47 protein-coding genes and 1 tRNA gene (2 of these 48 cut by a window edge) are annotated in these 57,671 nt (G+C 66.4%); 24 read left to right on the forward strand and 24 right to left on the reverse strand.

Annotation, left to right across the window (positions count from 1 at the left end):
- The 4 genes from ACPVPU_RS00285 to ACPVPU_RS00300 all read right to left on the reverse strand — a co-directional run.
- Positions 1-28: the 5' end (the start) of a head-tail connector protein gene (locus tag ACPVPU_RS00285; RefSeq protein WP_448658909.1), read on the reverse strand. It extends 512 nt beyond the left edge of the window; only the first 28 of its 540 coding nucleotides appear in the window; the start codon lies at positions 26-28; the stop codon falls past the left edge of the window.
- A 97-nt stretch (positions 29-125) separates the two neighbouring features.
- Positions 126-1,169, reverse strand: a complete 1,044-nt coding sequence (locus ACPVPU_RS00290; RefSeq protein WP_448658910.1) for a phage major capsid protein — start codon at positions 1,167-1,169, stop codon at positions 126-128.
- A 136-nt stretch (positions 1,170-1,305) separates the two neighbouring features.
- On the reverse strand, positions 1,306-1,770 hold the full coding sequence (locus ACPVPU_RS00295; protein ID WP_448658911.1) for an HK97 family phage prohead protease: 465 nt from the start codon (positions 1,768-1,770) through the stop codon (positions 1,306-1,308).
- The gene (locus ACPVPU_RS00300) at positions 1,758-2,066 is read right to left on the reverse strand and encodes a DUF6127 family protein (RefSeq protein WP_448658912.1); all 309 of its coding nucleotides are present in this window, start codon (positions 2,064-2,066) and stop codon (positions 1,758-1,760) included. Before ACPVPU_RS00300 ends, ACPVPU_RS00295 begins: the two co-directional genes overlap by 13 nt.
- A gap of 265 nt (positions 2,067-2,331) precedes the next feature.
- On the opposite strand from ACPVPU_RS00300, the gene ACPVPU_RS00305 reads away from it, so the two are divergent.
- On the forward strand, positions 2,332-2,637 hold the full coding sequence (locus ACPVPU_RS00305; RefSeq protein WP_448658913.1) for a YdeI/OmpD-associated family protein: 306 nt from the start codon (positions 2,332-2,334) through the stop codon (positions 2,635-2,637).
- Positions 2,638-2,869: 232 nt separating this feature from the next.
- Positions 2,870-3,715, forward strand: a complete 846-nt coding sequence (locus ACPVPU_RS00310) for a hypothetical protein (protein WP_448658914.1) — start codon at positions 2,870-2,872, stop codon at positions 3,713-3,715.
- A gap of 10 nt (positions 3,716-3,725) precedes the next feature.
- Here the strand turns inward: ACPVPU_RS00310 and ACPVPU_RS00315 are convergent, their stop codons facing one another.
- The 5 genes from ACPVPU_RS00315 to ACPVPU_RS00335 all read right to left on the reverse strand — a co-directional run bounded on the left by ACPVPU_RS00315 (position 3,726) and on the right by ACPVPU_RS00335 (position 8,183).
- Positions 3,726-4,832, reverse strand: coding sequence for a phage portal protein (locus ACPVPU_RS00315; RefSeq protein WP_448658915.1), 1,107 nt, complete (start codon positions 4,830-4,832; stop codon positions 3,726-3,728).
- A 197-nt stretch (positions 4,833-5,029) separates the two neighbouring features.
- A complete protein-coding gene (locus tag ACPVPU_RS00320) occupies positions 5,030-5,458 on the reverse strand; it encodes a DUF7684 family protein (RefSeq protein ID WP_448658916.1) in 429 nt (142 codons plus the stop codon).
- A 94-nt stretch (positions 5,459-5,552) separates the two neighbouring features.
- Positions 5,553-6,224 (reverse strand): spermine/spermidine synthase domain-containing protein, encoded by a 672-nt coding sequence (locus ACPVPU_RS00325; protein ID WP_448658917.1) that lies wholly within the window; start codon positions 6,222-6,224, stop codon positions 5,553-5,555.
- Positions 6,225-6,267: 43 nt separating this feature from the next.
- Positions 6,268-7,629 carry a DNA-packaging protein gene (locus tag ACPVPU_RS00330; RefSeq protein ID WP_448658918.1) on the reverse strand — a complete coding sequence of 454 codons (1,362 nt, stop codon included), beginning with the start codon at positions 7,627-7,629 and terminating at the stop codon, positions 6,268-6,270.
- Positions 7,626-8,183 carry a hypothetical protein gene (locus ACPVPU_RS00335; protein WP_448658920.1) on the reverse strand — a complete coding sequence of 186 codons (558 nt, stop codon included), beginning with the start codon at positions 8,181-8,183 and terminating at the stop codon, positions 7,626-7,628. Before ACPVPU_RS00335 ends, ACPVPU_RS00330 begins: the two co-directional genes overlap by 4 nt.
- 332 nt (positions 8,184-8,515) lie before the next feature.
- Here ACPVPU_RS00335 and ACPVPU_RS00340 point away from each other — a divergent pair, with 332 nt between their 5' ends.
- On the forward strand, positions 8,516-10,978 hold the full coding sequence (locus ACPVPU_RS00340) for a calcium-binding protein (RefSeq protein WP_448658921.1): 2,463 nt from the start codon (positions 8,516-8,518) through the stop codon (positions 10,976-10,978).
- A gap of 70 nt (positions 10,979-11,048) precedes the next feature.
- On the opposite strand, the gene ACPVPU_RS00345 is transcribed toward ACPVPU_RS00340, so the two are convergent.
- A complete protein-coding gene (locus ACPVPU_RS00345; protein WP_448658922.1) occupies positions 11,049-11,933 on the reverse strand; it encodes a DMT family transporter in 885 nt (294 codons plus the stop codon).
- A gap of 6 nt (positions 11,934-11,939) precedes the next feature.
- Positions 11,940-12,893, reverse strand: coding sequence for a diaminopimelate epimerase (dapF, locus tag ACPVPU_RS00350; RefSeq protein WP_448658923.1), 954 nt, complete (start codon positions 12,891-12,893; stop codon positions 11,940-11,942).
- 102 nt (positions 12,894-12,995) lie between these two features.
- Between dapF and ACPVPU_RS00355 the strand changes: the two genes are divergently transcribed.
- Positions 12,996-13,628, forward strand: coding sequence for a YqaA family protein (locus tag ACPVPU_RS00355; protein ID WP_448658924.1), 633 nt, complete (start codon positions 12,996-12,998; stop codon positions 13,626-13,628).
- 5 nt (positions 13,629-13,633) lie between these two features.
- On the opposite strand, the gene ACPVPU_RS00360 is transcribed toward ACPVPU_RS00355, so the two are convergent.
- On the reverse strand, positions 13,634-14,113 hold the full coding sequence (locus ACPVPU_RS00360) for a DUF6456 domain-containing protein (protein ID WP_448658925.1): 480 nt from the start codon (positions 14,111-14,113) through the stop codon (positions 13,634-13,636).
- Positions 14,114-14,210: 97 nt separating this feature from the next.
- Here ACPVPU_RS00360 and ACPVPU_RS00365 point away from each other — a divergent pair, with 97 nt between their 5' ends.
- The gene (locus tag ACPVPU_RS00365) at positions 14,211-14,792 is read left to right on the forward strand and encodes a helix-turn-helix domain-containing protein (protein ID WP_448658926.1); all 582 of its coding nucleotides are present in this window, start codon (positions 14,211-14,213) and stop codon (positions 14,790-14,792) included.
- Between the two features lie 8 nt (positions 14,793-14,800).
- Here ACPVPU_RS00365 and ACPVPU_RS00370 read toward each other — a convergent pair whose 3' ends face one another.
- Positions 14,801-16,132: a Gfo/Idh/MocA family protein gene (locus ACPVPU_RS00370; protein ID WP_448658927.1), complete on the reverse strand. Its 1,332-nt coding sequence runs from the start codon at positions 16,130-16,132 to the stop codon at positions 14,801-14,803.
- A 155-nt stretch (positions 16,133-16,287) separates the two neighbouring features.
- Between ACPVPU_RS00370 and ptsP the strand changes: the two genes are divergently transcribed.
- The 7 genes from ptsP to paoC all read left to right on the forward strand — a co-directional run bounded on the left by ptsP (position 16,288) and on the right by paoC (position 26,113).
- The gene (ptsP, locus tag ACPVPU_RS00375; protein WP_448658928.1) at positions 16,288-18,564 is read left to right on the forward strand and encodes a phosphoenolpyruvate--protein phosphotransferase; all 2,277 of its coding nucleotides are present in this window, start codon (positions 16,288-16,290) and stop codon (positions 18,562-18,564) included.
- Positions 18,565-18,675: 111 nt separating this feature from the next.
- Complete coding sequence (locus tag ACPVPU_RS00380) at positions 18,676-19,635, forward strand: helix-turn-helix domain-containing protein (protein ID WP_448658929.1); 960 nt, start codon at positions 18,676-18,678, stop codon at positions 19,633-19,635.
- A 126-nt stretch (positions 19,636-19,761) separates the two neighbouring features.
- Complete coding sequence (locus ACPVPU_RS00385) at positions 19,762-20,778, forward strand: tetratricopeptide repeat protein (RefSeq protein ID WP_448658930.1); 1,017 nt, start codon at positions 19,762-19,764, stop codon at positions 20,776-20,778.
- Between the two features lie 116 nt (positions 20,779-20,894).
- Entirely contained in the window at positions 20,895-22,208 is a 1,314-nt protein-coding gene (locus ACPVPU_RS00390) for an NAD(P)/FAD-dependent oxidoreductase (protein WP_448658931.1), read from the forward strand.
- Positions 22,209-22,312: 104 nt separating this feature from the next.
- Positions 22,313-22,948 (forward strand): aldehyde dehydrogenase iron-sulfur subunit PaoA, encoded by a 636-nt coding sequence (paoA, locus tag ACPVPU_RS00395; protein WP_448658932.1) that lies wholly within the window; start codon positions 22,313-22,315, stop codon positions 22,946-22,948.
- Complete coding sequence (locus ACPVPU_RS00400; RefSeq protein ID WP_448658933.1) at positions 22,945-23,895, forward strand: FAD binding domain-containing protein; 951 nt, start codon at positions 22,945-22,947, stop codon at positions 23,893-23,895. Before paoA ends, ACPVPU_RS00400 begins: the two co-directional genes overlap by 4 nt.
- Positions 23,896-23,899: 4 nt before the next feature.
- Complete coding sequence (gene paoC, locus ACPVPU_RS00405) at positions 23,900-26,113, forward strand: aldehyde oxidoreductase molybdenum-binding subunit PaoC (RefSeq protein ID WP_448658934.1); 2,214 nt, start codon at positions 23,900-23,902, stop codon at positions 26,111-26,113.
- Positions 26,114-26,346: 233 nt separating this feature from the next.
- Here paoC and ACPVPU_RS00410 read toward each other — a convergent pair.
- Positions 26,347-26,421, reverse strand: a tRNA-Gly gene (locus tag ACPVPU_RS00410).
- Between the two features lie 232 nt (positions 26,422-26,653).
- Between ACPVPU_RS00410 and ACPVPU_RS00415 the strand changes: the two genes are divergently transcribed.
- From ACPVPU_RS00415 to dacB, 4 genes are all read left to right on the forward strand, one after another.
- The gene (locus ACPVPU_RS00415) at positions 26,654-27,565 is read left to right on the forward strand and encodes a tetratricopeptide repeat protein (RefSeq protein WP_448660558.1); all 912 of its coding nucleotides are present in this window, start codon (positions 26,654-26,656) and stop codon (positions 27,563-27,565) included.
- 5 nt (positions 27,566-27,570) lie between these two features.
- The gene (locus tag ACPVPU_RS00420; RefSeq protein WP_448658935.1) at positions 27,571-28,179 is read left to right on the forward strand and encodes an LON peptidase substrate-binding domain-containing protein; all 609 of its coding nucleotides are present in this window, start codon (positions 27,571-27,573) and stop codon (positions 28,177-28,179) included.
- A gap of 85 nt (positions 28,180-28,264) precedes the next feature.
- A complete protein-coding gene (locus ACPVPU_RS00425) occupies positions 28,265-29,935 on the forward strand; it encodes an MFS transporter (RefSeq protein WP_448658936.1) in 1,671 nt (556 codons plus the stop codon).
- Between the two features lie 109 nt (positions 29,936-30,044).
- Positions 30,045-31,457: a D-alanyl-D-alanine carboxypeptidase/D-alanyl-D-alanine endopeptidase gene (dacB, locus tag ACPVPU_RS00430; RefSeq protein ID WP_448658938.1), complete on the forward strand. Its 1,413-nt coding sequence runs from the start codon at positions 30,045-30,047 to the stop codon at positions 31,455-31,457.
- Positions 31,458-31,548: 91 nt separating this feature from the next.
- Here dacB and ACPVPU_RS00435 read toward each other — a convergent pair whose 3' ends face one another.
- From ACPVPU_RS00435 to ACPVPU_RS00445, 3 genes are all read right to left on the reverse strand, one after another.
- A complete protein-coding gene (locus tag ACPVPU_RS00435; RefSeq protein WP_448658939.1) occupies positions 31,549-32,835 on the reverse strand; it encodes a dihydrolipoamide acetyltransferase family protein in 1,287 nt (428 codons plus the stop codon).
- Positions 32,836-32,839: 4 nt separating this feature from the next.
- Positions 32,840-33,844, reverse strand: a complete 1,005-nt coding sequence (locus ACPVPU_RS00440; RefSeq protein WP_448660559.1) for an alpha-ketoacid dehydrogenase subunit beta — start codon at positions 33,842-33,844, stop codon at positions 32,840-32,842.
- Between the two features lie 283 nt (positions 33,845-34,127).
- Complete coding sequence (locus ACPVPU_RS00445) at positions 34,128-35,414, reverse strand: thiamine pyrophosphate-dependent enzyme (protein ID WP_448658940.1); 1,287 nt, start codon at positions 35,412-35,414, stop codon at positions 34,128-34,130.
- A gap of 320 nt (positions 35,415-35,734) precedes the next feature.
- Between ACPVPU_RS00445 and ACPVPU_RS00450 the strand changes: the two genes are divergently transcribed.
- Entirely contained in the window at positions 35,735-37,942 is a 2,208-nt protein-coding gene (locus ACPVPU_RS00450) for a TonB-dependent receptor (protein ID WP_448658941.1), read from the forward strand.
- 72 nt (positions 37,943-38,014) lie between these two features.
- Here ACPVPU_RS00450 and ACPVPU_RS00455 read toward each other — a convergent pair whose 3' ends face one another.
- Positions 38,015-40,138, reverse strand: coding sequence for a M3 family metallopeptidase (locus ACPVPU_RS00455; RefSeq protein ID WP_448658943.1), 2,124 nt, complete (start codon positions 40,136-40,138; stop codon positions 38,015-38,017).
- A gap of 113 nt (positions 40,139-40,251) precedes the next feature.
- The gene (locus ACPVPU_RS00460) at positions 40,252-41,259 is read right to left on the reverse strand and encodes a fumarylacetoacetate hydrolase family protein (RefSeq protein WP_448658944.1); all 1,008 of its coding nucleotides are present in this window, start codon (positions 41,257-41,259) and stop codon (positions 40,252-40,254) included.
- A 140-nt stretch (positions 41,260-41,399) separates the two neighbouring features.
- On the opposite strand from ACPVPU_RS00460, the gene ACPVPU_RS00465 reads away from it, so the two are divergent.
- A complete protein-coding gene (locus tag ACPVPU_RS00465) occupies positions 41,400-44,396 on the forward strand; it encodes a PAS domain-containing protein (protein ID WP_448658945.1) in 2,997 nt (998 codons plus the stop codon).
- 42 nt (positions 44,397-44,438) lie between these two features.
- Complete coding sequence (locus ACPVPU_RS00470; RefSeq protein WP_448658946.1) at positions 44,439-45,728, forward strand: adenylosuccinate synthase; 1,290 nt, start codon at positions 44,439-44,441, stop codon at positions 45,726-45,728.
- A 28-nt stretch (positions 45,729-45,756) separates the two neighbouring features.
- Here the strand turns inward: ACPVPU_RS00470 and ACPVPU_RS00475 are convergent, their stop codons facing one another.
- From ACPVPU_RS00475 to ACPVPU_RS00485, 3 genes are all read right to left on the reverse strand, one after another.
- Entirely contained in the window at positions 45,757-46,350 is a 594-nt protein-coding gene (locus ACPVPU_RS00475; RefSeq protein ID WP_448658947.1) for a hypothetical protein, read from the reverse strand.
- Between the two features lie 92 nt (positions 46,351-46,442).
- Entirely contained in the window at positions 46,443-46,676 is a 234-nt protein-coding gene (locus ACPVPU_RS00480) for a hypothetical protein (RefSeq protein ID WP_448658948.1), read from the reverse strand.
- 68 nt (positions 46,677-46,744) lie between these two features.
- Positions 46,745-47,458, reverse strand: a complete 714-nt coding sequence (locus ACPVPU_RS00485; protein WP_448658949.1) for a helix-turn-helix transcriptional regulator — start codon at positions 47,456-47,458, stop codon at positions 46,745-46,747.
- A 235-nt stretch (positions 47,459-47,693) separates the two neighbouring features.
- Between ACPVPU_RS00485 and acnA the strand changes: the two genes are divergently transcribed.
- Positions 47,694-50,366 (forward strand): aconitate hydratase AcnA, encoded by a 2,673-nt coding sequence (gene acnA / locus ACPVPU_RS00490; RefSeq protein ID WP_448658950.1) that lies wholly within the window; start codon positions 47,694-47,696, stop codon positions 50,364-50,366.
- Between the two features lie 270 nt (positions 50,367-50,636).
- Positions 50,637-51,050 (forward strand): DUF2147 domain-containing protein, encoded by a 414-nt coding sequence (locus ACPVPU_RS00495; protein ID WP_448658951.1) that lies wholly within the window; start codon positions 50,637-50,639, stop codon positions 51,048-51,050.
- 60 nt (positions 51,051-51,110) lie between these two features.
- Here ACPVPU_RS00495 and ACPVPU_RS00500 read toward each other — a convergent pair whose 3' ends face one another.
- Positions 51,111-51,977, reverse strand: coding sequence for an S-methyl-5'-thioadenosine phosphorylase (locus ACPVPU_RS00500; protein ID WP_448658952.1), 867 nt, complete (start codon positions 51,975-51,977; stop codon positions 51,111-51,113).
- Between the two features lie 151 nt (positions 51,978-52,128).
- Between ACPVPU_RS00500 and ACPVPU_RS00505 the strand changes: the two genes are divergently transcribed.
- Positions 52,129-53,565, forward strand: coding sequence for a B12-binding domain-containing radical SAM protein (locus tag ACPVPU_RS00505; protein ID WP_448658953.1), 1,437 nt, complete (start codon positions 52,129-52,131; stop codon positions 53,563-53,565).
- On the opposite strand, the gene ACPVPU_RS00510 is transcribed toward ACPVPU_RS00505, so the two are convergent.
- Complete coding sequence (locus tag ACPVPU_RS00510; RefSeq protein ID WP_448658954.1) at positions 53,519-53,977, reverse strand: NIPSNAP family protein; 459 nt, start codon at positions 53,975-53,977, stop codon at positions 53,519-53,521. The genes ACPVPU_RS00505 and ACPVPU_RS00510 overlap by 47 nt on opposite strands.
- A gap of 121 nt (positions 53,978-54,098) precedes the next feature.
- Here ACPVPU_RS00510 and ACPVPU_RS00515 point away from each other — a divergent pair, with 121 nt between their 5' ends.
- Both ACPVPU_RS00515 and ACPVPU_RS00520 read left to right on the forward strand, forming a co-directional pair.
- Positions 54,099-56,486: an HAD family hydrolase gene (locus ACPVPU_RS00515; protein WP_448658955.1), complete on the forward strand. Its 2,388-nt coding sequence runs from the start codon at positions 54,099-54,101 to the stop codon at positions 56,484-56,486.
- 81 nt (positions 56,487-56,567) lie between these two features.
- Positions 56,568-57,671: the 5' portion of a diguanylate cyclase domain-containing protein gene (locus ACPVPU_RS00520; RefSeq protein ID WP_448658956.1), read on the forward strand. The gene runs 654 nt beyond the window's last position; 1,104 of the gene's 1,758 nt are visible here — the first part of the coding sequence; it begins with the start codon at positions 56,568-56,570; its stop codon lies beyond the right edge, outside the window.

Here is a 57,671-nt window from a genome sequence, read left to right on the forward strand (position 1 = left end):
TCACCGGCGCGGGAAATCCCCCGTCCATGCGCATCCTCCTTCTTAGGGACTCCCCTCCCCTTCAGGGGAGGGGCTGGGGGTGGGGTGGAGGCACAGGACAAGCCTGGCCGTCACCCCACCCATCCTCACGCCGCGCTGAACCGCATCAGCTTGATGGCTTCCGAATTGCTCACCATCCCGCCGACGCGCTTGGTGGCATAGAAGTGCACGAACGGCTTGTTGGTGAACGGATCGCGCAGCACCTGCGTCTCCGCCCGTTCCGCGATCAGATAGCCCGCACGGAAATTGCCGAATGCGATCGACAGGCTGTTGGCGGCGATATCCGGCATCGCCTCCGCCTCCACCACCGGATAGCCGAGCAGCGTCGCCGGCTGCCCCGCCGCAATGCCCGGCGACCAGATCAGCTCGCCGTCCCCGGACTTCAGCTTGCGGATCACCGCCAAAGTCGCCGAATTCATCACCCACACCGCCCCCTGGCGATACGGCGCGCGAAGCGCATGGATCAGGTCGATCAGCCGTTCGTCCGGTGCCGCGTCGAATGCCCCCGCCGCGCCTGCCGGCACCACCTGCAGCGTCCCGAACGGCCGCGTCGCATCGCCCGCCGTGCTGACCGGTTGGGTCAGGAACCCCTTGGGCTTGTTCACCCCGTTGCCGGTGACGAACGCCGTCCCCTCGGCCACGGCGAACTCGGCGGCGATCTCCTGCGCCAGCCACGTCTCCACGTCGAACGCGGCATCGTCCAGCATCGCCTGGCTCGCCGCCGGATTGGCGAACAGGTCGCCCGACGGCGGCACGATCTCGTTGAACACCGGGGTCGCCGTCTCGGCCCGCGGGCCCGTCTCGCTGGCCCATCCGCTGGCAAAGCCCCCGCTCGCCACCAGCTTGCGGTATCCGCTCGTCCCCACCTGCACCACATTGGCGATGGCGCGAATGGGCGACAGCGACTTCAGCGTCGCATCCACCTGTTCGTCGATTTCGCGCGGCACGGCAAAGCCGCCCTCGGCCCCGCCTGTCCCGCTCATCGCCTTCACCTCGGCGGTGCTGCCGCTCCTCAGGAACGCGCCGAACCCGGCATCCCGCACCGCGCCCCCGCCAGCCAGCATCGGCCGCCCGGTCACCACCCCGCTTGCCTCGACCGCGTCCAAGCTCGCCACCATCGCATCGCTCATCTTCGTCTCCTGCTGTCAAAAACCCATGAAAAAGGGGCGCCACCGGTCCACCCGACGACGCCCCGCACTCCTGCTGCCTCGATGAATCGTCATTGCGAGCGCAGCGAAGCAATCCAGCCCCCGCGCCAACGGGGCGTCATTCCGGCATGGCCGGCTCCACCGCGCACACCCGCGCCAGCCGCTGCATCGGCTCGGCGACCAGGCTCACCTCGATCAGCTCGACGGCGGTCAACTCGCGCACCGCACCCCGCCGCGCCGCCCGCGCCCGGTATCCGAACGACAGCCCGGTCAGCGCGCCCTTGCGCATCAATGCCGCGACCGCCGGGTCCGCCACCCGACCGATGACGCGCAACCCCCGCCGGTCCTCGCCGATCGCCTCGATCACCCCCACGGGCGCACCCCGATGCTGCCACAGCAGCGGCACAGGCCCGACAGCCCCGGAAGCATCCGGCCCGAACGCCCCCGCCCGCACCACGTCCCCGCCCCGGTCCGCCACGTCGAACACGGCGGCATAACCGGCAAAGCGCACCGCGCCCGGTCCCCCACCCACGCTCGTCCTGAGCCTGTCGAAGGACGCATCCCCACCCGTCACCGCACCCATCCCGAAAACCCCAGCTTCACCGCCAGGCCAACCAGCACCAGCGCCGCCGCCATCCGCACGATCCATTCCACCGCCGCCTTCACCGCCGACCGCTTGGCATCGCGCCAGGCACCCAGCAGTTCGCGCAGTTCGCCCATGTCCTTGGCCGCGCCCGCATCGCTCAATCCCAGCCGGGCCAGCGCCCGCGCCGCGCCCCGCTCGCCCGCCTCCTCTGCAATGGCGCGCAGCGTGGCCAGATCAGCCCCCTCCGCCGCCGCCTGCCCGATCAGCGCCGCCAGCACCTCGTCCTGCCGCATGATGATGTCTCCATACAGAAACCCCCTCCCCTTCAGGGGAGGGGTTGGGGTGGGGCAGACGCCTGGCGACAAATCCTCCTCCTACCCCCTCGCGGGGGAGGATAGCAAAGCTTGCCGCAACCCCGGCTAGCGCAGCTTGGAGAAGGGGGAAGCGCCGCGTCGAAATCGCCATCCCGACCGATCCCCTACCCCGCTCGTCCTATGCCTGTCGAAGGACGCTGTCCCCGACATTGCGGCCGCACCCCGAACGGCCTAGCCTCGACCCATGCCCGACCCCTTCGCCCAGGGAACCGTCCACACCGCCGCGTCCGACCTTCAGGCCGCGATCGCATCCGATCCCGCCACATTGGCACTATGGCAAGCACTGACCCCGCTCGGCCGCAACGAGTTCATCTGCTGGGTCGAAGACGCGAAACAACCCGCCACCCGCGCCCGCCGCATCGCCCGCACGGCGGCGGAACTGCACGCAGGCAAACGCCGCCCCTGCTGCTGGCCCGGCTGCATCCATCGCGACGACAAGGCGCCGTGCGTGTGGCAACAAGCGATGCTAGCCCAGGGCAAACGCCGCTAGGCCGTCGAACCCGAAACGCCTCCCCCCTCGCGGGGGAGGATAGCGAAGCTTGCCGCGAACGCGACTAGCGCAGCTTGGAGAGGGGGCAGTGCATCCCCAACCGCGCCCGGGCTGAGCCTGTCGAAGCCATTTGCCCTACAACCTTTAGCGGACCGGACAGCATTCTAGTCACCGACGATTATGCTTGTCGTTCGCGCTGGATTCATGCTGCATAACCGTCATGCGGCGAGCAATGATCCTAACAGCTTTACTGTTTGTGTGTGCCGCTTCGTCGGTCGGCATCGCTCAACAATCGTCCAACCCCACCTATATTCTAACCCGAAGTTACGAAACCGAAAGTCACGCATCCGATACCTCAACGAGCAGTTCCCATGGAAGCGACGTCTTCATCGAACGACTGATTGCCCGACATGAAGATGGAATCGAACTCGAATATGATTTCGAACCGTCTGCCCCGCCAGAGGAGCGGGTTCGCAACTGGCAGCTTCCAGCGCGCATATTCAAACCGGTGACGGGTTCGACCCGCTTGCTGAACGCAGGCGAAGTGGAAGCACGTTTGGAACAATGGCTGAACCTGGGCAAGATCGATCGGTCGGCTTGCGGCAGATGGATTTTCACCTGGAACGCCTTCAAAATCGAGTGCGATCTGCAATCGGTCGTTGCGACAATCGACGCGCTTGATCTCAACATGATCCCGCTGGGGCCGGGCGTGCCCTATGCCGATCCGATGGCGATCGCACCGGAACCACTTGCCCGAACCGTTGCTGGCTCTGGCGCTGTCACCTACACGGCAACGCTCCGGATCGATCCTGCGGCGGTGCTGGGCCAGCGTGCCGAAGAGGACAGGATTGTGGCCGAGCTGATGGGCGAACAAAATAACGCCGAGATGCGCGAAGTGATGCGCTCGACTCGAGCGACAAAGGAGATATCCGGCGACATCACCGTAACCTTCGATACGGACCCCAGCGGAACGATCATGCGGCGGACGAAGGTGACCAAACTGCTGCTCACCAAGCTGGACGGATCGACAGAGACCTCCATTGCCAAGCAAGTCGTCGAGCGTCGACAGCTCCATTGAACGCTTTCCCTCACATCCCCACCAGCACCTTCTTCTCCTCCGAGCTGAGGAAGTCCGCCGCGCTCGCCGCCGCCCACAGCTCATATCGCTCCTCGGCCAGCACGCTCACCCGGTTCTCGTCCACCCACAGGCTCGCGCCCGGCCACCATCCCTTCAGCCCCTGCGCCAGTCCGCCCAGGATCGTCCCCACCAGCGGCGGCACCGCCTGGCGCCAAAGCGCGCGGTTCGCCTCGCGGTAATTGGCGTATGCATTGTCGCCGGGCAGGCCCAGCAGCATCGGCGGCACGCCGAACGCCAGCGCGATCTCCCGCGCCGCCGCCGCCTTCAGGCCGACGAAATCCATGTCGGCGGGCGACAGGCTCAGCGCCTGCCATTTCAGGCCCCCTTCCAGCAGCATCGGCCGCCCGGCATTGGCCGCGCCCTGGAACGCCGCCTCCATCTCCGCCTTCAGCCGGTCGAACTGCACCGCCGTCATCGCCGTCCCGTCGCCCGGATCATAGACCAACGCCCCCGATGGCCGCGCCGCATTGTCCAGCAGCGCCTTGTTCCACCGCGTCGCCGCATTGTGAATCGCAACCGCCCCCGCCGCCGCGCCCAGGCACCCCAGCCCCAGATGATCGTCCAGCGGGCTGAACTGCTTCAGGTGGATGACCTGCGGCCGCCCGCCATCCCCCGCGCTCAGCCGCTGGCTGCGACCGTTCACGGTGTAGCGGTATGCGGCGGGCCAGCCCTGCGCATCCGCCTCCACGCTCACCCGCTCGGGGCGCAGCGCAAACAGCTCGCGCGCCATGCCCGCCTCGTCGGTCATCACCTGGATGAACGCATTGCCGTGCATGAGCAGGTGAGACGCCGCCGTCTCGATCAGGTCCTGCGCGCCGGATCGCGCCATCACCAGCGCCAGCAATTCCGGCGGATCGCTGCCCATCGGCGCGCTCGCCGCGCTCGATGCGATCATCCGCACCGCCCGCTGCGCGATGGGGTTGGCCAGGAAAGCATCGCGCACCTGCGCCTCATAGGATGCGGGCCACTCCCCGATCACCCCGCGCGCACCCCCCTGCACCAGCATAGGCCGCGCAGAATCCCGCCCGGCCGCAGCCTTGCGCCCAAAGATCTTCATAGGTGATGCTCCTTGACGAATATGCGCACCGTCACCCCCTCTCCCCGTTTAAGGGGCAGAGGAGACGCCCCCTCTCCCCTTGTGGGAGAGGGTTGCGAAGACTTGGCGGCGTGCCGCCTAGTCGAAGCTGGGTGAGGGGTGATGACCCCATGCAGTGCCGCCAGAGTCGAGGCTCCGGTTAAACCCTATGCGACATTTCATTCGCGCATTACCTGGCTGTCTTGCCAAGCCTGCAAAATTCGATCGCTTTGCGCTGTTTCAGCGATGTGTAGAAGGATCGTGTGCGACAACTCGACGTCCGGGTGATGAGCACAATTCTCCGCGAACCAGAGGGCTTCGGACATGGGCTCACCACTATGCCATGTGGTCATGACGAATCGGTCGTCGGGGATTTCTCCAAAGCTGAACGCTTCCAAGACGGCCCAATCGACACTGTCGTGCCACTTTTCACAGTCAATGCCCCACGCGATCACGTAAAGGCTGCCAATGCCGACGATCCATTCGGCGGTGACATTTAGCCAAGCAGCGCTAACCGAATGATCGGCGATTAGCACGATACGATAGGGAGCAGGTGCCAGGTCCGGCAGCGGGCCATCCGGTCGCAGGTGGAGATATTGCGGTTTCACCTCACAAGCTTAGGTAGCCAGCTAGCTTGAGCCAAATCAACAGCGCTCACTTTAAAGTTTCGTCCGTGTCGAGCGAAATCGAGACACCGCGCCCCTACCCCCTTTTCCGCCCAAACCAGATCACATGCCGCGGCCCCTTGCCGTTGGCCCGCGCCCGCACGGCCACTTCCTCCACGCTCAGCCCCGCCTCGCCCATCCGCCGCCGGAACGCCGCATCCGGCGCCGCCGACCACACCGCCAGCACCCCGCCGGGCCGCAGCGCCGCGACGCTCGCCGCCAGCCCGGCTGCCGAATAAAGCCCGTCATTCCCCGCCCGCGTCAGCCCGTCCGGCACGTTGTCCACGTCCAGCAGGATCGCGTCATACGCCCCCCGCCCCGCGCGGATCGCCGCGCCGACATCGCCGATGCGCACCGTCACGCGCGGGTCGTCCAGGCACCCGGCGGTCAGTTCCGTCATCGGCCCCCGCGCCCAGTCGATGATCTTGGGCACCAGCTCCGCCACCACCACCCGCGCATCGCCCGGCAACACCGCCAGCGCCGCGCGCAGCGTGAACCCCATGCCGTATCCGCCGATCAGCAATCGGGGCGCCCGCGCCTTCAGCCGCTCCACCGTCATCGTCGCCAGCGCCGCCTCGGACCCGCTCATCCGGCTGTTCATCAGCTCGTTGCGTTCCAGCACGATCATGAAATCCGCGCCCCGCCGCACCAGCCTCAGCGGCTCGCCCCCCGGCACCTCGGCCGTATCCAGATGCTCGCGCGGGATCATGCCGCCTGCCCTAGCCCAAGCCGCTCCACATACAAGCCTCCGCTCATCCTGAGGAGCCGCGAAGCGGCGTCTCGAAGGACCGCACCCCAGCCGCGCCCCGCCCGCGCAGCATCAGCTCGGACAGCGCCCACACCAGCGCATCCGCCCGGTCCGGCGACCTTCCCGGCCCGCGATAGTCCCCGCCCGGAAACAATCCGCACAATTCGTCCTCCAGCGCGGGGAACGCCCCCGCATGGCGCACCCGCCCGCCCGAATAAAGCGCCGCGACCGGCTCGGCCCGCGCAACCTTGCCCCGGCTCGCCCGCACTGCCTTGACCGAAAGGGCCAAGCCCGCCCCGGCCAGCACCGCCTTCACCATGTCGCCGCCCATGTTGACCTCGGCCACCACGCATTCCGCGCGCCACGCATCGGCACAGTCCGCCACCGCCCGCGCCCAGCCCTCGGGCGACCGTCCCGCCACGCTCGCATCGCCCAGCACATAGCCAAGCCCGTCCTCGCCCAGCCCGACGGCGACGATCCCGCACGCATCCCCCTCGGCGGTCGCGGGCGGATCGACGCCCACCACCACGCGCACCAGTTCCGGCACCGCATCCACCGCCACGCGCGCCCGCTCGATCCCTGCCCGGTCCCACAGCGCCCCGGCCAGGTCGTCGACGATCTCGCCGTCCAGCTCCTGCCGCCCGAGCGCAGTGCCCCCATAATCGGCGATCATCGCCGCGACGAAACTGCCGGGCAGGTGCGGATTGTCCCGCGTCGCCCCCCGCGTCTCCACCGTGTCCCGCGCCTTCAGGATGCGTTTGAGCAGCGGGATCGGCCTGGGCGTCGTCGTCACCACCGCGCGCGGCCGCTCGCCGATGCGCAGCCCCATCATCAAATTATCCCAGGCCGCCCCCCCGCGCGGCCATTTGGCCAGCTCGTCGCACCACGCCGCCCCATGCTCCGGCCCGCGCAGGCTCTCGCCCGCCGCCGCCGAGTAACACTGCGCCTGCGCCCCCGAAGCAAAACGCAGATGCCCTGTCGCCGGCCGCCACAGATGCTTCTCCCCCGGCCGTGCGACGGACAGGATGCCGCTCGGCCCCTCGACCATCACCCGCCGCGCATCGTGCAGGGATGCCGCGACCAGCGCGATCCGCGCCCCGCCATCGCCCCGCGCCACCTCGCTCACCCATTCCGCCCCGGCCCGCGTCTTGCCGAACCCGCGCCCGGCCCGGATCACCCACACCCGCCAGTCCCCCGGCGGGGCCAGCTGGCCATCATGGGCGTGCAGCGACCATCGGTGGCGCAGCTCCGTCGCCTCGCCCTTGCTCAACATGGCGAGCGCCCGCCGCCGCTCCTTTTCGGGCAATGCCGCCATCCGGGCCAGCCGCACGGCCATCGCATCGCCATTCTGTTCGGCACCGGTCATTGCGGGTTCCCCTCGGGCGGCTTCGGGTCGGTGCAGCGCCCCGGCTGCCGCCGCATCCGTCGCTCGGCGGCCAGCAACGCCTTGTCCAGCGCGGCATCGGTCTGCTCGCGCGGCACCGGTTTCAACGGTCGTCCGCCATGATTGAACGGCCGATCGTCTCGGCGGCTGCGATATTGGCGCAGCACCGTCAGCGCCCTGTCGAAATCGAACGGGGGCAGGTCGGCGTCCCCCTCCCCGGCCGCCGCCGCCGCCCGGTCGGGATCGGCCAGCATCAGCGGCTGGCCCGCCCCGCCATGGCGCAGCACCAGTTCCTCCAGCCGGTCATAGCCAAGCCGCAACGCATCCTGCCATTGCTCCAGGAACACCGGGTCGCGCGTGCGATGATAATAGGGGGTGGTATGATCCACCCCGGCATATTGCGCCGACAATCTGGCGTTGCAGGTCAGGGCCAGCGCATCCAGAAACGCCTGGCGCTTTTCGGCGCTGAACGCATTCGCCTTGGCCCGACGACGGCGATAGGCACCGTTGCGTCGTCCGATCACCGTGTCGTCCATGTCGCCAGCCTCCCCCGTCGGCACCGCGATGCCGCCCCACAAGCAAACGGGCCGGAAAGCGCCCCCGCGCCCCGGCCCGTCATCCCTGGGCCAACCGCCCCGCCCCCGGACGCGATTCGCCATCATGTCAAAGTGATTAGCCGGATCGTCACGCTGTAGGACAGCATAAAAGTACCCATTTGGGAAAATCCCACCCTGACGTCCTGTTGCGAATGACCCGAATAGAACAACTTGCGGCACCCGGCCTGCGCGATTGTGGATGGATTGCGAAGTCTCTATGGTGTGCGTCAGGGAAAGATCCGGGGCGGTTGTCCTGATCAGGGGGGATAGCGATGGGCCTGACGCTCGGTACGGCGAATGGACGCCGCGAGATTGCCGAAACGATCGAGGATGCGCCTGCCATCCGCATTACCGGCACCGGCTTCACGCTCGTCAATACCGAACGGGGTCGCATCATTTCGAATCAGGACGGGGTTGCCGCCCTAATCATCGATGCCGCCGGCGCGACGATCATCAACGAACAGGGCGGCATCATCCGGGGCAGCGGATGGACTTCGCTAGCGATTCAGGGTTCGGCAGGCGACGATAGCATCGACAATGCCGGGCTGATTGCAGGCGAGGTGACCCTGGGCCAGGGAAATGACCTCTTCACCCATCGCACGGCGGGGACGCAAATCCCCACCATGGTCGTCGATTTGGGCGGGGGGGATGATCGCTTCACGCTGGTCAGCGGTGACTCCTCCGGCATCCACACGCACCGGCTGAATGGCGGGGCGGGGTCGGATACGCTGGTGCTCTCCGGGGCGCTGGGCGTTTTTTACGGCAACCAGGTGGGCCTGGTGACGGGGTTCGAACATCTCGAGGTCGGGCCTGAGGTCACCAATATCATCGGCCTGTCCGGCTTTCAGACGGTGACCCTCGGCGCGGGTGGGTTCAACAATTTCGTGCAAAGCTTCAATCCGCTGGCGGACCTGTCGCTGGCGGGCGGCTTTGTCACCATCGCCCATGGCTCCGCATTTCGCGCGGTTATCGGCAGCGCTGCCGATGATCAGGTGGAATTGGCCAGCTCGATCCTCGGGACCGGGCGGTTGCTGGGGGCAGTGGATCTGGGCGGCGGCGACGACAGCTTCTGGCTTACCGGCTATCCCGGCGCGGCTGGTGCGCCCGTCGTGGAACGCCCGGTCAGCGGCGGATCGGGCATGGATACGATCAACATTGCGCTGGCAGATGTCCGGACGATCGATCTCGCGCTGTTTTCCGGCTTTGAACGGGTCAATACCGGCACCTTTTCATCGATCACCAGCAGCGTGCGGCTGACCAACCTGAACGGGTACCGGGAAATCATCGGCGATGGAGAGGGGGCGATATTAACCCTCGCAAACTCGCGCTCGCCTGATGCGGCGGTTTCGCTTCAATCCCGTGGCCGTCTGGTGATCGAATCCTCGGCGACGATCGGTCGATTTGGCTTTCCCACCGGCAATGGCTCTGAAATCGACTTTGCAGCCGTGCAACAGGGCAATGACCAGCTCAGCGTGTCGGTGTTGAACGCCGGCACCATCCTCGGCAATGTCCAGCTTTATTACGGCGACGATCTGTATGACGGCCGGCTGGGCACCACCGGTGGCACCATCTTCGGCTATGCCGGCAATGACCGCCTCTATGGCGGGATTGGCAATGACCGGATGGACGGCGGCTATGGCGGCGACGACCTGTTCGGTGGTGATGGCGATGACCTGCTCGATGGCGGCGCGGGCGCCGACGGGCTGCATGGCGGAATGGGCAATGATAGCTATGTCGTCGATCGACAGGGCGATCTGGTTTTCGAATCCTTTGGCGGTGGCACCGATACGGTCACCACGACCAGCGGCTTTTATCTTTACGCGAATATCGAAAACCTGATCCTTGCCGTTTCGGCGGGCGATGCCTTTGGCGTTGGCAACGCGCTGGCCAACACGATCACGGGCAATGCGGGCGACAACCTCCTGCTCGGCGGCACGGGCAATGACCGTATCGTCGGGGGCGCAGGGCGCGATGCGCTGTTCGGGGAGGATGACGACGACATTCTGCACGGCGACGGCGGCATCGATTATCTGGTCGGCGGCACCGGGCGCGACATGCTCGACGGCGGCGCGGATGCCGATGCACTCTACGGACAGGATGGTGACGACACCCTGATTGGTGGCAGTGGCTTTGTAACCGATATTCTGGTGGGCGGGGCTGGCAACGACCTGCTGAACGGCGATAGCGGGCTGGGCGATTACGACCTGATGGACGGCGGGTCGGGCGACGATCTCTATTATGTCGATACGCCAGACGATCTGACGTTCGAGGCGGCGGCCGGCGGGGTGGACACGGTCTTCGCCAACATTTCCGGTACGGGCTATTATCTGTACGCCAATGTCGAAAATCTCGAGCTTCTGGGCGCGACGCCCTTCGGCGTGGGCAATGCCCTCGACAATCGCCTGATCGGCAACGCGGGCGACAATTATCTGCTCGGTGGCGCTGGCGACGATGTGCTCGACGGACGGGGTGGCGCCGACATGCTGTTCGGCCAGGACGGGGCGGACCTGTTCGTCATGGGGCGCGGGCGCGGCGCGGACGGGATTGGCGACTTTACCCCCGGTGTCGATCGGATCAGCCTCTCGGGCCTTGGCATCACCAATTTCGCCGGGCTTTCGGGCCGAATGAGTGCGGTGGACGGCGGCGTTTCGATCGATCTGGGGCAGGGGGATTCGTTGCTGCTCTACGGCGTCTCGCTGGCGCAACTGACCGCGTCGGATTTCCTGTTCAACTGATTGCGAAGCCAAAGCCTGCGGCATCGGGGGTTGCCTGCCCCAATGCTCCCGCTCGCCACCGCCTTTGCCGTTACCCCTCCCGGACAAACCACCCCTTCCACAACCGTTTGCTCGGCCGCACGAGGATCACGGCCACACCCGCCATCGCGATCAGGCCGCCCACCACCATCTGCGCGCTCACCGGATCGTTGGTGATCCACGCGCCCATCATCACCGCAAATACCGGGGTCAACAGGGTCAGCGGCGCGACCAGGTTCGCATCGTGCCGCCGCAGCACCCAGAAATAGGCGGTATGGGCGACGACCGACACCAGCAGCGCCGACGTCGCGATCGCGGCCCAGAACGGCCATCCCGCCGCCGCGCCCGCCGCCGCCTGGTCCCGCTCGAACACGATGCTCGCCAGCATCAACCCGATGCCCGTCGATACGCCCGCCCATGCCTGCAGCTTGACGGCGCCGACCTCCACCCGCTTCATCATCACCGATCCCAGCGCGCCGACCACGGCCCCGGCCAGCACGAACAACAGCCCGGTGGACGCCCGCATCGTCTGCGGCTCGGCCAGCGCGGTAACGACGCCGCCGAACGCCAGCGCGATGCCCACGCCGCGCCGCCACCCCACCTGCTCGTCCAGCATCAGGATCGCCAGCAGCACGGTCAGCGGCGCGCCGAGCAGGCTGACGATGGCGACGGCGGACGGCGCTGCCGTCATCAATCCCACCATCGACAGGCCGAAACTCCCCCCGCTCATCGCCAGCGCGATGAACAGGATGCGGCCGAACGGGCGCGGCAGGGGGAACAGCCATGGCGACAGCGCAACGGCGATGATGAACCCGCGAATGCCCGCCGCCCAGAATGGCGGCACGCCCAGCGTCGCCACGATGTATTTGGAAATGATGATGTTGCCCGCCCAGAACAGGTTGATGACCAGCATCAGCGCCAGGGTGGCGGGCGGCACCGCCGGTCAGTCCAGCGTCGCCAGCACGGCATCCCACGCATCGGCCTCGTCCGGCCGCTCGGCGGTGCGGGTCATCGCCGTGACGCGCGCGGTGGTCAGGTCGATCTCGGCCACGCCCTCCCATTCGAACGTCGCATTGCCCTCGATGGTCAACGTCGCGTCCGCCGCCGCCCGGTCGGCCATCGCGCGCACATATCCGCCGCGATTGGCGACGCGCACCCACGCCCTCGCCGCGACGCGATCGGTCAGCACCGCGGCCAGTACCGACGCCGCCATCGCGCTCCCGCAACTGTCGGTCAGGCCTACGCCTCGCTCAAACGTCCGCACAAAGATCGAATTTCCGCCGTCCACGCGCACGAAGCTGATGTTGCACCGCCCCGGCAGGATCGCGGGCGCGCTCTCGGCCCAATCGCCCAGCGCGACCAGCTCGTCCTCGTCGATGGCGTCCACGAACGCGACCAGGTGCGGGTTGGGCATCGCCACGGCGGTAAAGGACCGCACGCTGGGCACGCCCGGCACCGGCTGGTCCACCGGCCCGTCCATCGCGACCCGCAACCCGATCGCCGCCGCGCCGACGCCGGCCGGCACCGCCTGCGTCCGGATCGTGGCCACGCCCGCCGCCATCTCCGGCTCGACCGACGCACCCGCCATGCTGGTCTTCAACCGCACGTCCGCGGCACTCAACCCGGTCGCCTCGAACCCCAGCCGCGCGGTGCAGCGGAGGCCGTTCAGGCAGGTCTCCGCCTCGCTCCCATCCGGATTGAGCATCCTCATCCCGAAAGCGGCACCGTCCCCGCCGCCGGTCAGGATCAAGAGGCCGTCGCCGCCCACCGGCCCCGTCCGGTCGGCCAGCGCCCGCGCCACCGCCGACCATTCGCCGTCGCTCAGCGTCAGGGCACGCCCGTCGACCAACGGGAAATCATTGCCCGATCCCTGGCACTTGATGAACGAAATCCGCATTGCCGCCCCATGCGCCCCGCCCGTTGGCACTGCAACAATTTTTGCAGCGCATCACCGCCACCGCTATCCCCGCGCCCGCTTGCCCGCTAAGACCCCGGCCCGATGCTTCGATCGCTCTACAACTGGATGTTGGCAAAGGCTGCGCACCCGCATGCCGAACGCTGGCTGTTCTTCTTCTCCTTCATCGAGAGTAGTTTTTTCCCCATCCCGCCGCACCCCTTGCTGGGGTTGATGTGCCTGGCCGATCCGAAGCGCGCGGTCCGGTTCGGGATCGTCTGTACGGTGGCCTCGGTGCTGGGCGGACTGCTCGGCTATGCGATCGGATATTTCGCCTACGACCTGTTCGGTAATCAACTGCTGGCGGCGCTTGGCCTGGCGGACAAGTTTCCGGTCGCCGCCTGTTATCTGCGCGAATACGGGGCGCAGCTGATCATCATCAAGGGCGCGACGCCGATCCCGTTCAAGCTGGTGACGATCACGGCGGGCTTCATTCAGATGAGCCTGTTTACCTTCCTCTGGGCCAGCATCCTGTCGCGCGGTTTCCAGTTTGTGCTGGTGGGGGTGCTGTTCCGGCTGTTCGGGGCCTGGGCCAAACAGTTCATCGAGAAATATCTGGGCCTGATCTCCATTGCCTTTGTGGTCCTCGTCATCGGCGGCTTCCTGCTGGTCAGCCAGATCGGACATGGCGACAGTCCCTCGGACGAATGCACGGCGACGGCGACGGCCACCCGCTAGAGCCCTCATCCCAGACCATAGAAATCTGCCAGCCGGTCCAGCGCGATCCCCAGCACCAGCTTGCCCGAGCGGGCCGGCCATCCCATTGCCTGTTCCGCCCCCGCCAGCCGCTCGTCGGCGCATACCACCCGCCACAATATGTCGGACAGCCCCGGCCCCATCGCCGCGATCGCCGCATCGAACCGCCGCTTCGCCTCGATCTGCGCCAGGGTCGGGTCCAGCCCAGCCGGTGGCCCCCGCCGCCTGCTCCCTGCGGGGGCCGCCGTCCAGCGCATCGTCACGCCGGGGGCAAGCGCCGCCCGCTCGTAATCGCTGCGCAACCGTTCGCCCGCCTCGTGCTGGCGAGCGGACAGGTGGCCGCGCGCGAACAGCCAGGACAGTGCCGATTCGGCCAGGTTGACGTTGACGCCGCGACGGCCACGGCCGGGCGGTTCGCACCCGATCCGGTCGTCGGCAAAACTCCGTTCGACGATGATTTGGCGCATCTCGTTCTCCTTGGCTTGCCAAAGCGGCTTGCCATGGCCCACCGGCTGTAGGACAGTCTTGAAACCGCATTGGTTCGCTTGAGGGGGCGAAACACGCATGATCACCGCCATTCGAGAGGTCCGCCGGGCCAAGGGCCTGACGCTGGAGGATGTCGCGCGCCGCTGTACGCCGCCAACAACGGCTCAAACCATCGGGCGACTGGAAACCGGTACGCGCACCGTGTCGGTCAACTGGCTGAACCGGATCGCCGCCGCGCTGGAGGTGGATGCAGCCGATCTGGTGCATCTGCCCGCCCGCGCCGAAATGCCGGTAGTCGCAGTGCTGGAGGCGGGCGGCGCCAGCGCCCCGCGCCGCCCCGCCGCGGTCGTCCCCCCGCACGGTGCCCCCGGCATGGTCGCCGTCACCGTGGCGGTCGGCGTGGGCGATTATCGGTCGGGCGACGAAATCTGGTGCGACCGACTGGCGCCCGATCAGTTCGGCCGCGCGCTGAACCGCGACGTGCTGGTCCCCCGTCCGGCCGGGCGTTTCGTGTTCGGTCGGCTGATCGGCCGCGATACCCCGCGCGGGGATCAGCCGGGCAAGCTGCAACTGCTGCCCCACGGCGCGGCGGGGCGGCAACAGGTCGTCACGGATCCCGCCTGGATCGCCTGCGCCCGCCGCCTGGTGCGGGGGCTCTAACGCCGGGTTCAGACCGTCAGGCGATACGGCGCCCGGTAGCGCGGGGTGATCAACGCATTGGCCTCGGCATCGTCCTTGAACCGGCCGGCACCCTGATCCCAATACACCTTCCGCCCCGTTCGCCACGCAACATTGCCCATCTGGCACACGATCGCGGTGTTCGCCGCCGATTCGATCGGGCAGGCGGGGGTGCGGGCGCGGTCCTTGATACAGGCGACGAAATCCGCGGTGTGCCGCTCCAGTCCGTTGTCCGATGCCTTGGTGATCGGCACCTCAGGCGTCTTGTCCTTACCGTCGCTCTTTTCGGGCGACACCCACCATTTGCTCCGGTCGACCACCAGCGTCCCCGTCTCGCCGACGAATGCGACGCCGTGGTCGTGCCCGCCGAACGGACCGCGGCTGATTCCGACGGCATGTTCCCATTCGACCGAATAACCGCCGAAATCGAAAATCGCCGTCTGGGTATCGGGCGTCTCCATCGCCGAATCCGGGTAGCCATAGGCCCCGCCCAGCGCGCTGACCGACGCGGGCACCTGTGCCTTCATGCCCAACAGGGCGATGTCGATCAGGTGGACGCCCCAGTCGGTCATCAGGCCCCCGGCATAATCCCAATACCAGCGCCAGCTGAAATGGAACCGGTTGGGGTTGAACGGCCGTGCCGCCGCCGGGCCGAGCCAGCGGTCGTAATTCACGCCCACGGGCGCGGCCTGGTCCGGCTGCGGCGGTACGTTCTTCATCCAGCCCATATAGGCCCAGGCCTTCACCTTGCGGACCCGGCCGATACCGCCCGAATGGACATGGGCGATGGCGTCCGCCCAATGCCGGTTGCTGCGCTGCCACTGGCCCACCTGCACGATGCGGCCGTGGCGCTGCTTGGCGGCGACCATGGCGCGGCATTCGGCGATCGAATTGCCCAGCGGCTTTTCGCAATAGGCGTCCTTGCCGGCCGACATCGCATCGATCAGCTGCAGCGCATGCCAGTGATCCGGCGTAGCGATGATGACCGCATCGACATTGCGGTCGTCCAGCATCCGACGATAATCGTCATACAGGGTCGGGGCACGCCCCGTCATCTTCTGCACTTCCGCCCCGCGCGCGGCCAGCACGCCCGCATCCACGTCGCACAATGCGACCGGACGGACATCGCCGCCCTTCATCATCGCGGTCAGATTGGCCCAGCCCATGCCCTTGCACCCGATCAGGCCCAGTTGCAGCGTATCGTTGGCACCCGCCCGGCGGCGGCCCTGGGCCAATGCGGCGCTGAACGGAGTCATCAATGCCGAACCGGCAATACCGCCGGCCAACAGGGTGCGGCGATCCATGCCTGGGTTCATGCTCATCTCTCCCGCCTGTCTGTCCGGGCGGTTCACCGCCCGCAATTATCTGATGATTACAGGCGAATGCCCGTGCGGTGCAATGGCCTGCATGCACGTGACGACATCTCGGTTGATTGCCCGATTGGCCCTGCACCCGCGCATCTGCTACCGATCGGGGCATGCCGATCTCCGCTATCGCCTCCGCCCGCGAAATCCTGACCCGCCTGCACGATGTGATGGCCTCGCGCAGCCCGGCCCAGGCCAAGCTCAATTCGGTGGTCGGCATCATCGGCGAGGCGCTGGATAGCGAGGTGTGCTCGATCTATCTGCTGCGCGAAGGGGTGCTGGAACTGTTCGCCACGCGCGGTCTGGCCCAGGAAGCGGTGCACGTCACCAAATTGGCGATGGGCGAGGGACTGGTCGGCGTCATCGCGCGCAACGTCGAAACCCTGAACCTGGATGAGGCCGCGATCCACCCCGACTTCGCCTATCGCCCCGAAACCGGCGAGGAAAAGTTCCACAGCTTTGCCGGCGTGCCGATCATCCGGCGCGAACGGGCGGTGGGCGTGCTGGCGGTGCAGCATGTCGACAGCCGCCGCTACGACGATGTCGAGATCGAGGCGCTGCAGACCGTCGGCATGGTCCTGTCCGAACTCATCGCCAATGCCGGACTGATCGACGCACCCGGCAACGACACCAGCCGCCCGCAGTCCACGGCAGCCGACCGGGTGCCGGGCTTCAAGCTGGTCGAGGGGATGGCGGCGGGTGTTGCCGTGTTCCATCAGCCGCGCATCGTCATCGAACATACGGTGGCAGAGGATATCGAGGCGGAGCGGCACCGCGTCTATGCCGCGTTCGACAAGATGCGGGAACAGATCGACCGCATGGCCAGCCAAGCCGAATTCGGCGTCGACGGCGAGCACCAGGAGGTGCTCGAGATGTACAAGATGTTCGCCTATGACGAGGGATGGTCGCGCCGCATCAACGAGGCGATCGACAGCGGCCTGACCGCAGAGGCGGCGATCGAGCGGGTGCAGCAGCGCACGCGCCAGCGGATGCGCCAGATCGACGACCCGTTGCTGCGCGACCGGATGCACGATCTTGAAGATCTGTCCAACCGCCTGATCCGTATCGTCTCGGGCCAGCTCGGCACTGCGGCGCAGCTTGGCCTTCGGCACGATTCCATCCTGATCGCCCGCAATCTGGGCCCGGCGGAACTGCTCGAATACGACCGGCGCCGGCTGAAGGGCGTGATCCTCGAGGAAGGGTCGCTGACCGCGCACGTCACCATCGTCGCGCGCGCCATGGGTGTGCCGATGCTGGGCCGGGTGCGGGACGTGCGCCGCCTGATCGCCGAAGGCGACCGGCTGCTCCTCGACGTCACCAACGAACAGGTCATCATCCGCCCCTCAGCGGCGATGGAGGAGGCGTTCGAGACAAGCCTCGCCCAGACCCAGCAGCGCCGTGCCGCCTTTGCCGCACTTCGCCATGTCGAACCGGTGACCCGCTGCGGCACCCGGATTCAGGTCAGCATCAATGCCGGCTTGCGTGACGACATGGCCGCGCTGGACCTGACCGGTGCCGACGGCATAGGCCTGTTCCGCACCGAGTTCCAGTTCCTCGTCTCAGCAACCCTGCCCCAGCGCGAACGCCAGCAGCGGCTGTACCGCGATGTGCTGGATGCGGCGGGCGACCGCCCGGTCGTGTTCCGCACGGTCGATATCGGCGGAGACAAGGCGCTGCCCTATCTCAACCATGACGAACAGGGGGAGGAGGAAAACCCGGCGATGGGCTGGCGCGCGCTGCGGCTGGCGCTGGAACGCGACGGACTGATGAAGGCACAGGCCCGCGCCCTGCTTGAGGCGGCGGCGGGCCGCCAGCTCAATGTCATGTTTCCGATGGTGTCGGAACCCTGGGAGTTCGACGAGGCGCGCGACCTGTTCGAGGCGCAGCGCGAATGGCTGGCGTCGCGCGGCAAGAAACTGCCGCAGACGATCCGCTACGGCGCAATGCTGGAGGTGCCGGCGCTCGCCGACGTGCTCGACATGATGCTGCCTCGCCTGGATTTCCTGTCGGTGGGCACCAACGATCTGACCCAGTTCCTGTTCGCGGCCGATCGCGCGCATCCGAAACTCGCCGTCCGCTACGACTGGATGAGCCCGGCCATTGCCCGCTTCCTGCGCCGCGTCCAGCGCACGCTGCACGGGACGGGCAAACCGCTGGCCGTTTGCGGCGAAATGGGCGGCCGTCCTTTGGAGGCGATGATGCTGATCGGGCTTGGCATCGACCGATTGTCGATCACTCCAGCCGCCGTCGGCCCGATCAAGGCGATGGTCCGCTCGCTCGACCGGTCGGCGCTGTCGGCGCACCTCGAAACCCTGTTGGCCAGCCCGCCGCGCAGTTTGCGCGAACCGTTGACAGCCTGGGCGCGCGAAAATGGCGTCGAACTGGCCTGACCGGTCGGTTATTGCGGTAAAGCGCCGTTGACAGCGGGCGGTGGGTGGCCAAAACCGGGGGTGCATCAGGGCGACCGGGACGCAGACCCGATGCGGGAAAGAGAGCAGGACATGGCCGACACCCCTCCGACGGAAGCCGCGCCGGCAACCATGGGAGAACGCCTGCGCGCGGCGCGAGAAGAACAGGGGCTGGAACTTGCCGAAATCGCGGCACGCACGCGCATCCAGCTGCGCCATCTGGCCGCCATCGAAAATTCCGACTTCGGCGCCCTGCCGTCCCCGGCCTATGCGATCGGCTTTTCGAAAGCCTATGCCCGCGCCGTCGGCATCGACGAAACCATGGTGGCGCGCGACCTGCGCGGGCGACTGTCCAACGGACCCATGCGTGAGGCACCGGCCCGGCCACAGGATCTGGAAGAACCGAGCCGCCTGCCGGGTCGCGGCCTGACGATCGGGCTGGTCATCGGTTTTCTGGTGCTCGTCATCGCGGCGGCCGCCTATTATGGCGGCATGGTGCCGATGGGTGCCGATGATCGCGCGGCGGTGGCCGAGGATCTGGGCGTACGCCCGGCCGCGGTTCAGCCTGTTCCCGCCGCAACGCCTGCAGCACAGGCGCCTGCCGGTGGACCGGTCGTGCTGACAGCGACCGGAGAAGTGTGGGTCCGCATCTATGACGCGGCGAACACCACGCTGCTGATCCGCACGCTGCAACAGGGCGACCGGTTCGAAGTGCCCGCCAACGCCGATCGCCCGATGATCAATGTCGGCCGTCCCGACCTGTTGGCGGTCACGGTCGGCGGACAGGCGGTGGCGCCGCTAGGCACGGCGGAACGCGCCATCAAGGATGTGGAAATCAGCGCCGCCGCCCTGCTGGCCCGGGGCAGCGCCGCACCCGCGCCTGCCCCCACGATGCCAACCGCCAGCGTCGCCCGCCCGGATCGCGGGGCCAGCCGAAGCACGCGCGTCACCCCGTCCGTCCGCCCCAGCCCGACGCCTGCGCCGTCCGCCGTATCCGACGCCCCAGGCACGACCGGTGCGACCGAGGGGGCGGCGGTTTCCGCGCCGGAATGAGCCGATATCCCGGCCATGCCAGCGGCCGGCATGCGGCTCGACCATTGCAGGGGGCGGATACTCGCCTTAGACGGGGACAACGAGATGGTTAACGGTTTCCAGCCATCGGCTTGGGGGGTGAAGGGAATGCGGTCATGGGTTCGTCTGGGTGCGTTTGGCGCCGCTGCCATTGCCCTCGTTCCGGCGGCCAATGCCCAATCCGTCGATGTGCGGGTCGAACGGCTTGAACGTGATATGCGCACCGTTCAGGGTCGGCTTGGCCTGCCCGTCACCCAGCCTGGCGGGCTTCAACCCCAGATCACGGCACCGCCGAGCGATACCGGCGCGCCGGGAACGCCGTTCAACAGCCCGATTGCCAGCCTGGAACAGCGGTTGAACGCACTGGAAAGCCAGGCACAGACCCTGACCGGCCAGGTTGAACAGACCCAGTTCAAGCTGCGCCAGATGGAAGAAGCGTTCAACGCCTACAAGCTGTCGACCAATGCCCGGATCAAGGTGCTGGAGGATGCCGCAACCTCCACCGGCGACCCGCTTGGCGATCCGCAACCGGCTGCGGGCACCGGCAGCACCGCCGTCTCCGCCGCGACGCCGGCGCGCGGTCCTGGATCGGGCGGTGGCGTGCTCGGCCAGCCGCGCCCTGCCGCCGGCGGAACTGCCGCCACGCCCGCCCCGCGCCCGACGACGCCCCGCCCCGCAGCAGTCAGCGCCGCGCGGGCCGAACAGATCGCGGCGGTCGAACGGCCCGATACGGGCGACGCGGCAGAGGACCTCTATATCTATGGCTTCCGCCTGTGGAGTGCCAAGCTGTATCCGGAAGCGCGGGTGCCGCTGGCCGAGGTCGTGGCCAAATATCCAAAGCATCGCCGCGCCAGCTTTGCCCAGAACCTGCTCGGCCGCGCCTGGATGGACGAGGGCCGCTGGCAGGAAGCGGCCAAGGCATTCTACGACAATTACAGCAAGATGCCGGACGGCGAGCGCGCCGCCGACAGCCTGTTCTATCTGTCGCAGTCGTTGCAGCAGCTGAAGGCCGCACCGGCCGAACAGTGCAAGGTCTATCGAGCGCTGGAACTCGACTATCCCGGCAAATTGTCGCTGGATCAGCAGGCCGTCGTCGATCGGGGCAAGACCGCCGCAAAGTGCTGAACGCGCAAGGTGCTGAATGCGGGGGACGTCCCCCGCGCCGGAACCATCGCTTGAGTTGATCCCCCCTTATCTGTCATGGTCGTTCCGGCCGCGTTTCGTGCGCCGGGAGGGCTGGCGTGGCTCGACAGAAAACCCAGATCGTGGTGGTCGGCGGCGGCGCTGGCGGGCTTGAACTCGTCCGTAAACTCGGCGCGCGCTATGGCCGCAACCGCCACGACATCATCCTGATCGACCGCAACCTGACGCATATCTGGAAACCGCTGCTGCACGAGGTCGCGGCCGGGTCGCTGGACGCCAATCTGGACGAGGTGGGCTATGGCGGCCATGCCGTCCGCTGGGGCTATCGCTTCTTCAATGGCAGCATCGAATCGATCGATCGCACCGCCCGCACGCTCACCACTGCGCCGCTGCTCGACGAACGCGGCGAGGAAGTGATCGGGCGGCACGTCATCCGCTATGACTATCTTGTGCTGGCCATTGGCGGCATCTCGAACGACTTCGGCGTCCCCGGCGTGCGCGAACACGCCATGTTCCTTGAGGATCGTCCCCAGGCCGACCGGTTCCGCCAGAAACTGCTCAACGCCTGTCTGCGCACGAATCACGCGCACCAGACGGGCGATCCCGATGCCCGCGTCCGGGTCAGCATCGTCGGCGGCGGCGCGACGGGGGTGGAACTCGCCGCCGAACTCTACAACGCCGCGGGCGCGCTGCGCCATTACGGGCTGGAGGTGTTCGACGAGACCAAGCTGGAGGTCTGCCTGATCGAGGCAGGGCCGCGCATCCTGCCCGCGCTGGATGCGCCGCTGGCCGAAACCGCGCGTCAGGAGCTTCAGAACCTGGGCGTGCGCGTGCTCGACAATACCCAGGTGACGTCGGTCGAGCACAAGCTGGTGCACACCCGCGATGGTCAGGCCATTCCCTCCGACCTGATCGTGTGGGCCGCCGGGGTGAAGGGCGCGGACGAGGTTGCCGGGATGAGCGATCTTGAACTGACGCGTTCCAACCAGTTCGTCGTCCGCCCGACGCTACAGACCAGCCGTGACGACCGCATCTTTGCCCTTGGCGACTGCGCGTCCTGCATGCTGCCCGGCCGCGATCGTCCCATCCCGCCGCGCGCCCAGTCGGCGCATCAGATGGCCAGCCTGATCTTCGCCAATCTGGTCCGCGCTCAGGAGGCGCAACCGCTCAAGGATTTCGTCTACCGCGATCACGGCTCGCTCGTGTCGCTCAGCCGGTTTTCCACCGTCGGCAGCCTGATGGGCAATCTGGTCGGGGGACGCATGTTCGTCGAGGGACGCCTGGCCCGCGCCGTCTATATGTCGCTCTACCGGATGCACCTCATCGCCATTCACGGCTGGTGGCGCGGCGTCGCCCTGATCGTCATCGGCCATGTCAACCAGATCGTCCGGCCCCGGCTGAAACTGCACTAGGTGCATGGCCCGCCCTTCATGCTATGCTGTCCGGGCCGGGCTATCTCGCGTGCAAAATATGCCGGGCGCGGAACCGGCGTCCGGCTCAAGGGGTTTGCCAAAGCATGAACCATCCAAGCAAGATCAACGTTTCTCGCCGCGTCGTCCTGGTCGGTTCCGCCGCCACTGCCGCCACCGCGAGTGCGGCACCGCTCGTGGCCCAGACGCCGACGCCATCGGCCTCCCCACCCACGCTTCCCGTGCGGATCAAGGTCAATGGATCGGACCGCGAACTGTCGCTCGACCCGCGCACCACGCTGCTCGATGCGCTGCGCGAGCATCTGCAGCTGACGGGCACCAAAAAGGGCTGTGACCATGGCCAGTGCGGCGCCTGCACGGTGATGGTGAACGGGACGCGGATCAACAGCTGCCTCACCCTTGCGGTCATGCATGACGGCGACGAGGTGACGACGATCGAAGGGCTCGGCACGCCGGATAATCTGCATCCGATGCAGGCCGCCTTCATCAAGCATGACGGCTATCAATGCGGTTATTGCACCCCGGGCCAGATCTGCTCGGCTGTTGCCGTTCTGGATGAGATCAAGCGCGGCATCCCCAGCCATGTCCAGTCCGACCTCACCGCTGCGCCCAGCCCGACCAATGGGGAACTGCGCGAACGGATGAGCGGCAATATCTGCCGCTGCGGCGCCTATTCGAACATTGCGGAAGCCATGGCAGAAGTCGCGGGAGCAGACGCATGAAGGCGTTCACCTATGAACGTGCCAAGGATGCAGGGGCCGCCGCCCGCGCGGTGGCCGCGCGCCCCGGCGCCAAGTTCATCGCAGGCGGCACCAACCTCCTCGACCTGATGAAGATCGAGGTGGAGACGCCCACCCATCTCGTCGATATCCAGGATCTGGGGTTCGACCGGATCGAGGCGACGGACGACGGCGGACTGCGAATCGGTGCCCTGGTCACCAACACCGATCTCGCCGCCGACGAACGCGTGCGCCGCGACTATGCCGTGCTGACCCGCGCGATCGTCGCAGGGGCGTCGGGCCAGCTCCGCAACAAGGCGACGACGGCCGGCAACCTGCTCCAGCGGACGCGCTGCTCCTATTTCTACGACACCAACATGGCCTGCAACAAGCGCAAGCCCGGTTCCGGCTGCGCTGCGATCGGCGGCTATTCCCGCCAGCTTGGCATTATCGGCGTCAGCGATCAGTGCATTGCGACCTTCCCCGGCGACATGGCCGTGGCGATGCGCGTCCTCGATGCCGTCATCGAAACGGTTGATGCGGACGGACAGCGCCGCTCGATCCCGATCGCCGACTTCCACCGCCTGTGGGGCGATGCGCCCGAGCGGGACACGGTGCTCGAACCGGGCGAACTGATCACGGCGGTCACCCTGCCCCGCCCGCTTGGCGGCCGGCATTTCTATGAAAAGGTGCGCGACCGCGCTTCCTATGCCTATGCGCTGGTCTCGGTCGCAGCGGTCATCCAGCCCGACGGCACCGGCCGCGTCGCCTTTGGCGGTGTCGCTCCCCGGCCATGGCGCGTCGAGGCAGCGGAGGCGTTGCTGCCAAAGGGAGCCGCCGCCGTCACTGCCCGCGCCTTCGAAGGGGCAACCCCGACAAAGGACAACGCGTTCAAACTGCCGCTCGCCACGCGCGCGCTGGCTTCCATCCTCGCCGAAGCAAAGGGCTGATCCGATGAAGTTCGACACGCCCGCAGGCGTCAACCCGATCGACAACAAATCGGTCGTTGGCCGCCCCCATACCCGTATCGACGGCCGGCTGAAGGTCACCGGTCAGGCCCCTTATGCCTATGAACATCACGATCAGGTCGAAAATGCCGCCTATGGCTATGTCGTCGGTTCGGCGATCGCCAAGGGGCGGATCACCAACCTCGACACCAGCGAGGCGGCGGCCGCCCCCGGCGTGATCGCCATCGTCACCGCCGCCGACGCAGGCAAGCTTGGTAAGGGCAATTTCAACACCGTAAAGCTGCTCGGCGGGCCGGAGGTCGATCATTACCATCAGGCGATTGCCGTCGTCGTCGCCGAAACCTTTGAACAGGCGCGCGCTGCCGCCAATCTGGTCAAGGTCGACTATGCCCGCGAAAAGGGTCGTTTCGACCTGACCGAGGGGTTGAAGACCGCCAAGCTCGCCGGCGGCGGCGACAGCGGGAACGAGGCGAAGGAGGACAGGGTCGGCGACTTCGAAGCGGCGTTTGCGGACGCGCCGGTCACTCTCGATGTCGAATACACGACCCCGGATCACAGCCATGCGATGATGGAACCCTTTGCATCGACTGCGGTGTGGGATGGCGACAGCGTCACCGTCTGGACCTCGAACCAGATGATCGCCTGGGGACATGGCGACCTGGCCAAGACGCTGGGCATGCCCAAGGAAAAGGTGCGGCTGATCTCGCCCTATGTGGGCGGCGGTTTCGGCGGCAAGCTGTTCCTGCGCACCGATGCGGTGATGGCCGCACTCGGCGCGCGCGCGGCCAAGCGCCCGGTGAAGGTCGCGCTAGCGCGGCCGTTCATGGCGAACAATGCGACGCATCGCCCCGCCACGCATCAGCGCATCCGCATCGGCGCGACCAAAGACGGCACGATCACGGCGATTGCGCATGAAAGCGGATCGGGCGACCAACCCGGCGGCGGTCCCGAAATCGCGGCGACGCAGACCAAGCTGCTCTATGCCGGCGCCAATCGGCTGATCGCCATGCGCCTGGCCGAGCTCGATCTGCCAGAGGGGAATGCGATGCGCGCGCCGGGTGAAGCGCCCGGCATGATGGCGCTGGAAGCGGCGATGGACGAAATGGCCGAAAAGCTCGGCATGGACCCGATCGAGTTCCGCATCCGCAACGATACCCAGGTTGATCCGGCCAAGCCCGAACGCAAATTCTCGCAGCGCCAGCTCGTTCGCTGCCTGCAGGAGGGCGCTGAAAAGTTCGGCTGGTCCCGGCGACAGGCAAGGCCCGGATTGGTCCGTGACGGCAAATGGATGGTCGGCATCGGCGTCGCCGCCGCCTTTCGCAACCATATCAACATGACGTCGGGTGCGCGGGTCCGCCTCGGCCCCGACGGCGTGGTGACGGTCGAAACCGACATGACCGACATCGGCACCGGCAGCTATACGATCATCGCCCAGACCGCTGGGGAAATGCTGGGCGTCCCCGCCGAACAGGTGGTGGTGAAACTGGGCGATTCCAGCTTCCCCGTCTCGGCAGGGTCGGGTGGCCAGTTCGGGGCGGCCAATGCGACCGCCGGGGTCTATGCCGCCTGCGTCAAGCTGCGCGAGGCGGTGGCGCAGCGGCTTGGCTATGATGCGGCCGACATCACCTTTACCGATGGCAGGGTGATCAGCGGCAATCGCTCGGCCACCCTGCGCGACGCGGGGAAGGGCGGCGAACTGGTGGGCGAGGACAAGATCGAGTTCGGCGATCTGGCCAAGACCTATCAGCTTTCCACCTTCGGCGCGCATTTCGTCGAGGTGGGCGTCGACAGCTATACCGGCATCGTCCGGGTTCGCCGGATGCTGGCGGTGTGCGCTGCGGGGCGGATCATCAACCCCGTCTCCGCGCGCAGCCAGGTGATCGGCGCGATGACCATGGGCGTCGGCTCGGCGCTGATGGAGGAACTGGCCGTCGACAGGCGCTTCGGCATGTTCGTCAATCACGATCTGGCCAGTTACGAGGTGCCCGTCCACGCCGACATCCCGCACCAGGAAGTGATCTTCCTGGATGAAGCCGATGACAAGGCGAACCCGATGAAGGCGAAAGGGATCGGCGAACTCGGCCTGTGCGGCGTGGGCGGCGCGGTTGCGAACGCAATCTATAACGCCACCGGCGTGCGGGTGCGCGACTTCCCGATCACCCTCGAAAAGCACCTGGAAAAGCTGCCAGAAGTCGCGTGACGTTGCCGGTGCGCGGCGCAATAACCTGCGCTGCGCACCAGGCGACATGAGTGTCGGGATGCCAATCCAAGCTGGATGCACTGTCTGGCTGAACGATATCCACCGGCGCCCCTCAACGCAGGCGCACCGGGAAGCATTTGGCCCGACGATTATCGATGAACGAAGACCCGCGTCATGCGGGTGGAACGACCGGACCGCCGATCGTCGGGCGTTTCCAATTGAATGGAGAACGCTGGAGCGGGCGAAGGGATTCGAACCCTCGACCCCAACCTTGGCAAGGTTGTGCTCTACCCCTGAGCTACGCCCGCTCTGGCATTGCGGTCCGGGCAGTCGATGCCGGTGGACCGGGGCAAGGCGCGTGCCACTAGCACCCGCCCCACCCCCGTGCAACCCCCTTTGCCGATTCGTTTTCCGGGCTTGGTTTGGGGCGATGAAAGGCCCAAATAGGATGATGTGATCTCGGCCCGCTGCGCTGGCCGACCCTGGACCGCCGGCAAAGCCGGCCCAATGATTGGAGCATCTGCCGTGGCCACGCTGGGAATGAGCCCCGCCGACAAGGAAGCCGTCGAAACCTTTCGTCGGGCCGTCGTCGAACCGTCCATGACCAAATTGGTCATCATCGACTTCTGGGCCGAATGGTGCGGCCCGTGCAAGGCGCTGGCCCCGATCCTGGAAAAGGTCGCCGCCGCTTATGCCGACAAGGGCGTCGTGCTGGCCAAGATCGACACCGACAAGGATCAGTTCATCGCCGCCCAGTTCCAGATCCGGTCGATCCCCACCGTCTATGCCATGTTCCAGGGCCAGCTGGTCGCCGACCTGACCCAGGCGCGCACCGAATCGCAGCTGAAGCAGCTGCTCGACCAGTTGCTGCGCCAGTTGCCCGTCGATCCGGATGCAGCCGGGCCGGACATGGACGATGGCGTTGGCGACATCGCCCCGTTGATTGCGATGGGGGAAGAGGTGCTGGCCGCCGGCGATGCCGAACGCGCGCTGGCCATCTTCGATCAGATCGCCGACATGGCGCCCGACGCGGCGGAGGTTCAGGCCGGGCGGCTGCGCGCACTGATCGCATTGGGCCGGACGGAAGAGGCACAGACGGTCCTCAATTCGCTGCCCGCCGACGCGGCGAAGCTGCCGGGCGTGGATCAGGCCCGGGCCGCACTGGCGCTGGCGGCAGAGGCGCAGCCGGTCGATGACCTTGCGGCAATGAAAGCACAGGTCGCGGCAAATCCCGACGATCATGCCCTGCGCTACGACCTGGCGGGTGGTCAGATGGCAGCGGGCGACCGCGACGGGGCGGTCGATTCGCTGCTGGCAATCATCGCCGCCGAACGCGACTGGAATGACGGCGCGGCCCGCCAGCGGCTGTTGACCCTGTTCGAGGCGGTCGGGCTGGAGGACCCCTGGGTCGCGGCCCAGCGTCGCCGGCTGTCCGCCGCATTGTTCGGGTGACCGCGATGAGCCAGCGCATCTCCATCTTTCCGCTCGGCGGGGCGCTGCTGTTTCCGGGGCTGCACCTGCCGTTGCACATCTTCGAGCCGCGCTACCGGGCGATGGTGTCCGATGCGCTGGCCCGCGACCGCCGCATCGGCATGATCCAGCCGCGAGAGGGCGGCGAGCGGCCCGCCCTGTTCGACATTGGCTGTGTCGGCCAGATCATCGATGTCGAGGCGATGGAGGATGGCCGCTACGATATCGTGCTCCAAGGCGTTTCGCGCTTTCGCGTGCTGCGCGAACTCGATGTCACCACCCTGTTCCGTCAGGTAGAGGCCGAGCTGATTCCCGAACCGCAGGACCAGATCCTGGGCCTTGGCGCGCGCGCCGCGCTCGAGCTGGAATCGCGCCGTTTCGCCGATGCACAGGGCTATGCCGTCGACTGGGATGCGGTGGGCAGGCTGGACGACGAATCGCTGGTCAACGGCATCGCCCAGATCGCGCCGTTCGACCTCGCCTCGAAACAGGCGATGCTGGAGGCGAACAGCCTGTCGGATCGCACCGAACTGATCATCCAGCTGATGCAATTCTATGGCCGCCGCGACGGCGACGACATCGCCACGCTTCAATAGGCCGCCGATAGCGCTAACAAGGCTGCTTGCGCCCTTCTCCGCCATTCGACATGGTGCCGTAAAACCCAAAGGGGAGGGGAATATCGTGCACGACGAAACCGTGGCCCAGCCGCGCCACCACCGCGCCACGCGCAGCGAGAAACTTGTCATCGCTGCATCGTCGCTGGGCACGGTGTTCGAATGGTATGACTTCTATCTCTACGGCCTGCTCGCCACGATCATCTCCGCGCAGTTCTTTTCGGGCGTCAACGAAACCACCGGCTTTATCCTGGCGCTGGCCGCCTTTGCGGCCGGATTCGCGGTGCGGCCGTTTGGCGCGCTGGTCTTTGGCCGGATCGGCGACATTGTCGGGCGCAAGAACACGTTTCTGGTAACGATGGGCCTGATGGGCCTGTCCACCTTCGCCGTCGGTCTGTTGCCCAGCTATGCCAGCATCGGCGTTGCCGCGCCCGTCATCCTGGTCACGCTCCGGCTGGTGCAGGGGCTGGCGCTGGGCGGCGAATATGGCGGTGCCGCGACTTATGTGGCGGAGCACGCGCCCGACAACAAACGCGGCCTGTACACCAGCTGGATTCAGACGACGGCGACCATGGGCCTGTTCGCTGCGCTGCTCGTCGTCATCGGCCTGCGCACGCTGATTGGGGAAGAGGCGTTCCGCGACTGGGGCTGGCGCCTGCCCTTCCTCATCTCGATGGCGTTGCTCGCCGTGTCGATCTGGATCCGCCTGCAACTCTCGGAAAGCCCGGTGTTCCAGAAGATGAAGGAAGAGGGCACCACGTCAAAGGCGCCGCTGACCGAGGCGTTTGCGCGCTGGGGCAATCTGAAATGGGTGCTGGTCGCGCTGTTCGGTGCGGTCGCGGGCCAGGCGGTGGTCTGGTACACCGGCCAGTTCTACGCGCTGTTCTTCCTGGAGAAAGTGCTGCGCGTCGACGGCGCGACGGCCAACATCCTGATCGCGGTGGCGCTGGCGATCGGCACGCCCTTCTTCATCTTCTTCGGCTGGCTCAGTGACCGGATCGGGCGCAAGCCCATCATCCTGGCCGGATGCGCGCTGGCGGCGGTCAGCTATTTCCCGCTGTTCGGCGCGCTGATCGGCGCTGCCAATCCCGAACTGGCGGCGGCTCAGGCGAGCGCGCCGGTCAGCATCACCGCCAACCCGGCGGAATGTTCGACCCAGTTCGATCCCGTCGGCGGCAACAAGTTCGACAGCACCAGCTGCGACATCGCCAAGACCACTATCGCCAAGGCCGGGCTGAACTATGCCAATGTCGCCGCCGCCCCCGGCACCATCGCCAGCATCGCGGTGGGCGATACCGTCATCGTCGCGCCCGATCCCGTCCGCCTGCCTGCAGGCGAACCGCGCGCGGCCGGGATCAAGGCGTTCCAGGATCAGGTAAAGGGCGCGCTGGACGCGGCGGGCTATCCGGCAACCGCCAATCCCGACACGATGAACACGCCGCTGGTCATCGCCATCCTAACCGCGCTCGTCCTGCTGGTGACGATGGTCTATGGCCCGATCGCGGCGATGCTGGTCGAGCTGTTCCCCACCCGCATCCGCTATACGTCAATGTCGCTGCCCTATCACATCGGCAATGGCTGGTTTGGCGGCTTCCTGCCGACCATCGCCTTTGCAGTGGTGGCCGCGACGGGGAGCGTGGTCGCGGGGCTATGGTATCCGGTGATCGTCGCCAGCGCGACGGTGGTGATCGGCCTGATCTTCCTGCCGGAGACCAACAGGCGCAGCATCGACGACTAGACCCGGACTCACCCCGGCCTCGAGCCGGGGTCCAGCTCCTTCAATCCGCCTGAAAAGCGGGCTCCCGGCTCAAGGCCGGGATGACGACATGCTTTTCATTGGCAGCGCCATGGTTATGCTGCACCGCATGATCCGCGCCGCGCTGCTCCTGTTATTGGCCTTTGCCGCTCCCGTGACGGCACAGACGCCCATAGCGGAACGCGTCGCTGCCCGCTTGGCAGAGGCCGGCCCCGGCCCGCGCTTCGGCCTGGTGGTGCTGGACGAGGCGGGCCGCGAGATCGTCGCCATCCGCCCGGACGAACGCTTCATTCCGGCAAGCAATACCAAGATCGCCACCACCGCCACTGCCTATGCCGTGCTGGGTGACTTGAGCCAGCCAATTCCCGGCGGCGGCACCCGTGTGCGGATGGAGGGCGAGGATGTGGTAATCGAGGGGCGCGGCGACCCGTTCCTGTCGGCAGCGCCCGGTTGCGTCCGCGACTGCCTGACCAGCCTGGCCGAAGCCGTCGCCGCTCGCACCCGGCGGGTGCGCGACGTGATCGGCGACGCCAGCTGGTTCCCCGACGAACGCTGGCCATCGGGCATGAGCTGGAACAACATTCCCAGCCGGTCGGGCACCGCCATCGCCGCCCTGACGCTGGACGATAATGAGACCGCCGTGACTATCCGCCCCGGCCCGCCGGGCGGTTCTGCGCTGATCGAGGGCGATGGCTGGTACGCGATCGACAATCGCATCGTCACGGTAGCGGGCGGCGCGACCGAGATCGCCTATGACCGCGCCCCGAACGGGCGGACGCTAATCTTGACCGGTACCATCGCGGCTGAATCAGCGCCGCAAGTGCAGCGGCTCGGCATCGACGATCCCGCGCTCTACGCCGCCTGGACCTTTCGCCGGATGCTGGCAGAGCGCGGCGTAACCGTGTCGGGCGAACCGCGCGCGCGCTATCGCAGCGCCCAACCAGCCACCGATTCCGATGCCGCGCCGCTCGCCGCGCTCGATCTGCCGCCGCTCGCAGCGGACATCGCGCTGATCCTGAAGGACAGCCAGAACCATCATGCCGACCTGCTGCTGCGCCGGATCGGCCGCGCACAGGGCACAGGATCGGTCACGGAGGGCCAGGCACAGGTGACGGCGACGCTGACCGGCGCGGGCCTGCCGCCGTACGCCTTTCACTTCGCCGATGGCTCCGGCATGTCGACCTATAACCGCATGACCCCGCGCGGCACCGCCACCCTGCTGCGCTGGATCGATACCCGGCCCTGGGGCCAGGCATGGATGGCCAGCCTTGCGGTCGGCGGTATGGATGGAACGCTGAAAAGCCGGTTCAAAGGCACGCCGCTGGAAGGACGCCTGTTCGCCAAGACGGGCAGCCTCAATGCCACCAACGCCCTGTCCGGCATCCTCGTCACCAAAAGCGGCCGCCGCCTGACCTTCTCTGCCTTCGCCAACGACGTGCCGGAGGAAATGTCGGGTACCGCCATCCTGGACGCAGCGCTGGTCGATCTGGCCGAGGCGCTCTAGCCCTTAATCGTCATTGCGAGCGCTGCGAAGCAATCCACGGGCGGGCGCTGGATTGCTTCGCTGCGCTCGCAATGACCAATCGGTGAGCCCGTCAATCCGCGAACAGCAGGATCGGCGTTTCCAGCAGCTTCTTCAGCGCCGCGACGAAACTGGCCGCATCGTGCCCGTCCACCACCCGGTGGTCGCAGGAGATGGAAAGGTTCATGCATTTCGCCCGCACGATGTCGTCCCCGACGAACACCGGCCGCTCGACGATCTTGTTCGGCCCGATGATCGCAACCTCGGGCCGGTTGATGACCGGCGTGGTGACGATCCCGCCCAGCGGACCCAGCGAGGTGACGGTCAGCGTGGAACCGCTCAGCTCCTCCGACTTCGCCTTGCCCGTCCGCGCCGCATCGGCCAGCCGCGTGATCTCGCTTGCCAGCTGCCACACATTCCGGTCCTGCGCATCGCGGATCACCGGCACCATCAGCCCCGCCTCGGTCTGTGCCGCCATGCCCAGATGCACCCGGCCGTGGCGCGTAACCACACCCGCCTCGTCATCGTACCGCGCATTGATCATCGGGAATTGCGGGATCGTCCGGCAAATCGCCACGATCAGGAACGGCAGCATCGTCAGCTTGGGCCGGTCCCCGCGATTGGCATTGAGGTCCGTGCGCATCGCCTCCAGCGCGGTCACGTCGATCTCGTCGACATAGGTGAAGTGCGGGATCGCCCGCTTCGATGCCGCCATGTTCTCGGCAATGCGGCGGCGCATCCCGATCACCTTCACGGCCTCGTCGTCGCGCGCACGGGATGCGTGCGGCGCATGATAGCCTTGCGCGGCACCATAGCGCAGGAACGCGTCCAGATCGGCATGGCGGATGCGCTCGCCCTCGGCCGGTTTCACCTGCGAAAGGTCGACGCCGAGTTCCCGCGCCCGCTGCCGCACGGCGGGCGAAGCCAAAACCTTGTGCTCCTGCGAAAGCAGGAGCCCAGAGCCACTGGCCGTATCGCTCGCCCCCTCGGCTCCTGCTGCCGCAGGAGCACTGATCGGCGCAGGCTTTTCAGGCTCCACCCCGGGGGTCTCCGCCCCCAGCTGTTCCTCGACCTCTTCGGCCATGGCGATCCGCTGGGCGTCCTCGCTCGCCTGCACGTCGGCCGTCTCGATCACCACCAGCGTCGATCCGATCGGCACCATGTCGCCGACCTCGCCCGCCAGGGCGACCACGGTGCCCGCCACCGGGCTTTCCATCTCGACCGTCGCCTTGTCGGTCATCATGTCGGCCAGGCTCTGGTCCTCGGCCACGGCATCGCCGACCTTGACGTGCCAGGTGACGATCTCGGCCTCGGCAATGCCTTCGCCGATATCGGGCAGGCGGAATTCGAAACGCGCCATCGGATCAGTCCTTGAGGATTTGCTTGAGCGCCATGCCGATGCGGACAGGGCCGGGAAAATACGCCCATTCCAGGCTGTGCGGATAGGGTGTGTCGAACCCGGTGACGCGCATCACCGGCGCCTCCAGGGTGTAGAAACAGCGTTCGGTGACCAGCGCGGACAGCTCTGCCCCGAACCCCTGGGTCCGCGTCGCTTCATGCACGATCAGGCAGCGGCCGGTCTTTCTGACCGACGCCTCGATCGTCTCGATATCCAGCGGGACCAGCGTGCGCAGATCGACGATCTCTGCATCCACGCCCATTTCCGCGACCGTCTCGGCCACGACATGGACCATCGTGCCATAGCACAGGATGGTCACTGCCTCGCCTTCGCGCGCGATCGCCGCCTTGCCCAGCGGGATGCGGTAATAGCCGGTCGGCACCTCGCCCATCGGGTGCTGCGACCAGTTCTTGGCCGGGCGGTCCCAATGGCCGTTGAACGGGCCGTTATAGATGCGTTTGGGCTCAAAGAAGATGACGGGATCATTGTCCTCGATCGCCGCGATCAACAGCCCCTTTGCGTCATAGGGGTTGGACGGAATTACGGTCTTCAGCCCCGCCACATGGGCAAAGATCGCCTCGGGCGACTGGCTGTGCGTCTGGCCGCCGAAAATGCCGCCGCCGAACGGCGAGCGCACCGTGATCGGCGCGGTGAATTCGCCCGCCGATCGATAGCGCAGCCGCGCCGCCTCGCTGACCAGCTGGTCGAGTGCGGGATAGATATAATCGGCGAACTGGATCTCCGGCACGGGCCGCAGGCCGTATGCGCCCATGCCGATCGCGACGCCGATGATGCCGCATTCGGTGATCGGCGTGTCGAAGACCCGCGTCTTGCCGAACTTGGCCTGAAGGCCCGCTGTCGCGCGGAACACGCCGCCGAAATAGCCGACATCCTCGCCCATCACGATCACGTCCGGATCGCGCGCCATCATCACGTCCATGGCCGAATTAATCGCCTGGATCATGTTCATCCGCGCGGTATCGCCCTCGGTCGGGGCGATGCGGTCGATGGGTTCGGTACTCATAGCCCTCGCCCCTTCAGGGGGCTGCGGGGTCGGCCATGCTCCCAGCATGACCTAAACAGCGCGGGGCGCTGTTTACCCCGCAGCGGATACGCAGACTCGGCAGCTCGCTGCCTAGTCGGAGTTGGGAGAGGGGTGGAGGCCAGGCAAGCCTCCTCTCCAAGCTGCGCTAGTCGGCTAGCGCCGCCAAGCCGCGCTATCCTCTCCCCGAATGGGGAGAGGATTTGAAGGTTCACTTCCGTGCCCATGGCCGCCCGCTTTCCTGTTCCTCGGCCAGCATCTGTCCCTGCTGCTCCTTCAAATGCCACGGCATTGCCTCGAACACCCCGTCGAACAGCGTGTCGAGCGGCTGGTGCAGGCCGTGGCCCAGAATGCCGTTCGCTTCCGCTTCCTTCTGCGCGGCCTTCACCTCTTCGGCCAGTTCCAGGTCCATGGCCGCGTGGCGTTCGTCGTCCCATTCGCCGATCGCCACCAGATGCGCCTTCAGCCGCGCGATCGGATCGCCCAGCGGCCATTCGCTCGCCTCATGCGCGCTGCGATACTGGCCGGGATCGTCCGATGTGGAATGCCCCTCTGCGCGATAGGTGAAATGCTCGATCAGGGTCGGTCCCTGATTGGTCCGCGCCCGCTCCGCTGCCCATAGCGTCGCCGCATAGACCGCCAGCGCGTCGTTCCCGTCCACGCGCAGGCCGGCAATGCCATACCCGACGGCGCGCGCGGCAAAGGTCGTCGCCTCTGCGCCTGCAAAGCCCGAAAAGCTGGAAATCGCCCACTGGTTGTTGACGATGTTCAGGATGACGGGCGCGCGATAGACGCTGGCAAAGGTGCACGCGGAATGAAAATCGCCCTCTGCCGTCGATCCCTCGCCGCACCAGGTCGCCGCGATGCGGCTGTCGCCCTTGGCGGCGCTCGCCATCGCCCAGCCGACCGCCTGCGGATATTGCGTCGTTAGATTGCCGCTGATCGAGAAGAATCCGTGTTCGCGGCTGGAATACATGATCGGCAGCTGCTTGCCCTGCAGCTTGTCGCCCCGGTTCGAATAGATCTGGTTCATCATCTCGACCAGGCTGTATCCGCGCGTGATCAGGATGCCCTGCTGGCGATAGCTGGGGAAGCACATGTCGTCGGCGGCCAACGCCATGGCGGCGGCGATCGACACCGCCTCCTCGCCCGTGCACTTCATGTAGAAACTGGTCTTGCCCTGCCGCTGGGCACGGAACATCCGCTCGTCGAACGCACGGGTCAGCGCCATCAGCCGCAGCATCCGCCGCAGCACGTCCGGCGACAGGCGCGGGTTCCACGGGCCGACCGCCTGGCCATCCTCGTCCAGCACCCGGACCAGGGTGAAGGCCAGCTCGTGGAAACTGTCGGCAGGGGCGGCGCTGTCCGGGCGGGGCGCACTGCCCGCAGGCGGCACGTCGACATCGGCAAAGTCGACGGCATCGCCGGGCCGGAACTTCGGCTCCGGCACATGCAGGCGGAGTGGCGGGCGGTTGGCGCCGGGGCGCTGGTCGGTCATCGGCTCTCCCACGCCCGGTCATCTGCCGGGACTCGTCGAAATCATTGTTATTTTATTTCAAGCGGCTTGGCGAGCGCTCCGCGCATCCACCATGACAAAAGAACGGATGATGCGCCAAAGCCACAGGGAGCGCAGGATCGTTTCGGTGGGCAGGCTCTGATCGTTATTCGCACTCGCCATCATGACAATTTTTTGGCAACGGCCCGTTCAGGCGGGGATACAACCGCCATATGCCCAGGAGCGGATGCTTTCATCCCATCGTCCGGCCGCGCCTCATGGAACGAGAGCGCGGCCGGACTTGATTTTGACCGGGGGTCTCCATGGCACGTCTCGCATTGTCCCGCGCTCGTCTGATCCAAACCGCATCGCTGCTATCCGCCGTGCTGGCCGCCACGCCCGCGCTGGCACAGGATGCCGCACCGCCCGCCGACGACGGCCAGTTGACCGATATCGTCGTCACCGCCCAGCGCCGCAGCGAGAATATCCAGGACGTGCCGGTCTCGGTCGCCACGCTGGATCAAGGCCGCATCCAGACCATTTTCGATTCGGGCAACGATATCACCGCGCTCGCCACCCGGGTCCCCGGCCTGTTCGCCGAAAGCTCGAATGGCCGCGTCGCCCCGCGCTTCTATATCCGCGGCCTCGGCAACACCGATTTCGACCTTGCCGCATCGCAGCCGGTGTCGGTCATCATGGACGAGGTGGTGCTGGAAAATGTCGCGCTGAAATCCTCCCCGGTCTTCGATGTGGAACGGGTCGAGGTGTTGCGCGGGCCGCAGGGCACGCTGTTCGGCCGAAACACGCCCGCCGGCATCATCAAGTTCGACACCGTCAAGCCGGGCAATGAACTCAGCGCGCAAGGGTCGCTGTCCTATGGCAGCTATGGCTCGCTCAACGGGGAATTCGGCGTCGGCGTGCCGATCGTCACCGACATCCTGTCGATCCGCGTGTCGGGGTTGTACCAGCATCGCGGCGGCTGGATCGACAATACCTTCACTGGCCAGGACAATGCGCTCGGTGCCTATGACGAAGTGGCCGGCCGCGCCCAGCTGCTCTTTACCCCCGGCGCGAATTTCCGGGCACTGGCCAATGTCCATTTCCGCGATTTCAGCGGCAATGGCGCCGCGGCCATTTTCCGCGCCAACATCCTCGGCCCGGGCAACAACGATCTGAACGCCAATTTCCGGCGCGACCAGGTGGCGCTGGATGCCGGCGGCGGCAACAAGCAGCGGTACAAGGGCGTGGGCGGATCGCTCCGCCTCGACTATGATTTCGGCGGCGCGACGCTGACCTCGATCACTGCCTATGAAAATGCCGATGGGCGCAGCCGCGCGGACGTGGACGGCGGCAACCTCGTCACCGGCCCGGGCTTCATCCCCTTCCCCTCCGATACGCAGGATTCGATCGACCTGGATCAGTGGACGCAGGAAGTGCGCCTTGCCAGCGACACCGGCGGTCCGCTCGCCTGGCAGGTCGGTGCCTTCTTCTTCGACAGCGACTTCACCGTCCTGACCGAAGGGTTCGATTTCCCGCCCCCCACCCGCGTCCGGCACCAGAATCAGAGCTGGGCCGCCTTCGGCCAGGCGACCTATCAGTTCACTGACGCCTTCAAGATCACGGCGGGCGCGCGCTACACCGATGACGACAAGCAGTTCAGCGTCGTCGGCGGAACCCCCGCCACCGACCGAGAGGTTGGCGACGAACGCGTCAGCTGGGACGTCAGCGCGATGTACGACCTGGCTCCCACGGTCAGCGTCTATGCCCGGGTCGCCGACGGCTTCCGCGCGCCCACGATCCAGGGCCGCGACGTCGCCTTCTTCAATCCGCCCTCGGTTGCGCGGTCGGAAACCATCCTGTCGTTCGAAGGCGGCTTCAAGTCCGAGCTGTTCGACCGCCGCGTCCGGCTGAACGGCGCGGTATTCACCTACACCGTCAACGATCCGCAGTTCACCGCCGTCGGCGGCGCCGGCAACCTGATCCAGCTGGTCAATGCCGACAAGGGCAAGGCCTGGGGCTTCGAATTCGACAGCGAAGTCCGCGTCACGCCCAATTTCGTGCTGACCGGCGGCCTCAGCTACAATGATACCGAGATTCAGGACGACGCGCTGGCGGTCGGCATCTGTGCCCAGTGCACCGTCACCGACCCGACCGTCTCGATCGGCGGCAACACCCGCGCTCTGGTGGACGGCAATCCCTTTCCCAACGCGCCCGAATGGATCGCGGACGTCACCGCCCGCTATTCCATCCCGGTCGGCAATGGCGGCGAGCTGTTTGCCTTCACCGACTGGGCGTATCAGGGCTACACCAACTTCTTCCTCTATCAGTCGCGCGAATTCTTTGCGAACGACCAGTGGGAAGGCGGTCTGCGCGTCGGCTATGCCAAGCAGGACGGCAGCTTCGAGGTGGCCGTTTTCGCTCGCAACATCACCGACGAACAGAATGTGAAGGGCGGCATCGACTTCAACAACCTGACCGGCTTCGTCAACGAACCGCGCATCATCGGCCTGTCGCTGCGCGGCCGGATGTAATCGGCTTACAGCGCCCAAGAAAACGGGGCCGGAAGCAAACCCGCTTCCGGCCCCGTTTTTGTTGCGAGCTGCTTATTCGGTCGGAAAGCCGCGCCGCTTGAACAAAGCCTTCACGTCCGGGTCGCGGCCGCGGAACGCGCGGTAAGCGACCTTGCGGTCGGTCTCGTTGCCGGTGGAGAGCAGCGTCTCGCGGAACTTGTCCGCCGTCGCCTTGTCCCACACGCCCTTTTCCTCGAACAGCGCCCAGGTGTCGGCGTCCATCGTCTCCGACCACAGATAGCTGTAATAGCCCGCCGAATAGGCGTCGGACGAGAAGAGGTGATTGAACTGCGGCAGCCGGTGCCGCATCACGATCTCCTTGGGCATCCCCAGTTCGGTCAGCGTGTCGCGCTCGAACGCATCCGGATCGGTCACCGGCGACGTTCGGTCGTGCAGTTTCATGTCGACGATCGCGCTCGACAGATATTCGACCGTGTCGAACCCCTGGTTGAACGTGCTCGACGCCTCGATCTTGTCGACGAGCGCCTGCGGCATCGGCTCGCCGGTCTGGTAATGCTTGGCGAACCGGTCGAGCACTTCGCGGGTCAGCAACCAGTTCTCGTTCACCTGGCTGGGATATTCCACGAAATCGCGCGGCGTGCCCGCCAGCCCGGGATAATAGGTGTTGGTCAGAAAGCCGTGGATGGCATGGCCGAATTCGTGGAACAGGGTGGAGGCATCGTCCACGCTGATCAGCGTCGGCTCGCCTGCCGCGCCACGCGTGAAGTTGTTGTTGTTCGATCCCAGCCGGATCGTCTCGCCCGACAGGCCCGACGCGCCCCGATAGCTGGTCGCCCACGCCCCTGATCGCTTGCCGCTGCGGGCGAAATTGTCGAGGTAGAACACGCCGACGATCTTACCCTCGCGGCTCACCTCGAACGTACGGACATTCGGCTCGAACACGGGGATCGTCCCCGTATTCTCCTTGAACGACAGGCCATAGAGCCGGTTCGCCGACCAGAACATGGCATCGACCATGTTGTTCAGCTCAAGGTACGGCTTCACCTCCGCCTCATCCAGGTCGTATTTCGCCTTGCGGACCTTCTCCGCGTAAAAGCGGTAATCCCAGGGCTCGATGGTAATCTTCGCGCCCTCCTTGTCGGCCACCGCCTGCATGTCGGCGACTTCCTGTTTCACCCGCGCGACGGCTGCAGGCCACACCGCCATCATCAGCTTCATGGCATTGTCCGGCGTTTCCGCCATGGTATCGTCCATGCGGTAATGGGCGTGCGTCTCGAAGCCCAGGATTTTGGCGCGCTCCTGACGCAACTTCAGGATCTCGGCGATGATCGCATTGGTGTCGTTCGCATCGCCATTATCGCCGCGATTGACGAACGCGGTATAGACCCGGCGGCGGAGGTCGCGGTTGGTGCCGTACATCAGCGTCGGCTGAACCGAGGAACGGGTGTTCTTGATCGCCCAGCCGGTCTTGCCCATCGCCTTGGCCTCTTCGGCCAGCGACGCCTTGAAACTGTCCGGCAGCCCGGCCAGTTCTGCTTCGGCGGTGACCAGGATCGCGGTCTCCTCGTCCTTCAGGACGCGGCTGCTGAATTCGGTATATGCGCGCGACAATGCCTGGTTGATCGCCTTCACCCGCGTCTTCTGCGCCTCGTCCAGCAGCGCGCCGGAGGTGACGTAATCACGGTAGCTGCGCTCCAGCAGGCGCATCTGCTCGGCGTTCAGCCCGGCACTGGCCCGGCCGTCATACACCGCCTTCACCCGCGCGAACATCTTGGGATCGAGGTTCAGTTCACTGAAGAACGCCGACAGCTTCGGGCTCCATTCGCGGGCGATGGTCTGCACCTCCGGCCCGGCCAGGTTGGACTGGTAAACGCCCCACACCGCGAACAGGCGGCTCATCTGCTCGCCTGCCTTTTCCTGCGCCTCGATGGTATTGGCAAAGGTCGGCGCGGCCGGATTGTCGCGGATCGCGGCAAACTCGGTGCGCGCATTCGCCATCGCCGCCTCGAACGCCGCCGGGAACATGGCGGGCTTCACCCGGTCCCATGGCGGCACGCCGTTATAGGGGCCGGTCCATTCGTTCAGCAGCGGCGCCGGATCGACGGTCGCCGCAGCGGCGGGCGCGGTCTGGGCATGGGCCGTCATCGGCATGGCGGCGGACAGCAGCAGGGACAGGCAAAGGGCATGGCGGTTCAACTCGGTTACTCCCGCGAATTGGGTGGATGCCCCCAGCCTAGCCCCGTCGCGCCCGAACGCAACGGGGTGAATTAGTCCGCTATAGCGCTACGGCTCTATATCGCCTGCCGAAGCTAGACCCTCACTACCGTCTGTTCGATCACACCGAAAATCGGGTGATGCCGGTCATCCTCGGCCCAGATGCGCACCGTATCGCCCGCCTTCAGAAACGGGGTTTCCGGCGCACCGCGCAGGATGGTCTCCACCGTCCGCACCTCGGCGATGCAGCTATAGCCATGGCCGCCCTCGGCAATCGGCTTGCCCGGCCCGCCGTCCGCATCGCGGTTGGACACGGTGCCCGATCCGATGATCGTCCCCGCGCCCAGCGCCCGCGTCTTCGCCACATGGGCGATAAGCGTGCCGAAATCGAACGTCATGTCCGCGCCTGCATCGGCCCGGCCGAAGGGCTGGCCGTTCAGGTCGACATTCAGCCGCCGGTTGAGCTTGCCGTCCCGCCACCATTCGCCAAGCGCATCGGGCGTCACGAATACCGGCGAAAAGGCGCTGGCCGGTTTCGACTGGAAAAATCCGAACCCCTTGGCCAATTCAGCCGGGATCAGTCCGCGCAGCGAGACGTCGTTGGTCAGCCCGACCAGCCGGATCGCCGCCAGCGCCTCGTCCCGGCTCGCCCCCATCGGCACGTCGCCGGTCACGACCACCACCTCCGCCTCCAGATCGCAGCCCCAGGCCTCGTCCTTCAGCGGGATGGCATCGCGCGGCCCAAGGAAACCGTCGCTGCCGCCCTGATAGATCAGGGGGTCGTGCCAGAAGCTCTCCGGCATCTCCGCCCCGCGCGCCTGCCGCACCAGCGCGACATGGTTCACATAGGCGCTGCCGTCCGCCCATTGATAGGCGCGGGGCAGCGGCGACGCCGCCTGCCGCTCGTGAAACCGCATCATCGGAATCGCCTCATGCGCCAGGTCGGTGGCCAGATTGCGAAGATCGCCCTCCACCCGGTCCCAATCGTCCAGCGCCGCCTGCAGCGTCGGTACGATGTGCCCGGCATCGGCGCACCAGGCCAGATCGTCGGATACCACGACCAGCCGTCCGTCGCGGCCCTGTTTCAGGCTTGCCAGCTTCATCCCATCCACTCCTGCGTCCGTTATGTCCGTCCTCCAAAGACATAGCCCCTTCCGTCCGCCTGTCGAGCGGTTGACACCGCCCCTGCGCATCCCCATCGCTTGCCGGGATGGGGATGCGCTTTCTTGACCATGGCGGCGATATGGCCGCACGCATCCGGGCGTTCGACTGGTCGTCGACGCCCCTTGGGCCGATCGAACACTGGTCGCACACCCTGCGTACCACGCTTGGCTTGGCGCTGGGATCGACCTTGCCTACCGCGATCTACTGGGGCCGCGACCAGCGACTGCTGTACAACGATGCCTGGTCGTTCATTCCCGGCGAACGGCATCCCGCCTGCCTCGGCCAGCCGGCGGCACAGGTCTGGCCGGACATCTGGGACACGATCGAACCACAGTTCCGCTCGGTTCTGGAAACGGGGCGGGGCTTTTCGACCTTCGATCAGATGCTGATGCTGGAACGGGACGGCGTCCCGACCGAAACCTATTGGAATTACAGCTTCACGCCGATCCGCGACGACAGCGGCGACATTGTCGGCATCTTCAACCAGGGGAACGAAACCACCGAACAGGTGCTGATGCGGCGGCGGCGATCGACGGAGATCGAGCGGCTGCGCGACCTGTTCGAACAGGCCCCCGGCGCCATAGCCATCCTGTCCGGCCCGGATCACTGCTTCGAACTGGCCAACCAGGCCTATTTCGAACTGGTGGGGCGCGAACGGATCATCGGATTGCCCGTTGCCACCGCCCTGCCCGAGGTGATCGAACAGGGGTTCGGCAAGATCCTCGACACGGTCTATGCCACCGGCCGGCCCTATCGCGCCGAAAATGCGCGTGTTGCCCTGGCGCGGATTCCCGATGCGGCGGCGGTCGAACGCACCCTCGATTTCGTGTTCCAGCCGATCCGGGGGGCGGATGGCGACGTCGTGGGCATCTTCATCCAGGCACAGGATGTGACCGAACGGTCTGAGGCCGAACGGATCGCCCGGGACAATGCGCGCGAACTGGAAGCCGCGATCCAGACCCGCGCCTTCCTCACCCGGCTGGACGACCGACTGCGGGCGGCACGCGATACACTGACCGTCCTCAATCTGTCGGTCGAATCGCTGGGCGTTCGGCTGGGTGCCAACCGCGTGGGCTTCATCCGGCCGGCAGATAACGGAATGCTGGATTTCGTCAGCTGCTGGACCGACGGCGTGCTGCCCCCGCTGACCGGAACCATGCCGGCCGACATGCTGAGCGATGCGGTGCGCGCCCGCTATCGCGCTGGCGAGGTGCTGGTGATCCGCGATGCGGCCAGCGACCCCGCCCATGCCGGCACGGCGGCGGCGCGCCTGTCCCCGGCGGGAATCGCCGTGCCCCTGCTGCGCAACGGCGACTGGGTGGCCAGCCTGTATGTCAGCCAGGCCAGCCCGCGCGACTGGACCGCCGACGAAGTGGCGCTGGTCCGCGCGGTGGCCGACACCTGCTGGGACGCAGTGGAACGGGCGGAAGCGGTCGAGGCCCTGCGCGAAAGCGAGGCCAAGTTCCGCGCGATCGCCAACTCGATCGATCCCATGGTCTGGTCCACCCGCGCCGACGGGCATCACGATTATTTCAACGACCGCTGGTATGACTTTACCGGGGTGCCTTACGGGTCCACCGACGGTGCGGGATGGGCGGATATCTTTCATCCCGACGATCAGCCACGGGCCTGGGAACGCTGGCGGCACAGCCTGGAAACCGGCGCGCCCTATCGCATCGAATACCGGTTGCGCCATCGCAGCGGCGGTTATCGCTGGGTGCTGGGTCGGGCGACCCCCGTGCGCGACGATTCAGGCCGCATCATCCGCTGGTTCGGCACCTGCACCGACATTCAGGAAATCGTCGATGCCCGTGAAGTGCTCGCCCGGTCCCGCGCCGATCTGGAACGGCTGATCGAGGAACGGACCCGTCAGCTGATGGCGGCCGAGGAACAGTTGCGCCAGGCACAGAAGATGGAGGCGGTGGGCCAGCTGACCGGCGGCATCGCCCATGACTTCAACAACATGCTCGCCGTGGTGATCGGCGGGCTGGACCTGCTCGAACGGCGGCTGGCCAACGGGGAACGCGATGTGTCCCGCTACGTCCAGGCGGCCCGCGACGGGGCGGAACGGGCAGCGGCGCTGACCCAGCGGCTGCTGGCCTTTGCCCGGCGGTCGCCGCTTGCGCCGCAGCTGATCGATCCCGGCGCGCTGATCGCCGGCATGACCGACCTGCTCGACCGCACGCTTGGCGAACGGGTCCGCGTCGAAACCGATCTCGAACCATTGCCCTGGCCGGCGCTCGCCGATCCGGGGGAACTGGAAAACGCACTGTTGAACCTGTGCGTCAACGCCCGCGACGCCATGCCCGATGGCGGCGTGGTCCGGCTGACCTGCGCCAATCGCACGCTAGACCGGGCGGCGGCCGACCCGTGGCAGGTCCCGCCGGGCGACTACATCGAACTTTCGGTGACCGATACCGGTACCGGCATGGCGCCGGAAGTCATCGAGCGCGCCTTCGAACCCTTTTTCACGACCAAGGCGGTGGGCAAGGGAACCGGCCTCGGCCTCAGCCAGATCTTCGGGTTCGCACGCCAGTCCGGCGGGTCAGTCCGTATCGACAGCACCCTGGGACAGGGGACCTGCGTCGTCCTGATCCTGCCGCGCGCGCCGCTTGGCGAACAGGGGACGGACGCGATCGGTGCCAACGCCATCCTTTCGGACATGCCCGTCGCCAAGCCCGGCGAATCGGTGCTGCTGGTCGAGGATGAACAGCGGGTGCGCTCGCTCTCGCTCGATGCGCTGGTGTCGCTCGGCTACCGCGTGCACGAGGCGGCGGACGCCCGGACCGCGCTTGCGCTGATCGATTCCGGCCTGCGGCCGTCGCTCATGTTCACCGACATGGTGATGCCCGACATGGGCGGTCGCGCACTGGCGGCGGCGGTGCTCGAACGATTGCCGGGACTGCCGGTCTTGTTCACCACCGGCTATGACCGGGATGCGGCGGAACAGGGCGTTTCGGACGGACCCTGGGGGCGCACCCGCCTGCTTGCCAAGCCCTTTGCGCTGAACAATCTGGCCCGCGCGCTGCGCGCCGCGCTGGACGAAAGGGTGGACGCCGCCGTCCCCAACGCCTAGGGCGCTGCCGGTTCTGCAGGTCAGGATAAAGGGATTTCAGCTTTGGCCAATGTCGCGGTGATTGGCGCCCAGTGGGGCGACGAGGGCAAGGGCAAGATCGTCGACTGGCTGGCGGAGCGCGCCGACGTCGTCGTCCGGTTCCAGGGCGGGCACAATGCCGGCCACACGCTGGTCGTCGGCGACAAGGTGTACAAGCTCTCGCTGCTCCCCTCCGGCATCGTGCGCGGCACCCCCAGCGTCATCGGCAACGGCGTCGTCCTCGATCCCTGGGCGCTGAAGGCCGAGGTCGAAAAACTGCGCGGCCAGGGCGTCGCCATCGGCCCCGACACGCTGATGATCGCCGATACCTGCCCGCTGATCCTGCCCTTTCACCGCGATCTGGATGCGATGCGCGAGGATGCGAGCGGCGCGGGCAAGATCGGCACCACCCGGCGCGGCATCGGCCCCGCTTACGAGGACAAGGTCGGCCGGCGGGCGATCCGCGTGTGCGATCTCGCCCATCTGGACAGCCTCGACCCCCAGCTCGACCGGCTATGCGCGCATCACGATGCGCTCCGTGCCGGTTTCGGCGTCGCGCCGATCGACCGGGCGGAACTGCTCGACAGCCTGCGCGGCATCGCCGATTTCGTCCTCCCCTATGCGCGGCCCGTCTGGAAACAGCTGGCCGAGGCGCGGGCGGCGGGCAAGCGCATCCTGTTCGAAGGGGCGCAGGGCGTGCTGCTCGACATCGACCATGGCACCTATCCCTTCGTCACCTCGTCCAACACCATCGCCGGGACGGCGGCGGGCGGATCGGGCATGGGGCCGGGCGCGGTCGGCTTCGTGCTGGGCATCGCCAAGGCGTACACGACCCGCGTCGGCTCCGGCCCCTTCCCTACCGAGCTTGAAGACGAGACTGGCGAGCGGCTGGGCGTGCGCGGGCATGAATTCGGCACGGTGACGGGGCGCAAGCGCCGCTGCGGCTGGTTCGATGCCGTGCTGGTCCGGCAATCGGTGGCGGTCAGCGGCGTCACCGGCATTGCGCTGACCAAGCTCGACGTGCTCGACGGGTTCGACGAAATCCGCATCTGCACCGGCTATCGCCTGAACGGCGAAGTGCTCGATCACTTCCCCGCCCATGCCGCCGATCAGGCGGCGGTCGAGCCGATCTATGAAACCATGCCCGGCTGGCACGAATCCACCGCAGGCGCTCGCAGCTGGGCGCAGCTCCCGGCTCAGGCGATCAAATATGTCCGCCGGATCGAGGAACTGATCCAGTGCCCGGTCGCACTGGTTTCCACCAGCCCGGAACGTCAGGACACGATTCTGGTCCGCGATCCCTTCGCCGATTGACGCTCGCTCGCCGCCGGGGGACGGCGGGTCAGGCCATGCTTTCCGCGATGCCGCCGATCAGCAGCAGGGCGATGGTCGTCGACAACAGGACGATGTTCCGCCGCCGCCGCTTGACGAACAACAGCGCGATCAGCGTGCCGAGGATGCCCAGGCCGCACAGCACGATGATGGTGTCGATCGCCTGGTCCAGCGGCACTTCGGGCGACGGCGCAACCGCCTCCAGCGCCGCCTGACCGATCCAAGTGCCGATATTGGCGGCCAGCAGGCCGCCGATCACCAACCGCTTCTGCCGCTTGTACCATGCATCCAGGTCGATCCGCTCTTCCAGCTCGTCCGGAAAGATCAGTGACGCCGCCAGATAATAGATGCCGACCACCACCAGGATCGCGACCAAGGTCAGGTAATTGGCGCTGAACTGACCCTGCGCATCCCAGGCCATCAACCAGAAACTGGTCAGGTCCAGGATGACCAGCAGGCCCAGCAACGGGGTCAGCCAGCCGATATACACCGCCTCTTCGCCGCGCTTGTATTTCAGCACGCGGGCAAAACCCTGCAGTACTTCGGCAATGGCCAGGCCAAGCAACAGTCCGAACACCGCGAATATCAGATCGAACGACGTCATCCCTGCCTCCCTGCCTGATGCCGCCTTAACAGGCCGCACCGACAGGGGAATAGGGTTGAAATGCGCTCAGCCGATCCCGGAACGGGGCCGGATCAGTCGCCGGTCAGCGAACTGCGCCGGCCGCCGTCATCCTCTTCCTGCGGCCGCCCGCGATCCAGTGTGTCGCTGGGCATCCCGGCATCGCCCGGGCGCTGATGTTCGGTCGAGATATTGGGTGCGCCCTGGGTGGCGTTCGATTTCGCCTTGGTCCGGCTTTCGGTGTTTTCCTGCAGGCTGTCGTGCCCCGGGTTCATCGCTTCGTCCATGGCATCGCGGTCGGTGGGCATGATCTCTCTCCTGTCTGCCTCCTTCCTCAACCCGACAGCATCGCGTCGGGTTCCGCCCGGTGGATGGATCAGAACCGCACCAGCCCCTCGCCCAGCGCACGCACGATCGCGCTGATCCGGTCGTTGACGCCCAGCTTGTCGAACAACCGCCGGACGAACGTATCGACGGTCGCTGGCGAAATGCCCAGGATGACGGCGATGTCGGCATTGGATTTGCCCCGCGCCATCCAGTGCAGCACCTCGCTTTCCCGACCGGACACGCGCACCGGTTCCTCGCCCCGGTCGGTCAACAGCTCGACGACGCGGCGATGACCCATCTGGGCGATGGCCCCCATCCGGCCGATCATCCGCCGGTCGCCCGGCACCAGCTCGCGGTCGAACCCGATGCCGCAATAAGCGTTGCGCCCGTTCGGCCCGAACAGCGGGATGCCCACCCCGGCCGGAATGCCGATGGCCCGGAACGCGTCAACGAACGCCTGTTGCTCGCTGGTCAGCACCTGCGCCGCCAGCGCCGCGTCCCATCGCATCGGGCGACCGGCCTGCATGATGAACTCGGTCACCGGGTCGGTCCGGCGGAAATCGGGATCGCGATACCGTTCGATCCACGGCTCGGGAAAGCCGAACTGCGAAAAAATCACCTTGTCGCCGGTCTGCGATCCAAAGGCCGAGGCGAAATGATAGCTGATCATCGCTGCCCCGCGCGCCAGGATTTCTTCCCGGCAGACGTCGATGACGTGCGTGATGCGGTCGGCGCAGGTGATCCGGTCGATCCAGCTGGCCAAGTGCCACCTCCGGACGGGAAGGATGCCGCCAATCGGCACAAAAAGCCAGCGCTGGATAGGCGCGGGCCAGAATGAATAACGCAATGCACCATCTCGGGCTTTTCCGCCGCCCCATCCCTTGCTATCCGCCCCCAGGTATCGACAGGAATCTCCCAGCGCGGGTGGTGGATGACAGGGAATGGGCGGCCCGCCGCCCCCCGGCCGCCCGGCACAGACATGATTTGGAAGGACGCGCATGACCGCCATCGGCCAGGATACGCTCGGCACCCGTGACAGCCTGACTGTCGGGGGCCAGACCTATCAGTATTTCTCTCTGCCCAAGGCGGCGGCGAAACTGGGCGATATCAACCGCTTGCCCTTTTCGATGAAGGTGCTTCTGGAAAACATGCTCCGGTTCGAGGACGGCGTCACCGTCACGACCCAGGATGCGCAGGCGATCGTCGACTGGCAGCAGAACCCCAATGCGCCGGAACGCGAGATCCAGTATCGCCCGGCCCGCGTGCTGATGCAGGATTTCACCGGCGTGCCCTGCGTGGTCGATCTCGCTGCGATGCGCGATGCGATTACGCGGCTGGGCGGTGACGCGGCCAAGATCAATCCGCTGGTCCCCGTCCATCTCGTCATCGACCACTCGGTCATGGTCGATGAATTCGGCACGCCCAAGGCGTTCGAGGAAAATGTCGAACTCGAATATAGCCGCAACGCCGAACGCTACGAATTCCTGAAATGGGGGTCGAAGGCACTCGACAATTTCAAGGTCGTGCCCCCCGGCACCGGCATCTGCCATCAGGTGAACCTGGAATATATCGCTGACGCCGTCTGGTCGTCGTCCGCCACCGACGGCGCGATGATCGCCTATCCGGACACCTGCGTGGGCACCGACAGCCACACCACGATGGTCAACGGCCTGGGCGTGCTCGGCTGGGGCGTCGGCGGCATCGAGGCGGAAGCGGCGATGCTGGGCCAGCCCGTGTCGATGCTGATCCCCGAAGTCGTCGGCTTCAAGCTGACCGGCAAGCTGCGCGAAGGCATCACCGCGACCGACCTGGTGCTGACCGTCACGCAGATGCTGCGCGCCAAGGGCGTCGTCGGCCGCTTCGTCGAATTCTACGGCCCCGGCCTCGACAGCATGAGCCTGGCCGACCGCGCGACCATCGCCAACATGGCGCCTGAATATGGCGCCACCTGCGGCTTCTTCCCCATCGACGACAAGACGATGGACTATATGCGCCTCACCGGCCGCGACGAGCAGACGGTGGCGCTGGTCGAGGCCTATGCGCGGGCGCAGGGCATGTGGCGCGAGGCCGATGCGGTTGATCCGATCTTCACCGACACGCTCGAACTCGACATGGCCACCGTCACCGCCAGCCTAGCCGGGCCGAAGCGCCCGCAGGACCGGGTCAGCCTGGAAAATGTCGACGACGTGTTCAACGGCGACCTCGCCGCCGTCTATAAAAAGGCCGCGGCCAAGCGCACGCCTGTCGAGGGCCGCGACCATGACATCGGCGACGGCGACGTCGTCATTGCCGCGATCACCTCGTGCACCAACACCTCGAACCCCAGCGTGCTGGTCGCCGCCGGCCTGGTCGCGCAAAAGGCGAACGCGCTTGGCCTGAAGCCAAAGCCCTGGGTCAAGACCTCGCTCGCCCCCGGCAGCCAGGTCGTCACCGATTATCTGGTGAAATCGGGCCTTCAGGCCGATCTCGATGCGCTCGGATTCAACCTGGTCGGCTATGGCTGCACCACCTGCATCGGCAATTCCGGCCCGCTGGCCGAACCGATCAGCAAGGCGATCAACGGCAACAACATCGTCGCTGCATCGGTCCTGTCGGGCAACCGCAATTTCGAGGGCCGCGTGTCGCCCGACGTGCGCGCCAACTTCCTCGCCTCGCCCCCGCTGGTCGTCGCCTATGCGCTGAAGGGCACGGTGACCGAGGACATCACCGAAACCCCGATCGGCGAGGGCACGGATGGCCCGGTCTATCTCAAGGACATCTGGCCGACCAACGAAGAGGTCGCGCTGACCGTCGCCGCCAATATCGATGACGAGATGTTCCGCAGCCGCTACGGCAACGTCTATGCCGGTGACGCGCACTGGCAGAAGATCGGAGTCGAAGGATCGGGCACCTATTCGTGGCGCGCCGGTTCGACCTATATCGCCAACCCGCCCTATTTCGACGGGATGACGATGACCCCGGCCCCGGTCGCAGACATCATCGAGGCAAAGCCGCTCGCGATCCTGGCCGATTCGATCACCACCGATCACATCAGCCCGGCGGGCAGCATCAAGGCGGACAGCCCGGCGGGCCTGTTCCTGCAATCGCATCAGGTGTCGAAGGGGGATTTCAACTCCTATGGCGCGCGCCGCGGCAACCATGAAGTGATGATGCGCGGCACCTTCGCCAATATCCGCATCAAGAACGAGATGGTCCCCGGCATCGAAGGCGGCATGACCCACTATAATGGCGAAGTCATGCCGATCTATGACGCAGCCATGCGGCACAAGGCGGACGGCACCCCGCTGGTCGTCATCGCGGGCAAGGAATATGGCACCGGATCGTCGCGCGACTGGGCGGCAAAGGGCACCAACCTGCTCGGCGTGCGCGCGGTGATCGCGGAAAGCTTCGAGCGCATCCACCGCTCCAACCTGGTCGGCATGGGCGTCCTGCCGCTCCAGTTCGCCGAAGGCACCAGCCGCGAAACCCTGGGTCTGACGGGCGATGAACGCTTCACTATCCGCGGCGTCGCCACCCTGTCGCCGCGCCAGGATGTCGAGGTGATCGTCACCCGCGCGGACGGCAGCAACGCGACCTTCCACGCCAAGTGCCGCATCGATACCGCCAACGAGCTGGAGTATTTCCTGAACGGCGGCATCCTCCACTACGTCCTGCGCAAGCTGGCGGCGTAACCTCCACCGTCACCCCGGCCCCTTCGACGCCGCCTGTGGCGTCGAAGGGGCCGGGGTGACGATCAAAACCACCCGTGCTCCCGCGAAAGCGGGAGCCCAGAGCAGCCAAACCCGACACTCACGCTAGCTCCCGCCTTCGCGGAACACGGATGACTGTGCGGCAGGCCCCGTGCCGCTCATCCAGCGCTAATTGCGCCCTTTTTTCGGCCCGGCCATAATTCCGCCCAACCCCGCTGGCCTAACGCCACTTCATTGGAACGGGAGTGTGCGATGCGTAAGACGATCATGCTGGCCGCGATGGTCCTCGCCACCACCCCCGCGCTCGCCGCCGCACCGACGCCCATCACCGGCCGCTGGCTCACTCCCGGCGGCAAGGCGGTCGTCGAAATCGCGCCCTGCGGCTCGTCACTCTGCGGCCGCATCGCCAAGGTGCTGGACCCGGAGGCGCCAAAGAACGCGCGCGACGCCAACAATCCCGATCCCGCCAAGCGCACCCGCCCGATCGAGGGCATGAACATCCTGACCGGCTTCACCGCAGACAAGGCCGATTGGCGCGGCCAGATCTACGATCCGCGCAGCGGCAAGACCTATCGCTCGATCGTCAAGCGCGCGGGCGCGGGGCTTGAGGTCAAGGGCTGCTGGGGCCCCTTCTGCCAGACACAGAACTGGACTGCGGCGAAATAGGTCGCGCCGGGCCGCTCGATCATTAAAGCCCCTCCCCTTCAGGGGAGGGGCTTTATGCGATCAGCCCAGCACCCGACCCGCCACCGCATCCAGCTTGTCCAGCAGCGCGGGATCCCGCACCTCCGGCGCAGTGATCAGCGCCGCGTCGAGGCACGTGTCGATCGGGCTGGCCGGGCGCACTTCCGGCAGGGCACGGATCAGGTTGACCACCAGCGCGCGCGCTTTTTCGGCATTGGCCGATAGCTGGCGGATGACCGCCGCCACATCCACCGCTTCCTCGCCCTCTCGCCAGCAGTCATAATCGGTCACCATGCCGACCAGCGCATAGGGCAGCTCCGCCTCGCGGCACAGCTTCGCCTCCGGCATCGCGGTCATGCCGATGACGTGACAGCCCCACCCCCGATACAGGTTGCTCTCCGCCCGGGTCGAGAATTGCGGTCCTTCCATCACCAGACAGGTGCCGCCGTCATGCACCTCGGCCCCCGCCGCAACGGCCGCATCGCGGGCAAGCGCGGACAGGCGCGGACAGACGGGATCGGCCATGGAGACATGCGCGACCATGCCCGACCCATAGAAGCTCGACGGACGCCCCCGCGTCCGGTCGATGAACTGGTCGACGATGGTGAACGTGCCCGGCGCGCGCTCCTCCGCCAGCGACCCGACCGAGGAAATCGACAGCACGTCCGTCACCCCCAGCCGCTTCAGCACATCGATATTGGCCCTGGCGTTCAGCTCGGACGGACTGATCCGGTGCCCCCGTCCGTGCCGGGGCAGAAACACGACCTTCACATGGCCGATGCGCCCGACGAACAGTTCGTCCGACGGCTGGCCCCAGGGCGAATGCACCTCCACCCAATGCCCGTCCTCGACCCCCTCGACGCCGTACAGGCCGGAGCCCCCGATGATCCCGATCGTCCAGCCACCCATGCCCGTGCTCCCTTTGACCGGGCGACCCTTAGCCCGCGTCGACCGGACCACCAAGCGCCGTTCGAGCCGATTTCAGCAAAGGTTCATCCGCCCCTCATGCCGCTCATCGCGCCTCCTGACACACCCAGCTCGGAACGAAGGAGGAATGGCCATGCACGTCAAGATGATCCTGCCCGCACTGACCGAGGCAAAGAGCCCGTTCTGGCGTCCGATCAAATATTCGCTGTTTCCGCCGCTCGGCCTTGCCACGCTCGCCGCCCATCTCGCGCCCGAAGATACGGTCGATCTGATCGACGATCATGTCGAGACGCTGTCCACCGATGACTGTCCCGACCTCGTGGTCATCCAGGTCTATATCACCAACGCCTATCGCGCCTATGCGCTGGCCGATCTCTATCGGTCACGCGGATGCCATGTGGCATTGGGCGGCTTGCACGTCACGTCGCTGCCGGACGAAGCCGCCGCCCATGCCGACACGATCTTTGTTGGGCCAGGCGATCAGACCTTTGCGCAATTCCTTGCCGATTTGCGTGCCGGCTGCCCCCGGCCGCGCTATGTCTCGACCGGCGGCCGCACGCTGCATCATATCCCGCCGATCCGTCGCGACCTGATCAAGCGCCACCTTTACCTGGTGCCCAATTCGATCGTCGTCACGCGCGGATGCCCGCAGCACTGCGATTTCTGTTACAAGGACGCGTTCTTCGCAGGCGGTCGTTCCTTCTATGCCCAGCGGGTGGATGAGGCGCTGGCCGAGATCGACCGCCTGCCGGGCCGTCACCTCTACTTTCTGGACGACCATCTGCTCGGCGATCGCCACTTTGCCGAAGGGTTGTTCGAAGGCATGCGCGGCATGGGACGCTTGTTTCAGGGCGCAGCCACGGTCGACAGCGTGCTACGTGGCGACCTGATCGAGCGCGCAGCTTCGGCCGGGCTTCGAAGCCTGTTCGTCGGGTTCGAGACCTTCAGCCCGGAAAATCTTCGCGACAGCAACAAGAAGCAGAACCTTGCCCGCGACTATGCGGCGGTCACACGGCGGCTGAGCGATCTCGGCATCATGATCAACGGGTCGTTCGTTTTCGGCATGGATGCCGATGGTCCAGACGTCTTCGATCGCACGGTCGACTGGGCGGTCCGCCACGGCATCACCACGGCGACCTTCCATATCCAGACGCCCTATCCCGGCACGCGGCTGTACGACCGGATGGTGGCCGAAGGACGCATCACGACCCATGACTGGAACCGCTACGACACCCGCCATGTGGTGTTTCGCCCTGCCCGGCTCACACCGCAGGCGTTGGAACAGGGATATTGGAAGGCCTATGGTGATTTCTACGGCTGGCGGAACATCGCGCGCGGTGCGCTTACCCATTCGGGTGCGAAGCACCGCGCCAAGCACTTCTTCTACGCAGCCGGTTGGAAGAAGTTCGAGCCGCTATGGGACATCGCGATCAAGGCCCGCCGCCTGCGCATAATGACCCCTGTGCTCGAAGCGGTGTTGTCAAAGGTCAGCGGTCGCCGGACCACATTGGCGTCGGATGCGGTCACTCCGCCCCAGCTATCCCCGGCGAATAATCCGTCGCTGTCATGAAGATGCTGTCGATCTTCTTCACCAGCTTGCCGTTTGCTTCCGACGCCTTGGCGACGGTCTGCCATTCGGGATCGGCCACGAACGCCGCCCATGCCGCATCGCGGCTCGCCCGGTCGGGAAAGGCGAGGACATAGACGATCCGCCCCTCCGGCGCATCGGCTGATGGCGCGTCGTTCCAGTATGCGATGTTGTCCATCCCATGCCTGGCAAACAGCTTGGTCGTATGCTGGCGAAACCGGTCGTTCAGCGCGGCGAGCTTGCCCGGCTCCGGATAATAGATGCGCAGTTCGAACAGGCGGGCATCCGCCCCGGCGACCGGCGCGGGCGGCGCCGGAGGCTGAACCTCCTGCGCGGTGGCAATCAGGGACGCAAAGGCCAGCGCGCCGACAAACAGGGGGATCAACCACTTCATGCGCCCGATCCTATCATCCGCTGCGGGTGCGGCAAGCGCCCGGCCGTTAACCATTTGCCAACCCTTCGCGTCAATAAACCATCAACCATGATTTCACTGCGTCCAGACGGGGGATGACGCGATGACGATGAAGCTTCAGGTGCGCGGATATGAACTGCCGGGCCTGATCGACCGGATACCCGATGGGGTAACCACGCTGTCGCTCGACTGCTGGGACACGCTGGTCTGGCGCAACACCCATGCCCCGCGCGACGTGATGGCGGACCTCGGCATCGCCGGCGGGCTAGAGCCGCGCTTCTGGGCGGAAACCGCCTGTCGCCAGATCGTCCGCAATGCCGAGGGCCGCGAAGAAATCGTCATGCGCGACATTTACGGCCGGATGCTGCCCAACGCTGCGCCTGCCGAGATCGAAGCGCTGATCGAGGCGGAGTTGCAGGCGGAGGAGCGCCATGTCTGGGCCTTTACCCCCACCATCGACCTGATGCGCGCCGCCCATGCGCGCGGTCTCAAGATCATCCTGGTCTCCGACATGTATCTGACCGAGGATCAGCTGCGCCGCCTGGTCGCACACGCGGCGGGCGACGACGTGCTGGCACTGGTCGACCGCGTCTTCGTCTCCTCCGCCTATGGTACGCACAAGGCGGGCAAGCTGTTCGACATCGTGCTCGGTGAACTGGGCCTGGGCCCGGACCAGATGTTCCATATCGGTGATAATCCCCGCGCCGACTATGCCCCCGCCGTCAAGCGCGGCATCCCCTGCGCCCACCTCGTCCAGTTCGACAAGTCGGCCGAACAGCGATTGCGACTGGAAAGCGCCGCCGCGACGATGATCGATCCCGCGATGCGCGTCAGCCGTCCCATCCTGCAGCCGCACCGCGCAGCCATCGCGCTGCGCCAGGAAAGCGACCCTGCCTTTGCCCTCGGCCATGACGTGTTCGGCCCCTCGCTCCACGCCTTTGCCCTGTGGCTGCGCCAGGAAATCGACGAAATGGCGGCGCGCACCGGCAAGCGGGTCAAGCCGCTCTTCCTGATGCGCGACGGGTTCCTGCCCTGGAAAGTGTTCGACGCGACCTTTCCCGACTATGGCGCCCAGCCCATCGAGACGAGCCGCTTCGTGTCGATGCGTGCGGGCATCCATGACGATGCCGCCATCGACACCTATGTCCATGAATGGCTGAACCGCATCCCGCCGGAAGCGGTCGCCCGCAACCTGTTGCTGTTCGACAACGAACACAGACCGTTCACCAAAATGGTAAAGGGCGTCGATCCGCGCCCCGGCTTCGTCAAGGCGATCCGCAATCCTGCGCTCCGCAAGAAGATCCTGACCCGCACCCACAAGTTCGCCGACAAGCTCATTGCCCATCTCGCCCGCGCGGGCGTCGAGCATGGCGACGCGGTGATGATGATCGACGTCGGTTATAACGGCACGGTCCAGAACATCCTGACCCCGATGCTTCAGCAGCGCATGGGCCTGACCATCGCCGGCCGCTATCTGTTCATGCGCGAGGAGCAGCTGACCGGGTACGACAAGCGTGGCATGGTCGATATCCGCAACTACGACTTCCGCCTCGTCCAAGCGCTCGGCACCTGCGTCGCCGTCGCCGAACAGCTGTGCAACGTGGCTCAGGGGTCGACCATCGACTATCAGGCGGACGGCACGCCGATCCGGGAAAAGGCGGATATCAAGGGGCAGCAGAACGCAACGCGCGACGCGGTTCAGGCCGGCGCCCTTGCCTATGTCGCCGCCGCCGTCGAGCATCGCGGCCAGCGCGCCCCCGCCGCATCCGACACCGTGGACGCCCGCACCCGCATGGCCGCCGCCGCCATGACGCGCCTGTTCTTCATGCCGACGGGCGAAGAGGCAAAGCTGTTCGAAAGCTTCGATCAGGACGTGAATCTCGGCACCGGCCAGATGCTGAAGTTCGTGGACAAGGACCATGCGCAGACCGGCCTGCGCCGCCGTGGCCTTTCCTACATCAACGAAACCAGCCGCATGTACATCCCAGGCGAGCTGCAGAGCTTCGGCCTGCCGCTCAACCTGTCGCTGTTCGCCGCCAGCCGCTTCGCGCTCGACATCCGCAATTCGGATTTCGAGGTCGGCGGCATCGACATCCCCGTCATCATGACCAGCGCCGATGGGCAACTCGTCATGCCCTTTACTGCCCGGCCGACCGCCGATGGCTGGTACCGGATCGCCGTGCCGATCGGCGCGGGCAAGTTCACCCCGGCCATCCAGTTCGGCACGGTGGCGGAATGGGTCCAGATAGAGGAGGCGAGCTGGCACCGGGTCAGCGATTTCGACGATAACGGCCTGCCAAAGGGCGCTCCGGCCACCACCATCACCGAAGGCATGGGCGAGGCGGACGACGACCTGTATCGCTGCACGCCCGACGGCTTCCTGCTGACCCCGGCACCGGCCATCAAGGAGCCGCTGGTGCTCACCGTCATCTTCCGCCCGGTCAAATGGCGGAAAACCCCCACCGATGCCGCCGACAGCGTCGCAGCCTGAGGCCGTTACGCATACGGAATAAGTAGTCGCCGCAGGCAATTTTTAGGCCGGCGTTTACCACCCTGTTCCTAGGATGCCGGGATGAACAAGGTGTTGCAATCGATCCGGCGCCTTGCGGTCCCGGCAGCCGGTGCCGCCGCCTATTTCCTGCTGGCCGCCGGCACCATCTGGCTGACCAGCGACGGGCGCAATCACGCCGCCGTCTGGCTGGCCGATGCCGTCATCCTGGCGCTGTTGCTGTCGCGCGGGCGGGCACGCTGGCCCGCCATCCTGCTTGCCGGATGGGCTGCCAATCTGGCGGCCAATGCGGTGATGCGCGGCTGGACGCCGGGCATCCTGTTCTACGGCGCGATCAATATGGGCCAGGTGCTGTTCGCCGCCTGGATGCTGGCGCGCCATGTGCGGTCGGGCAGCTTGCTGGCCGATGCCGAAACCCTGACACGGTTCATCCTGTGGGCGGGCATCGTCGCGCCGGTCGCCGGCGCGGCCGCAGGGGCCACGGTCAGCGCGTTCAGCTTCGATCAGGCCTTTGGTCCATCCTTCCTGCGCTGGGCGTTCAGCAACAGTCTGGGCCTGTTGGTGATGACGCCGTTCATCGGCGCGCTGATCGCTGGCGATCCGGCGCGTTGCTGGCAAAGCGGAACCGTGCGCGAGCGGGCGGAAACGCTCGGGCTGCTGGCCCTGCTCGGCGGATGCGCCTGGGCCGTGTTCTTTGCATCGCCCCATCCCTTGCTGTTCGTGCCCTTCCTGCCGCTGCTGCTGATCGCCTTCCGTTCGGGGCGGCTGGCCGCGCAGACCGGGGTGATGGTGGTCGCCTTGGTCGGCGCGCTGGCAACCGCAATGGATCAGGGACCCCTGTTCCGCGAATTCGGGCATAGCGACGACGCGGTCTTTGCCCTGCAATTCTATCTGCTCAGCCTGTCGCTGACCGGATTGCCCGTCGCGGCGGTGGTCGGCGCCCGGCGCGATGCGCTGGCCGCGCTTCGCCAGCGCAAGGAAAGCCTGAAGCTGGTCATGGCCCACTCCATCGACGGGATGCTCGATTACGACGATCGGGGCATCTGCCAGTCGGCGCATGGCGCGACCGAAGGGTTGCTTGGCCGCCAGCCCCAGGCCCTGGTCGGAACGCCGCTGACGGCGCTCGACCCGACCATGGCCGAATCGCTCGACAATGGCTGGGCGCAG

The organism is Sphingomonas paludis, assembly GCF_053502515.1.

Bases quoted from the DNA above. Each gene is read 5' to 3' on its own strand.
- ACPVPU_RS00290 (WP_448658910.1), bottom strand. From the start codon at position 1,169: ATGAGCGATGCGATGGTGGCGAGCTTGGACGCGGTCGAGGCAAGCGGG.
- ACPVPU_RS00295 (WP_448658911.1), bottom strand. From the start codon at position 1,770: ATGGGTGCGGTGACGGGTGGGGATGCGTCCTTCGACAGGCTCAGGACG.
- ACPVPU_RS00300 (WP_448658912.1), bottom strand. From the start codon at position 2,066: ATGCGGCAGGACGAGGTGCTGGCGGCGCTGATCGGGCAGGCGGCGGCG.
- ACPVPU_RS00305 (WP_448658913.1), top strand. From the start codon at position 2,332: ATGCCCGACCCCTTCGCCCAGGGAACCGTCCACACCGCCGCGTCCGAC.
- ACPVPU_RS00310 (WP_448658914.1), top strand. From the start codon at position 2,870: ATGATCCTAACAGCTTTACTGTTTGTGTGTGCCGCTTCGTCGGTCGGC.
- ACPVPU_RS00315 (WP_448658915.1), bottom strand. From the start codon at position 4,832: ATGAAGATCTTTGGGCGCAAGGCTGCGGCCGGGCGGGATTCTGCGCGG.
- ACPVPU_RS00325 (WP_448658917.1), bottom strand. From the start codon at position 6,224: ATGATCCCGCGCGAGCATCTGGATACGGCCGAGGTGCCGGGGGGCGAG.
- ACPVPU_RS00330 (WP_448658918.1), bottom strand. From the start codon at position 7,629: ATGACCGGTGCCGAACAGAATGGCGATGCGATGGCCGTGCGGCTGGCC.
- ACPVPU_RS00335 (WP_448658920.1), bottom strand. From the start codon at position 8,183: ATGGACGACACGGTGATCGGACGACGCAACGGTGCCTATCGCCGTCGT.
- ACPVPU_RS00340 (WP_448658921.1), top strand. From the start codon at position 8,516: ATGGGCCTGACGCTCGGTACGGCGAATGGACGCCGCGAGATTGCCGAA.
- dapF (WP_448658923.1), bottom strand. From the start codon at position 12,893: ATGCGGATTTCGTTCATCAAGTGCCAGGGATCGGGCAATGATTTCCCG.
- ACPVPU_RS00355 (WP_448658924.1), top strand. From the start codon at position 12,996: ATGCTTCGATCGCTCTACAACTGGATGTTGGCAAAGGCTGCGCACCCG.
- ACPVPU_RS00360 (WP_448658925.1), bottom strand. From the start codon at position 14,113: ATGCGCCAAATCATCGTCGAACGGAGTTTTGCCGACGACCGGATCGGG.
- ACPVPU_RS00365 (WP_448658926.1), top strand. From the start codon at position 14,211: ATGATCACCGCCATTCGAGAGGTCCGCCGGGCCAAGGGCCTGACGCTG.
- ACPVPU_RS00370 (WP_448658927.1), bottom strand. From the start codon at position 16,132: ATGAGCATGAACCCAGGCATGGATCGCCGCACCCTGTTGGCCGGCGGT.
- ptsP (WP_448658928.1), top strand. From the start codon at position 16,288: ATGCCGATCTCCGCTATCGCCTCCGCCCGCGAAATCCTGACCCGCCTG.
- ACPVPU_RS00380 (WP_448658929.1), top strand. From the start codon at position 18,676: ATGGCCGACACCCCTCCGACGGAAGCCGCGCCGGCAACCATGGGAGAA.
- ACPVPU_RS00385 (WP_448658930.1), top strand. From the start codon at position 19,762: ATGCGGTCATGGGTTCGTCTGGGTGCGTTTGGCGCCGCTGCCATTGCC.
- paoA (WP_448658932.1), top strand. From the start codon at position 22,313: ATGAACCATCCAAGCAAGATCAACGTTTCTCGCCGCGTCGTCCTGGTC.
- ACPVPU_RS00400 (WP_448658933.1), top strand. From the start codon at position 22,945: ATGAAGGCGTTCACCTATGAACGTGCCAAGGATGCAGGGGCCGCCGCC.
- paoC (WP_448658934.1), top strand. From the start codon at position 23,900: ATGAAGTTCGACACGCCCGCAGGCGTCAACCCGATCGACAACAAATCG.
- ACPVPU_RS00415 (WP_448660558.1), top strand. From the start codon at position 26,654: ATGAGCCCCGCCGACAAGGAAGCCGTCGAAACCTTTCGTCGGGCCGTC.
- ACPVPU_RS00420 (WP_448658935.1), top strand. From the start codon at position 27,571: ATGAGCCAGCGCATCTCCATCTTTCCGCTCGGCGGGGCGCTGCTGTTT.
- dacB (WP_448658938.1), top strand. From the start codon at position 30,045: ATGGTTATGCTGCACCGCATGATCCGCGCCGCGCTGCTCCTGTTATTG.
- ACPVPU_RS00435 (WP_448658939.1), bottom strand. From the start codon at position 32,835: ATGGCGCGTTTCGAATTCCGCCTGCCCGATATCGGCGAAGGCATTGCC.
- ACPVPU_RS00440 (WP_448660559.1), bottom strand. From the start codon at position 33,844: ATGAACATGATCCAGGCGATTAATTCGGCCATGGACGTGATGATGGCG.
- ACPVPU_RS00445 (WP_448658940.1), bottom strand. From the start codon at position 35,414: ATGACCGACCAGCGCCCCGGCGCCAACCGCCCGCCACTCCGCCTGCAT.
- ACPVPU_RS00450 (WP_448658941.1), top strand. From the start codon at position 35,735: ATGGCACGTCTCGCATTGTCCCGCGCTCGTCTGATCCAAACCGCATCG.
- ACPVPU_RS00460 (WP_448658944.1), bottom strand. From the start codon at position 41,259: ATGAAGCTGGCAAGCCTGAAACAGGGCCGCGACGGACGGCTGGTCGTG.
- ACPVPU_RS00465 (WP_448658945.1), top strand. From the start codon at position 41,400: ATGGCCGCACGCATCCGGGCGTTCGACTGGTCGTCGACGCCCCTTGGG.
- ACPVPU_RS00475 (WP_448658947.1), bottom strand. From the start codon at position 46,350: ATGACGTCGTTCGATCTGATATTCGCGGTGTTCGGACTGTTGCTTGGC.
- ACPVPU_RS00480 (WP_448658948.1), bottom strand. From the start codon at position 46,676: ATGCCCACCGACCGCGATGCCATGGACGAAGCGATGAACCCGGGGCAC.
- acnA (WP_448658950.1), top strand. From the start codon at position 47,694: ATGACCGCCATCGGCCAGGATACGCTCGGCACCCGTGACAGCCTGACT.
- ACPVPU_RS00495 (WP_448658951.1), top strand. From the start codon at position 50,637: ATGCGTAAGACGATCATGCTGGCCGCGATGGTCCTCGCCACCACCCCC.
- ACPVPU_RS00500 (WP_448658952.1), bottom strand. From the start codon at position 51,977: ATGGGTGGCTGGACGATCGGGATCATCGGGGGCTCCGGCCTGTACGGC.
- ACPVPU_RS00505 (WP_448658953.1), top strand. From the start codon at position 52,129: ATGCACGTCAAGATGATCCTGCCCGCACTGACCGAGGCAAAGAGCCCG.
- ACPVPU_RS00510 (WP_448658954.1), bottom strand. From the start codon at position 53,977: ATGAAGTGGTTGATCCCCCTGTTTGTCGGCGCGCTGGCCTTTGCGTCC.
- ACPVPU_RS00515 (WP_448658955.1), top strand. From the start codon at position 54,099: ATGACGATGAAGCTTCAGGTGCGCGGATATGAACTGCCGGGCCTGATC.